The organism is Rhizobium bangladeshense (assembly GCF_017357245.1).
Lineage (GTDB): Bacteria > Pseudomonadota > Alphaproteobacteria > Rhizobiales > Rhizobiaceae > Rhizobium > Rhizobium bangladeshense.
The window spans coordinates 57,672-115,342 of record NZ_CP071615.1 but is presented as its reverse complement, the minus strand read 5'-3'; the positions used below and the strand labels follow the sequence as shown (position 1 = coordinate 115,342).

Annotated in this window: 40 protein-coding genes and 12 pseudogenes (1 of these 52 only partly in view); 22 read left to right on the top strand and 30 right to left on the bottom strand. The window is 57.2% G+C overall.

The features are described 5' to 3' along the window. The 4 genes and pseudogenes from J2J98_RS26530 to J2J98_RS26515 all read left to right on the top strand — a co-directional run. A protein-coding gene (locus J2J98_RS26530) for a phosphopantetheine-binding protein (protein WP_207603943.1) crosses the window boundary here: on the top strand, positions 1-161 show its 3' portion. The gene continues 109 nt to the left of window position 1, outside the view; 161 of the gene's 270 nt are visible here — the last part of the coding sequence; the start codon falls outside the window, past its left edge; the stop codon is at positions 159-161. 46 nt (positions 162-207) lie between these two features. After that, a pseudogene (locus J2J98_RS26525) lies at positions 208-402 on the top strand (ectoine synthase); the annotation flags it as partial. 90 nt (positions 403-492) lie between these two features. Beyond that, on the top strand, positions 493-1,311 hold the full coding sequence (locus tag J2J98_RS26520; RefSeq protein WP_207603941.1) for an IS5 family transposase: 819 nt from the start codon (positions 493-495) through the stop codon (positions 1,309-1,311). Positions 1,312-1,317: 6 nt separating this feature from the next. Next, positions 1,318-1,530: pseudogene (locus J2J98_RS26515) on the top strand (ectoine synthase); the annotation flags it as partial. Positions 1,531-1,877: 347 nt separating this feature from the next. Here J2J98_RS26515 and J2J98_RS26510 read toward each other — a convergent pair. The 14 genes and pseudogenes from J2J98_RS26510 to J2J98_RS26445 all read right to left on the bottom strand — a co-directional run bounded on the left by J2J98_RS26510 (position 1,878) and on the right by J2J98_RS26445 (position 18,517). Beyond that, on the bottom strand, positions 1,878-3,251 hold the full coding sequence (locus J2J98_RS26510; protein ID WP_207603940.1) for an ISNCY family transposase: 1,374 nt from the start codon (positions 3,249-3,251) through the stop codon (positions 1,878-1,880). A 127-nt stretch (positions 3,252-3,378) separates the two neighbouring features. After that, positions 3,379-4,380, bottom strand: coding sequence for an IS30 family transposase (locus J2J98_RS26505; RefSeq protein ID WP_207603939.1), 1,002 nt, complete (start codon positions 4,378-4,380; stop codon positions 3,379-3,381). A 289-nt stretch (positions 4,381-4,669) separates the two neighbouring features. Beyond that, complete coding sequence (locus J2J98_RS26500; RefSeq protein WP_207601025.1) at positions 4,670-6,043, bottom strand: ISNCY family transposase; 1,374 nt, start codon at positions 6,041-6,043, stop codon at positions 4,670-4,672. 229 nt (positions 6,044-6,272) lie between these two features. After that, complete coding sequence (locus J2J98_RS26495; protein WP_207603938.1) at positions 6,273-7,682, bottom strand: CapA family protein; 1,410 nt, start codon at positions 7,680-7,682, stop codon at positions 6,273-6,275. 171 nt (positions 7,683-7,853) lie between these two features. Continuing rightward, positions 7,854-8,828 (bottom strand): ABC transporter ATP-binding protein, encoded by a 975-nt coding sequence (locus J2J98_RS26490; protein ID WP_207603937.1) that lies wholly within the window; start codon positions 8,826-8,828, stop codon positions 7,854-7,856. Further along, a complete protein-coding gene (locus J2J98_RS26485) occupies positions 8,825-9,874 on the bottom strand; it encodes an ABC transporter ATP-binding protein (protein ID WP_207603936.1) in 1,050 nt (349 codons plus the stop codon). Before J2J98_RS26485 ends, J2J98_RS26490 begins: the two co-directional genes overlap by 4 nt. A 1-nt stretch (position 9,875) precedes the next feature. Then, entirely contained in the window at positions 9,876-10,757 is an 882-nt protein-coding gene (locus J2J98_RS26480; protein WP_207603935.1) for an ABC transporter permease, read from the bottom strand. 1 nt (position 10,758) lies between these two features. After that, entirely contained in the window at positions 10,759-11,700 is a 942-nt protein-coding gene (locus J2J98_RS26475; RefSeq protein WP_207603934.1) for an ABC transporter permease, read from the bottom strand. Then, on the bottom strand, positions 11,700-13,286 hold the full coding sequence (locus J2J98_RS26470) for an ABC transporter substrate-binding protein (protein ID WP_246569476.1): 1,587 nt from the start codon (positions 13,284-13,286) through the stop codon (positions 11,700-11,702). Before J2J98_RS26470 ends, J2J98_RS26475 begins: the two co-directional genes overlap by 1 nt. A 99-nt stretch (positions 13,287-13,385) precedes the next feature. Next, positions 13,386-14,630 (bottom strand): serine hydrolase domain-containing protein, encoded by a 1,245-nt coding sequence (locus J2J98_RS26465; protein ID WP_207603933.1) that lies wholly within the window; start codon positions 14,628-14,630, stop codon positions 13,386-13,388. Positions 14,631-15,368: 738 nt separating this feature from the next. After that, positions 15,369-15,499, bottom strand: a pseudogene (locus J2J98_RS26460) (transposase); the annotation flags it as partial. Positions 15,500-15,848: 349 nt separating this feature from the next. Next, positions 15,849-16,385, bottom strand: a pseudogene (locus J2J98_RS26455) (IS110 family RNA-guided transposase); the annotation flags it as partial. After that, on the bottom strand, positions 16,294-18,330 hold the full coding sequence (locus J2J98_RS26450) for a recombinase family protein (protein ID WP_246569475.1): 2,037 nt from the start codon (positions 18,328-18,330) through the stop codon (positions 16,294-16,296). The gene J2J98_RS26450 and the pseudogene J2J98_RS26455, both read right to left, overlap by 92 nt. Beyond that, positions 18,320-18,517, bottom strand: a complete 198-nt coding sequence (locus tag J2J98_RS26445; RefSeq protein WP_207603932.1) for a hypothetical protein — start codon at positions 18,515-18,517, stop codon at positions 18,320-18,322. Before J2J98_RS26445 ends, J2J98_RS26450 begins: the two co-directional genes overlap by 11 nt. A 531-nt stretch (positions 18,518-19,048) precedes the next feature. On the opposite strand from J2J98_RS26445, the pseudogene J2J98_RS26440 reads away from it, so the two are divergent. Together J2J98_RS26440 and J2J98_RS26435 are read left to right on the top strand one after the other, a co-directional pair. Continuing rightward, a pseudogene (locus J2J98_RS26440) lies at positions 19,049-19,360 on the top strand (transposase); the annotation flags it as partial. A gap of 87 nt (positions 19,361-19,447) precedes the next feature. Beyond that, positions 19,448-20,473 carry an IS110 family RNA-guided transposase gene (locus tag J2J98_RS26435; RefSeq protein ID WP_207603971.1) on the top strand — a complete coding sequence of 342 codons (1,026 nt, stop codon included), beginning with the start codon at positions 19,448-19,450 and terminating at the stop codon, positions 20,471-20,473. Positions 20,474-20,736: 263 nt separating this feature from the next. Here the strand turns inward: J2J98_RS26435 and J2J98_RS26430 are convergent. Further along, a pseudogene (locus J2J98_RS26430) lies at positions 20,737-21,018 on the bottom strand (integrase core domain-containing protein); the annotation flags it as partial. A 61-nt stretch (positions 21,019-21,079) separates the two neighbouring features. Between J2J98_RS26430 and J2J98_RS26425 the strand changes: the two are divergent. Further along, positions 21,080-22,108, top strand: a complete 1,029-nt coding sequence (locus J2J98_RS26425; RefSeq protein ID WP_207603931.1) for an IS110 family RNA-guided transposase — start codon at positions 21,080-21,082, stop codon at positions 22,106-22,108. 254 nt (positions 22,109-22,362) lie between these two features. Here the strand turns inward: J2J98_RS26425 and J2J98_RS26420 are convergent. The 5 genes and pseudogenes from J2J98_RS26420 to J2J98_RS30730 all read right to left on the bottom strand — a co-directional run. Continuing rightward, a pseudogene (locus J2J98_RS26420) lies at positions 22,363-23,138 on the bottom strand (IS3 family transposase); the annotation flags it as partial. A 144-nt stretch (positions 23,139-23,282) separates the two neighbouring features. After that, on the bottom strand, positions 23,283-24,698 hold the full coding sequence (locus tag J2J98_RS26415) for a CapA family protein (RefSeq protein ID WP_207603930.1): 1,416 nt from the start codon (positions 24,696-24,698) through the stop codon (positions 23,283-23,285). A gap of 242 nt (positions 24,699-24,940) precedes the next feature. Next, positions 24,941-25,993 carry a lysine-2,3-aminomutase-like protein gene (locus J2J98_RS26410; RefSeq protein ID WP_207603970.1) on the bottom strand — a complete coding sequence of 351 codons (1,053 nt, stop codon included), beginning with the start codon at positions 25,991-25,993 and terminating at the stop codon, positions 24,941-24,943. A gap of 269 nt (positions 25,994-26,262) precedes the next feature. Further along, positions 26,263-27,492, bottom strand: coding sequence for an ATP-grasp domain-containing protein (locus tag J2J98_RS26405; protein ID WP_207603929.1), 1,230 nt, complete (start codon positions 27,490-27,492; stop codon positions 26,263-26,265). Positions 27,493-27,816: 324 nt separating this feature from the next. Further along, positions 27,817-27,939: a hypothetical protein gene (locus J2J98_RS30730; protein ID WP_259665026.1), complete on the bottom strand. Its 123-nt coding sequence runs from the start codon at positions 27,937-27,939 to the stop codon at positions 27,817-27,819. Positions 27,940-28,420: 481 nt separating this feature from the next. Here J2J98_RS30730 and J2J98_RS30505 point away from each other — a divergent pair. From J2J98_RS30505 to J2J98_RS26385, 5 genes and pseudogenes are all read left to right on the top strand, one after another. Continuing rightward, positions 28,421-28,556 (top strand): annotated as a pseudogene (locus J2J98_RS30505) (IS5/IS1182 family transposase); the annotation flags it as partial. A 903-nt stretch (positions 28,557-29,459) separates the two neighbouring features. Next, entirely contained in the window at positions 29,460-30,677 is a 1,218-nt protein-coding gene (locus J2J98_RS26400; RefSeq protein ID WP_207603928.1) for an ATP-grasp domain-containing protein, read from the top strand. Positions 30,678-30,792: 115 nt separating this feature from the next. Continuing rightward, positions 30,793-31,425 (top strand): annotated as a pseudogene (locus tag J2J98_RS26395) (3-oxoacid CoA-transferase subunit B). A gap of 221 nt (positions 31,426-31,646) precedes the next feature. After that, on the top strand, positions 31,647-32,138 hold the full coding sequence (locus J2J98_RS26390) for a GNAT family N-acetyltransferase (RefSeq protein WP_207603927.1): 492 nt from the start codon (positions 31,647-31,649) through the stop codon (positions 32,136-32,138). Positions 32,139-32,171: 33 nt separating this feature from the next. After that, positions 32,172-32,401 (top strand): annotated as a pseudogene (locus J2J98_RS26385) (hypothetical protein); the annotation flags it as partial. A 92-nt stretch (positions 32,402-32,493) separates the two neighbouring features. Here the strand turns inward: J2J98_RS26385 and J2J98_RS30500 are convergent. The 7 genes and pseudogenes from J2J98_RS30500 to J2J98_RS26355 form a co-directional block, all read right to left on the bottom strand. Continuing rightward, positions 32,494-32,748 (bottom strand): annotated as a pseudogene (locus J2J98_RS30500) (DDE-type integrase/transposase/recombinase); the annotation flags it as partial. A gap of 24 nt (positions 32,749-32,772) precedes the next feature. After that, positions 32,773-34,083, bottom strand: coding sequence for an aspartate aminotransferase family protein (locus J2J98_RS26380; protein WP_207603926.1), 1,311 nt, complete (start codon positions 34,081-34,083; stop codon positions 32,773-32,775). 111 nt (positions 34,084-34,194) lie between these two features. Continuing rightward, positions 34,195-34,716 (bottom strand): GNAT family N-acetyltransferase, encoded by a 522-nt coding sequence (locus J2J98_RS26375; RefSeq protein WP_207603925.1) that lies wholly within the window; start codon positions 34,714-34,716, stop codon positions 34,195-34,197. Between the two features lie 49 nt (positions 34,717-34,765). After that, positions 34,766-35,944 (bottom strand): thiolase family protein, encoded by a 1,179-nt coding sequence (locus J2J98_RS26370; protein WP_207603924.1) that lies wholly within the window; start codon positions 35,942-35,944, stop codon positions 34,766-34,768. Between the two features lie 2 nt (positions 35,945-35,946). After that, positions 35,947-37,230, bottom strand: a complete 1,284-nt coding sequence (locus tag J2J98_RS26365) for an ArgE/DapE family deacylase (protein ID WP_207603923.1) — start codon at positions 37,228-37,230, stop codon at positions 35,947-35,949. Then, complete coding sequence (locus J2J98_RS26360) at positions 37,231-37,863, bottom strand: 3-oxoacid CoA-transferase subunit B (protein ID WP_207603922.1); 633 nt, start codon at positions 37,861-37,863, stop codon at positions 37,231-37,233. Positions 37,864-37,870: 7 nt separating this feature from the next. Beyond that, positions 37,871-38,563 carry a CoA transferase subunit A gene (locus J2J98_RS26355; protein ID WP_207603921.1) on the bottom strand — a complete coding sequence of 231 codons (693 nt, stop codon included), beginning with the start codon at positions 38,561-38,563 and terminating at the stop codon, positions 37,871-37,873. A 211-nt stretch (positions 38,564-38,774) separates the two neighbouring features. On the opposite strand from J2J98_RS26355, the gene J2J98_RS26350 reads away from it, so the two are divergent. Beyond that, entirely contained in the window at positions 38,775-39,731 is a 957-nt protein-coding gene (locus tag J2J98_RS26350; protein ID WP_246569473.1) for a LysR family transcriptional regulator, read from the top strand. A 612-nt stretch (positions 39,732-40,343) separates the two neighbouring features. Here J2J98_RS26350 and J2J98_RS26345 read toward each other — a convergent pair. Continuing rightward, positions 40,344-40,837: pseudogene (locus J2J98_RS26345) on the bottom strand (helix-turn-helix domain-containing protein); the annotation flags it as partial. 1,137 nt (positions 40,838-41,974) lie between these two features. Here J2J98_RS26345 and J2J98_RS26340 point away from each other — a divergent pair. Beyond that, positions 41,975-42,700 carry a class I SAM-dependent DNA methyltransferase gene (locus J2J98_RS26340; RefSeq protein ID WP_207603920.1) on the top strand — a complete coding sequence of 242 codons (726 nt, stop codon included), beginning with the start codon at positions 41,975-41,977 and terminating at the stop codon, positions 42,698-42,700. A gap of 336 nt (positions 42,701-43,036) precedes the next feature. Here the strand turns inward: J2J98_RS26340 and J2J98_RS26335 are convergent, their stop codons facing one another. After that, positions 43,037-44,671 carry an MFS transporter gene (locus tag J2J98_RS26335; RefSeq protein WP_207603919.1) on the bottom strand — a complete coding sequence of 545 codons (1,635 nt, stop codon included), beginning with the start codon at positions 44,669-44,671 and terminating at the stop codon, positions 43,037-43,039. A gap of 239 nt (positions 44,672-44,910) precedes the next feature. Further along, a complete protein-coding gene (locus tag J2J98_RS26330; protein WP_207603918.1) occupies positions 44,911-45,924 on the bottom strand; it encodes a D-alanine--D-alanine ligase family protein in 1,014 nt (337 codons plus the stop codon). A 1,000-nt stretch (positions 45,925-46,924) separates the two neighbouring features. Between J2J98_RS26330 and J2J98_RS26325 the strand changes: the two genes are divergently transcribed. The 8 genes from J2J98_RS26325 to J2J98_RS26290 all read left to right on the top strand — a co-directional run bounded on the left by J2J98_RS26325 (position 46,925) and on the right by J2J98_RS26290 (position 57,667). Then, complete coding sequence (locus tag J2J98_RS26325) at positions 46,925-49,051, top strand: prolyl oligopeptidase family serine peptidase (RefSeq protein ID WP_246569472.1); 2,127 nt, start codon at positions 46,925-46,927, stop codon at positions 49,049-49,051. Between the two features lie 374 nt (positions 49,052-49,425). Beyond that, positions 49,426-51,024, top strand: a complete 1,599-nt coding sequence (locus J2J98_RS26320) for an ABC transporter substrate-binding protein (protein WP_207603917.1) — start codon at positions 49,426-49,428, stop codon at positions 51,022-51,024. Positions 51,025-51,029: 5 nt separating this feature from the next. After that, positions 51,030-51,971: an ABC transporter permease gene (locus J2J98_RS26315; protein WP_207603916.1), complete on the top strand. Its 942-nt coding sequence runs from the start codon at positions 51,030-51,032 to the stop codon at positions 51,969-51,971. A 1-nt stretch (position 51,972) separates the two neighbouring features. Continuing rightward, complete coding sequence (locus J2J98_RS26310; protein WP_168333681.1) at positions 51,973-52,854, top strand: ABC transporter permease; 882 nt, start codon at positions 51,973-51,975, stop codon at positions 52,852-52,854. A 1-nt stretch (position 52,855) separates the two neighbouring features. Continuing rightward, positions 52,856-53,863, top strand: a complete 1,008-nt coding sequence (locus tag J2J98_RS26305) for an ABC transporter ATP-binding protein (RefSeq protein WP_168333680.1) — start codon at positions 52,856-52,858, stop codon at positions 53,861-53,863. Further along, the gene (locus tag J2J98_RS26300) at positions 53,860-54,867 is read left to right on the top strand and encodes an ABC transporter ATP-binding protein (protein ID WP_207603915.1); all 1,008 of its coding nucleotides are present in this window, start codon (positions 53,860-53,862) and stop codon (positions 54,865-54,867) included. The genes J2J98_RS26305 and J2J98_RS26300 overlap by 4 nt, the downstream gene beginning before the upstream one ends. Before the next feature lie 461 nt (positions 54,868-55,328). Continuing rightward, positions 55,329-56,492 carry a M20 aminoacylase family protein gene (locus J2J98_RS26295; RefSeq protein ID WP_168333678.1) on the top strand — a complete coding sequence of 388 codons (1,164 nt, stop codon included), beginning with the start codon at positions 55,329-55,331 and terminating at the stop codon, positions 56,490-56,492. A gap of 71 nt (positions 56,493-56,563) precedes the next feature. Next, positions 56,564-57,667 (top strand): polyamine ABC transporter substrate-binding protein, encoded by a 1,104-nt coding sequence (locus J2J98_RS26290; protein ID WP_207603914.1) that lies wholly within the window; start codon positions 56,564-56,566, stop codon positions 57,665-57,667. Positions 57,668-57,671: the final 4 nt, after the last annotated feature.

Genomic DNA, 57,671 nt, shown 5'->3' with positions numbered 1-57,671 from the left:
TTGAGAAATTCCAGCTGGACTCCATGAGCATGCTTGAGACGCTCATCGAACTGGAGGAGATGCTTGGATTCAGCGTGGATCCTGAAGAACTTGATGTCAAAGATTTCGAGACTGTCGGTGGTTACACGGACTTTCTCGTAATGACTGCAGCCGCGGCTTAGCCAATCGTCGCAATATCGGAAAAACCAACACAGGAGATAGACCCCGATGATTATTCGCTCGCTCGATGGAATCACCGATACCGAACGGGACGTTGCGGGTGCGCTCGGCACCTGGCGGAGCAAACGTTTGATCCTCGCCGACGATAGGGCGGGATTTTCCCTGCACGAGACGACGGTGTATCCAGGGACAGTAACGGATCTCTGGTACAAGCATCATGTTGAGGCTGTATTGTGTGTTGAGTGTCTGTTCAAGAATGGCGGCCGGGCGCGGGGTTGAGTGAAGGGCGGCAATCAGATTCTTTGTATTTTGCGACAAATACGGAGACATCGAATGGCCTGGACACCCTTCACCCGGCGTCATCATGACAGAAGCCGCATGCGCTACGCAAGCGATCTGACTGACCGTGAGTGGAGCTTGATCGACCCCTTCATGCCAAGGCAGCCCCGACTTGGCCGCAGACGCAAGACGTCCCTTCGGGCGGTGATGGACGCGATTTTTTATCTGCTGCAGTCGGGCTGCCAATGGGCATTGCTACCGCATGATTTTCCACCGAAGAGTACGGTCTATCATTATTTCAAGCGGTTCTGCCGGGACGGGACGTGGCGTCGTATTCATGACGCGCTCTATTGCCGAACGCGGCAGCTTGAGGGGCGCGAAGAGCAGCCATCATTTGCCATCATCGATAGTCAGTCGGTGAAGACAGGCCCGGACGCCCGTTCTGATATCGGCTATGACGCGGGCAAAAAGATCAAGGGTCGCAAGCGGCACATTCTGGTCGATACCCTGGGCATGCTTCTGAAAGCAGAGGTCCACTCGGCGAGCATTCAGGATCGCGACGGAGCGGCACTTGTCTTCGACAAGCTGGCCAACCGCTTTCCATTCATCGAAAAAATCTGCGGCGATGGCGGCTATCAGGGCCCAACGGTCGAAGAGACAAGCCCGCGACCGATGGAGATTATCAAACGCAATCAAGCCGGTTTCCAGGTGCTGCCGAAGCGATGGATCGTCGAACGAACGCTGGCTTGGCTCGGCATAAACCGCCGAATGGCAAAGGATTTCGAGCGCTTCTCAGCCACAAGCCTCGCCTTCATCCAAACCGCAATGATCAAGCTCATGACCAGAAGGCTCGCTCGATATCCCCTTTCTTGAATAGACTCTGAGGGTGAATGCGAGCTTACCAATCGGGAAACCGGCGAAGTTCACACCATCCGCGTTGGTGATATGTATCTGCTTGACCAACATGATCGCCACACCTTGCGACCGAAAACCAAGTTTCGCGCGATATGTGTGTTTAATCCTCCCCTTACCGGCCGAGAAGACCACGATGCCGACGGTGCTTATGCGCCGGACCAAGAAGCAGCGAAGTGAGACCTGCCGAAGGTAACCACTTCATCTTCGAAAGCCTTGGTAATACTGTCGGCAACCGCGCCACCAGATGATGCAGGCGTCGCCGACCGGCGAGGGCGATCTGCGGTTAGCATTGAGACATTGCTAAAATCTGCAAAGTGAAGGCGCTGAGGCATGTCGCACTTGGAAATAGAATGCACCCCCCCCACAATAACTGTCAAAGCTGGTTAGATGCGCGACGCTGTCAGCCAGTTAGAAACGCGACACTTGCGCTTCGGATTAGCCACCGATCCGAGCGGCTGGGCCGGGCTGCAAGGGAGGAGCGGGGGCGGCTGAGGAACACCTCTCGGCTTTAGCTTTGAGACGCCTCACTCTGCAGCGTCGAGCCGCAACAGTGCCTTCTCACGCCGCGCAATCACCACCGGATCGTTCATGAAATCCGTCTTTCGACCCGGCTTGCGGCCCCGCGGTTTGTAGCCATTCTTCTCGCTGTTGGTCTTCACATCCGGCTTCGTCTGCTGCTCCTGGCGCTCCTTGATGTAAGCCAGGACATCGCCGAGCCGCTTGTTCTCGGTGATCGCCGCATGCGTCACCCGCTGGTCCTTGTCGAACGTCCTGTAGGGCAGGGAATACCCCTTCCACCGCACATCCAATCGACCATCCGCATAGGCATAGGTCTCGACATAGCGACCCGCCAATCCGCGCGTCACCTCGGTCTCCTCCAGCATGATCCGCTTGCGCTCGAACGAAACCGTCAACTGCGATCCGACATAACGCTGCTCGCGTTTGCACAGAATCTCGCCCAGCCGTTCCGGCGCCAGATTCATCGGCCGGTGCAAGTCATCGGACCGGGCAGGGACAATCGCAAACCGGGCATTGTAGTCGTCCATGAAGCCAGGCAAAAACGCGTTGCCCGTCTCCATGTCGCAGATCTGAGCCAGTCGTAATTCCTTGACCAGCCGATCCTGCAGCGTCCGGTTCATCCGCTCCACACGACCCTTGGCCTGACTCGAATTTGCGCAAAGAATCTCGATACTTAGTTCCGCTAGTGCACGGCCGAACTGGGTCATGCCCTGGCCACCCTTGGCGTCCTTCTTCGCCACCCGGAACACCGTATGCTTGTCGGAATAAAAGGCGATCGGAGCGCCATGCTCCTTCAAGTAAAGTTCGAGTGCGTCGAAATAGGTGAACGTGCTCTCCGATCGTACAAAGCGCAACTGCATCAATCTGCCCGTCGCATCATCGACAAACACCAAGAGCGAGCACGGCGGTCCGCGATCTTCAAACCAGCGATGTTCGGATCCGTCGATCTGCACCAGCTCGCCATAGGCTTCGCGCCGTAGCCGCGGCTGATGAAACGTCCGGCGCTGCTTGCGCGACAGCCAAAGTCCGGCCTCCGTCATCCAGCTGCGCAACGTCTCGCGCGACACCCGCAATCCATCGCGCTCGGCAAGCTTCTCGGCCGCTAGCGTCGGCCCGAAGTCCGCATAGCGTTCGCGAACCAGCGTCACCGCATAATCCCGAACACCGTCGCTGATCCGGTTGTTCGACGGCCGGCCGATCGCCTTGTGCCGGATCGACGCCGCACCACCAGTGCGGATCCGCTCCAGCAGCCGACGCACCTGGCGCTCGCTCAGATCAAGCACATGCGCCGCCGACACCAACGTCATGCGGCCGGCGACGACTTTCGACAAAATCTCGATCCGCTGCAGATCGCGCTCGCTCATCGCTATCAATCCCATCCGCAATCTCCCAGACGTCGTTCAGACGCGGGGAGTGTGACATTCCAACTTTGCAGAAACAGGACACTTTAACTTTGCGGTGGAGAATCTACACCAAGTGCAACATGGGCGTTTGAAGGGTAGGGGATCAGCCGCATTCACGCAAATGCGCCATGAAGACCTCGGCCGGTGTTTTGTAGCCCAAGCACTTTCTTGGCAGCGAATTCAGGTGATGGGCGAGGTCGACAAGTTGCTTCTGAGCGACGTTGGACAGATCCGTATCGCCAGGCATGAAGCGTCGAATGCGCTTGTTGGTGTTCTCGACAGCGCCTTTCTGCCAAGGCGAATTGGGATCGCAGAACCAGCTCCTGGCGCCGATCCCATCTTCCAAAGCCCTGAAAGCGGAGAACTCCGTGCCGCGATCAAAGGTGAAGCTTCGGCGTGCAAAAGACGGCAATGGTGAGAAGGCATGGATGATCTTGTCCATGATCGGTCGCGAGTGACGGCTGCGGTTCTTGATCATCACCGTATAGCGGCTCTTGCGCTCGACGAGAGAGGTGACGTTGGTCTCTCCGAGTTCACGCCGGAAGATCAGGAGATCGCCCTCCCAATGCCCGAACTGTGATCGATCATCAATAAAATCAGGTCGTTGGGAGATTCTGTAGTCGAGCGGGATTAAGCCGTCGCGCGGTTTGCGTGCGCCGCGGCGCCGACGCCTGCGCCGTCGTTCCGGCGGGTGCTGATACAGCCCGAGCGGATAATCTTCCTTGCAATAGATGAAACGATAAATCGTTTCCGGGCAAATGCGCACAGGACTGACGCCATCGGCGAGAAGCCGGCCAGCGATCTGCTCAGGTGACCAATGCGCCTTCAGCCGGTCGATGACGAGATCGCGCAGATGCGGATGGCGTCTGAGTTTGCGCAGCCGTCGTCGGCGCTCCTTGCTCATGTCGTTGGCGATACCGCTGTAATAGCCGCTGTATTCCGGAAATTCGTGATCCTGGAACGTATTGCGTTTAAGCTCGCGATAGATCGTCGAACGATGACGACCGAGTTGGCGGGCAATCTCCGAGACGGAAACCTTGCGTTCTCTAAGATGAAAAAGACGCTTGCGATCAGGCAGGGTGAGCTGCGAATAGCAAAGGGACATGCATATATCTCCAAGGCGAAGCCATTGTTTTTATAAGCATGTCGCACTTGGAAATAGAATGTACCCCCCTTACAATAACTGTGGCGGCTAGGTTGAAATGTCCGCTGTTGCGCAAAGTAGAAATGTCACTTTGGGGCGTCTTCAGCCATTTAGAAATGCGACACTCGACATCTCCACTTGCACTGAGGCAAGCCCCCGACCGGACCGGCTGGGCCGGGTTGCAAGGGAAGGAGGGGGCGGGTGAAGCACACCTCTTCGGCTTTAGCTTTGAGTCTCTTCAATCGACCATTCACTCCGCAGCATCAAGCCGCGACAGTGCCTTCTGGCGCCGCGCAAGGACCGCCGGATCGTTCATGAAATCCTTCCGCCGTCCCGGTCCGTGAGCACGTCGCACATAGCCGTTCTTCTCGCTGTTGGTCTTCACAGCCGGCTTCGACTGCTGCTCCTGGCGCTCCTTGATATAGGCCAGAACATCCCCCAATCGCTTGTTCTCGATAATCGCCGCATGCGTCACCCGCTGGTCCTTGTCGAAGGTCTTGTAGGGCAGGGAGTGCCCCTTCCAGCGCACATCCAGGCGGCCATCGGCATAGGCGTAGGTCTCAACATAGCGACCGGCCAGACCGCGCGTCACCTCAGTCTCCTCCAGCATGATCCGCTTGCGTTCAAACGAAAACGTCAGCTGCGATCCCACATAGCGCTGCTCGCGCTTGCACAGGATCTCTTGCAATCGATCCGGCGCCAGATTCATTGGCCGATGCAGGTCATCGCACCGGGCAGGGGCAATCGCAAACCGCGCATTGTAATCCGCCATGAAGCCAGGCAGAAACGCGTTGCCCGCCTCCATGGTGTCGATACCGGCCAGTCGCAGTTCCTTGACCAACCGATCCTGCAGCGTCCGGTTCATCCGCTCGACACGGCCTTTGGCCTGACTCGAATTTGCGCAAAGAATCTCGATATTTAGTTCCGAGAGTGCACGCCCGAACTGGGTCATGCCCTGGCCGCCTCTGGCGTCCTTCTTCGCCACCCGGAACACCGAATGCTTGTCGGAATAGAAGGCAACCGGAGCACCATGCGCCTTCAGATAGAGCGCCAATGCCTCGAAATAGCTGAAGGCGCTTTCCGAGCGGACAAAGCGCAACTGCATCAATCTGCCGGTCGCATCGTCGACGAACACCAGCAGCGAACACGGATCACCGCGGCCCTCAAACCAGCGGTGCTCGGAGCCGTCGATCTGCACCAGCTCGCCACAGGCTTCGCGCCGCAACCGCGGCTGATGAAACGTTCGGCGCTGCTTGCGCGACAGCCACAGCCCGGCATCAACCATCCAGCTGCGCAACGTCTCGCGCGACACACGCAATCCATCTCGCTCGGCAAGCTTCTCGGCCGCCAGCGTCGGGCCGAAGTCTGCATAGCCTTCGCGAACCAGCGTCACCGCGTAATCGCGCACACCATCACTGATCCGGTTGTTCGACGGCCGGCCGATCGCCTTGTGCCGGATCGACGCTGCGCCGTCAGTCTTGATCCGCTCCAGCAGACGACGCACCTGACGTGTGCTCAGATCAAGCACATGTGCCGCCGACACCAGCGTCATGCGGCCGGCAATCACCTTCGACAAAATCTCGATCCGCTGCACATCACGCTCGCTCATCGCTATCAGTCCCATCCGCAATCTCCCAGGTCATCAAAACCCGGGGAGAGTGACATTCTTACTTTGCAGAAACAGGACACTTTAACTTTGCGGCTACAATAACATATCGCATAACATACCTTATGGAACTGCCTGGTAGATGGCCGAATTGGCGCGATGCTCTTGCAACAGCAATTTCACCCTCGGCGCAGCTCAGCCAGCACGCCTTTATCTGGAACCCTCCTCACAGTTTGAATTTGTTCCACTACTTCGCATCATTCTGGTTGGGCACAGGCAAATCGGGTCGCACGACGCCAACCCCGTTTTCGATGGCTATCTTTGTTCCAAACGGCTCTGACAGTCTCTGCAAGCGCTCGAGAATCAGCCTCGCCTTTAAAAGATCGGCGGGGCTTGGAACGCCTCGATTGGCAAACCTCTTGGAGTGGCCCAAATCAATCGGAAATAGGCGGATTTCTGCAAGCCGATTTTCGTTATACAAGCTCTTGGCTATCACGCTTTCGTAGAAAATCGGATCGTCGAAACCTGGGTCAGTTGAATAGCCTCTCGACATCTCGCTGAGGGTGACTTCGCCATCGGTATGCTCTCGTGGGTCTCGTCCATATTCAGCATACATGTCTGCGCCTACTGGGGTGCGAAGGTCGTCCATAATAAAGTTACCGATGCTGTAGAAAATCGGGCGGCCTTTGTAGATTTCGATGCCGCGAAGCTGGTGTGGTCCGTGCACGATATACGCGTCCGCTCCGGCATCGATCATATTGCGCGCGAAGGCTTGCTCATAATCGGGGGTCTGCTGAGACCAATTTCCCGGCTCGTGCCCATGATTGGTGACGATACAAAAATCTGAGAACTGCTTGCCCTGGCGTACATCGCGGAGAATTCGGGCGACATCGACCGGGTCCGGAAGATAGCTGTAGCCTACCTTGTTGCCCATCTTGAACCTGGCGCCTGCAATCGTGACGCAATGATCGTCAAGTTCGGGATTGTAATACGGCAAAGCATTCCGTACTTGCCTCAAATTTTCTATCATCGGCTGGCAGACGATGATCTCCTCACGCAGTCGGAGTGCGTTAAGACCTGGCCTACCCGGCGCCTGACCGGCCGGATCGCAAGCACGCGACATCGGTGTAAACGTGGATGCAAACGATACTAGAGAGACTCTCCCACGGGGCGTTTCCAAAAAGCGGGCAGCGCTGGCCTGAGAGAGGTTTTCCCCAACACCGGCGTAGACGATCCCAGTTTCGTCGAGAGCCCGGCAAGTCTCGCGCATTCCCTCGGCACCCCATTCGAATGTGTGATTGTTGGCGTAGCTTACCAGATTGAAACCCATCGCCTTTAAGTCGGGACCGAGTTCCGGAAGGCTAACATGATAGGCACCGCCGTGTTCCCCCTGCGGGCTCCCCTTAAACGAGCGGACATCAAAGATATTGGTTTCCATATTGCCGAAAGTAACGTCCGCTCCCCGCAGGGTCTCGACTACGTTACGAAAGCCGGCATGATTTCCCTTGGTCAGAGCTCGTGTTACGATTAGGTCGCCGACGGCTACCAGAGTAAATCCGTCTGCAACATTGGTGTCGAGCGAACCGATAATGTCGTATGAACCCACTTGCTCGGCGAACTCACTTTCGATTTCCCGCTCGGGGCTCTCATTAGCCATAATTCATGACTCCCATATTAGCTTCTGAGGTCTATTGGCCCAGCCAGCTCTGTTTTTGGATGACGGGATCTGCCGCCGGCAGGCCAGACTCTCTCGCTGCCGCAACCGGCAGGCACGGAAATGGGCGCCCAATGGATATCGCGCTGCAATCTTTGAGAGCAGCGATTACCCTTAAACCGGAGCGCGGACGTGACACGCGACAGCGCGGCCATCGGGCATTGACACCAGCGGGGGCACGTCAATGCGACAGCGGTCTTGTACGAGCGGGCAGCGCGGGTGGAATGCACACCCGCTCGGTGGGTTGACCGGGCTCGGCACTTCACCCTCGACCAGCGCCTCCAACTGAACCCTTGTGGGATCTGGTATAGGGGCGGCCGCTATGAGCGCCTCGGTGTAAGGATGTATTGGGTTGGCAAATAGCGCTTCGCAAGTTGCCAATTCGACAATCCGCCCGAGATACATGACCGCTACTCGATGACCAATATGCTCCACAACACCAAGATCGTGCGAGATAAACACGAAGGCGATCCCCGTTTCCTCCTGGAGGTCCATGAGAAGATTGAGGATTTGTGCCTGCACGGAGACGTCGAGAGCGGAAACTGCCTCGTCGGCGATGATGATTGAGGGTTTCAGCGACAATGCGCGCGCAATTCCGAGCCGCTGGCGCTGACCGCCCGACAATTCCGAGGGGAGCCTGTGCATGATCTCGGGCGCAAGGCCCACCTTTCGCAGGAGCTCCGCCGCAAGGTCTTCGCGCTTTCTGCGGTTCAGACGCTCAAAATTCTCGACCGGTTCTGTGATAATCTGACCGGCCGTTAGCCGTGGGTTCAGCGACGAGTAGGGATCCTGGAAGACCATCTGCATGCGTCGGCGCCAGTCCCGAAGTTCGTTCTTGTTGAGACTGGCAATATCGTTTCCCTCCAGCAGGACGCGGCCACCTGTCGGGTCAACAAGCCGCATCAAGAGCCGTGCGATTGTCGACTTTCCGCATCCTGATTCGCCAACAATGCAAAGTGTCTCGCCTGCGTTGACAGTAAAGGACACATCCTCGACCGCCCGCACGACTGGTGGAACTTTATTGAAGATTCCGCCACCGACCGGATAGTGTTTGACCAGTTTTTCGACTTGCAACAAAGGGCCACTCATGCGCTCAATACCTCTTCTGCATGCCAGCAGGCGGCCGCGTGATCCACGCCGTATTCTTTGACAGCTGGCGTTTTCTCCCGGCAGACCTCGGTCGCGAACGGACAACGCGGCGCAAAGCTGCACCCGACGATAGGCTCCCGCAGGCTCGGCACAATGCCTGGGATTTCCGGCAGACGGCGCTCTTTCCCCCGCCGCCTATCTGGGACCGAGCGCATGAGAGCTTTTGTGTACGGATGCATCGGCCGCGCGAAGAGATCCGTGACCGTTGCCTGCTCGACGATACGGCCGGCATACATCACTATGACGCGCTGGCAGGTCTCGGCCACGACGCCTAGGTCATGGGTGATGAACATAACCGAGGTTCCCATGCGCTCTTTCAGATCGACGATCAGCCGCAGGATCTGCGCCTGAATGGTGACGTCGAGCGCCGTCGTCGGCTCGTCGGCAATCAAGAGTTCAGGTGAGCACGCAAGTGCCATGGCAATCATGGCACGCTGGCGCATGCCGCCGGACATCTCGTGGGGATAATTGCTTACCCGCCGTTCGGGGTCCGCAATGCGGACGAGGCGCAGCATATCGACGGCCTTTGCCAAGGCCTTAGAACGGGTGGCACCAGTGTGAATTTCGACCGCCTCTGCAATCTGGCGACCGACAGTGTAGACCGGATTAAGGCTCGTCATAGGATCCTGGAAGATCATCGCGATTTTATCCCCCCGGATCTTACGCATCTCTCGGTCGGGCAGATCCAAGAGATTGCGACCGTGAAAGAGGACCTCACCGCCCATCGTTTTGGCGGAGAGCTTCGGCAGTAGCCGCATAATCGAAAGCGCCGTCACGCTCTTGCCACAACCGGACTCGCCGACTACGCCGAGCGTTTCGCCCTTCTTTACTTTAAAGCTAACGCCGCCGAGAGCGTGCGTGACGATCTCCTCTCCGAAAAAATGCGTTTCGAGGCCCCGCACATCCAGAAGCACCTCGTTGTTGATGGTCCTATCCTCCTTAGAAAACTCAGTTTGTCTTTCATCGCTGGAGACTTGCATTAGCATTTTAGCGCCTCCTCTTTGCACGAGGATCGAACAGATCTCGAAGACCATCGCCCAGGAGATTGACCGCTAAAACGGTGACGGCGAGAAAAACCCCGGGAGCGAAAATCGTCAGCGGCGCGGAAGCCAAATAAACACGCGAGCTGGAGATCATGTTGCCCCAGCTCGGGATCTCCGGCGGTACTCCAACGCCTAGAAAGCTAAGACCGGCTTCGGTCATGATCGCATCTGCGCAAACTATGGCACTCTGAACCATGAGCGGGGGGATAGTGCTCGGAAGAATGTGTCGCCACAGAAGTTTCGGCAGCCGTGCTCCGCCGCAGACTGCAGCCTCAACGTAAGGACGTTCGCGCACGCTCAGTACCACCGAGCGCACAAGCCGAGCGACGCTTGGCGTCTGGGGAAGCGTGACGGCGACGATGAGTATGCTGATATTGGGCCCTATCAAGGAGATAAGGGCGATAGCCAGCAGAATGGTCGGGATCGACATTAGAGCATCCATCACGCGCATGATCACGTTGTCCAATACGCGAACGTAGCCTGCGAGGACGCCGAGCAGCAAGCCAACACAGGCTGCCAATAGAGCCGATATTAGGCCCACCATCAGCGAGATACGCGCCCCGTAGATAGTACGTGCGAACACGTCGCGACCAAGATTGTCAGTCCCAAACCAGTGCTCGGCAGAGGGAGGCTTGAGGCGAACAAAAGGATCCATGCTCCGGGGATCGGCAGCGTAAAACGGTGCTGCTAGCGCGAGGATAATTAGGACCATAAGAAGGCCACCGCCGATCAGGACTAGTGGATGCCGCCCTGCGAGCCGGGAGAGGCTCGATTGTCCTACTCTAGCGGTGGACACGGAAACTATATTAGCAGAGGAGGTTCTCATATCAGTACCTGATGCGGGGGTCGATCAGCGTGTAGGTTAGATCGACTGCAAGATTGATGAGGACATACAGGCCCGAAGTGAGGATCAACACACTCTGGATGATCGGGTAGTCACGGTTGTTGATCGCATCCACCACCAGGCGCCCGACGCCGGGGATATTGAATACCGTTTCAGTGAGCACGACTCCGCCGATAAGGTAGGCGAAGCTGATGCCAATCACAGTCAGGATGGGAACACCCGCGTTTCTGAGCGCATGATGAAACAGCATTGCACAGGAAGAAGCACCCTTGGCGGCTGCCGTGCGCATGTAGTCTTCAGATAGGACCTCAAGCATGCTGGCACGAGTGACACGGGCGACGAACGCGATAAAGGGCAGGCTCAACGCTACCGTCGGTAGGATTAAGTGCGCGAACCAATCCCCCACCCCCTCGTCCATGGGTGCGTAGCCTTGTACGGGCAGCCATGCGACGCTTATAGCCAGTACATATACGAGAAAGTAACCGATTACGAACACGGGAACAGAATATCCAAACGCCGAGAACACTGTTAAAAGGCGATCGACAAAACCGCCGTCACGCCACGCAGCGAGGATACCAAAAAACACCCCAACTGAGACCGAAAGAGCCAAGGTCAGTACCGACAGCGAAACGGTTGGTGCCAGCCGCTGTGCAAGAAGTTCAAATACCGGACGGCCAGAGAAAATGGAGGTGCCGAAGTCCCCGTGCAGCATTGCGGAGAGCCAGTGGATGAACTGTACCGGCAGAGGCTGGTTCAATCCCAGATGCTCGCGGATGCCGTTGACGATTTGTTCAGTCGCGTTTCGTCCGGCCATCACCACAGCTGGATCGCCCGGAGCTAACCTGACCAGGAGAAAGATGAAAATCCCGACCATCGCCATAACGGCGATGGCCGAAAACAACCTGCGATAGATATAGCTGGCCATCAGCCTTCCACTTTCCGCATATTCCAGATTGCTCGCTCCGGGGCCGGAGTGCTGATTATGTCCACTAGATGCTTATTGCGTGCCGATGGTGCTTTTGTCTGACAAAGGAAAACTATTGGGACGTAGTCCCACCAGATACGCTGCATCTCGCGGGCCAACGCCTGACGCTCCGTCTTTGTCTCCGTACGGGGCCATTTGCCACGCAGAACTTCGAATTCATCATTCTGCGGCCAACCGTACCAGGCCTCTTCGCTGTTCATTACAAAGAGTGACGTTGCCATCGGGTCGCGCATCTCGTAGTCGGAGAAAGTGGTGATGAAGAAGTTCCAGCCGCCGTCTTCCACTGGCCCCTTGTTGCCTCTACGCACAGCCAATTCACTCCAGGTCATCGGAGCAAGCTCGGCGTTGATTCCCGCCTTCTGTAGCACGCTGGCAAATAGCTGCGAGGCGACATCGCCGTCACGCCAATCCGTCGGATCAAGTATAACAACCTTTTCGCCGGCATATCCGGACTCGGCGATCAGTTGTTTTGCCTTCTCGAGATCGCCGCCCTCCTTAAACCACTCGATATTCACGTCATTCGAGTACGGCGATCCGGTTCCAAACGTCGAGGCGACAGGGCGACCAAACTTCTCGTCGGGAGCCATCAAGCTCAGGAAGGCTTTCTGGTCGATCAGATACAGCAATGCCTGGCGCATCTTAACGTTGTTAAACGGCGGCTGGAGAAAGTTCATGCGCACCACCCAGTCCGACCCATTTCCACCGAGCGTGTCAAGGACAAGGTTATCGCTGCTTTCAATCACAGAAAAAAGATCGGCCACGGGCTCCGCCCAGAAATCCACCTCACCTGCCTGCAGTGCTGCAAGCGCAGTCTGAGGATCCGAAATGTTTTCCCAAATGACCTGCTCGGCTTTCGCAATTTTGGCACCGGCAAACCCGCTGGATGGCTCGTTCCTTGGGACATATTGCTCGTTGCGATCATATACAACGCGCGAGCCAGGCCTGGTAAGCTCTGCGTTGAACTTGTACGGGCCAGAACCGATGTTTGTCGTGACCTGCTCGGTTGCCGGTAGCTTCGCATCCTGCTCGCGCATCATGAAGAGCGGCTTCGCCAAGATGTCGGTCAGCGATCCCACCGCTTCATTAAGCGTGATGACAAATGTCCTGTCGTTGGTCGCCACAATATTTGCGGCATGTTTTAGCAACAGTTGCCCAGATGGCTCCACCTGACCCCAGCGACGAATCGAAGCCACACAGTCAGCTGCCGTTACCGGCGTACGATCATGCCAGCTTAAGCCATCACGAAGTTCAAACGTATAGGCCTTCTTGTCATCCGATGCGCTCCAGTTGCCCACCATTTGTGGCTGCGGCACAAGATCAGCGTCCAGCGCAAACAGCGTGTCGTAGACCGCCATCGCGTGGTTGAAAGTGTTTTGCGAGGTGGTGAAAACGGGATCGAAGATCTGGATATCACCCATGATCATACGAATTGCTTGCTTATCTTGCGCTCGCAAAATCGAGGGAGCAGCCAGTACTGCCCCGGCAGCCAAGACTGATTGCATCAATGTCCGTCGCGTAATTGTCATGTCAGTTCCCCTTGTTTTTAATATGATAGGTTTGCCATGTTTCTGCTGCGACCATAGGCCCACATGGCCGGACGAATGGCGGCGAACTCCTGTCTGGACCTACCGTTTGGTATGAAGGCGCGCGGCTTCCAAAATTAGTTCATCGAAGACTGCGGAGTACCGTGGGCGGATATCTCGTCTCAGTCCCACGACGCTAAGCGTCATGTCTAATTCGGGCACGTATCCGACATCGAGCCCCCACCAGCCGCCGTGGGCATAGACGGTTAAGTCTCCGACGTTATGGATCTGCGGCCCATGCCCATAAAGGTCGTCCTCGTGATTTCTGAAGGTCGTCGTTTTGGCGACGGATATCATCACGTGGATCGTTTCTGGCCGTTCAAAAACCTTTCCATGAAATAGCGCATGGAAAAACGTGGCTAGGTCTCTCGGCGTTGAAATCATCCCACCGCCGCCAAAAAGATCATGAGGGGGGTCTTCGTCGTAGCTGTCCCAGCCGCACGCGTATTCATATTGGTGAGCCCGTGTGAGGACCCCCTCGCGCTCCAGTTCGAGCACTTCCCACCATGTACTCTCGAGGCCTAGACGATCAAACCGGACGAGTTGCCGCGTTGCCGCGGCCATCGATTTTCCTGTTACCTTCCCAAGGATCGCGCCTAGCAGGAGGTACCCTGTGTCGCTGTACTCAAACGCCTCTCCCGGTGGGAAGCGACGGCCCCCCTCCATTGCCATTTGCAGTTGCTCTTCGAGGGTAAAGCAGTGTCTCACTTGCCCAGACATCAGTCCTGGCAACATCTGTGCGAAAGCATCTGTGTGGAACACATCGCGGAGGCCCGCAGTATGCGAGAGGAGGTGGCGTACAGTAATTGCCTTCGCGTCGTATCCGGCGTTCGTAAGAATCGAGGTATGCTCGATGGGCAGATAGGAATCAATTGATCCGGCCAACTCGATTTGGCCCATTTCCCATAGCCTCAATATAGCGGCGGCAACGAAGGGTTTGGTGACACTTGAGATTCGAACGGGGTGCGCAGTTGTCAATGGCTCGCTTCCCGACCTTTCGGTCACGCCCGCCACCACCCCGATCTCCAGATCCAGTTTCGGCGCTATGATATACGCTGTAGCTCCAGGCGCCCCATCGGCACGAACGAGATGGGAGACTAGAATTTGCGCCTTTGCCTGCAGCATCGTCGCCTTCTCACGGCGATCGTCAATGGCACAGCATGCCTCCACGGCGCCAAACTCCGACTGAACGGGCGTTGGCTGCTCCGATTTTGCGCCAATCAGCCCCGAAGCACCGCTAAGCTCTGCGCCCGTAGAAGCAGGAAACCATTCCTTATTGATGGCCATTTTTCCCTCCCCATTTTGTCCATCGAACAGCGAAGTCCGCATTAGATGACACTCCCAACGGCCGCGACGTCTTCTCACGGTAAAGGACAGTCAAGGCAGCGAACTCGCGACGCCATTCCTCTCCGGAAGCTCCGAATTGCAGCTATTCCGTCGTCGGTGAGGGCTTCGGCTTTCGCGAGGCCAAGCCGGTCGGCCATCCGGTCAGTAATGCCAACACCGAAAAAGACACCTCATCGGCAGTTGACTTGCAACCCGACGCCGGATGTGTAGCAAACGGGGCAAGCCGTCGCCTGATCATTTCGCTGTATAAGAGCACGATGGTCCCCAATATTGTTTTGTGAGCAATAGAACATAAAATTGCATTGCCCAAATAGGTACTTTCAATGTGGAATATTAATTTGGCTAATGTTCGCGCCACGGGCGGTGTTGGCATTTTATCTCCGCCCGGCTAGCTTCCCCAGCATCGGCACGCTCGGTGACCGTGCCGCATATCTCGCGAGCTCCGGCAGCTCCGTGCTGCGGTCAAAGGTGAAGCCAATTGCATTAAGAAGGAAAGGTGAGAACGTTTCGATGATCTTGGCTATGATCGAATGCGAGTGGTGGCTCTTTCTTGATCGTCACGGTATCGCTGCTCTCGCGCTCTATCAGCGACGTGGCGCGGGACGCATTCTCCGGTGAAAGAAGAGAAGATCGCCCTGCCAATGAGCGAACTGGAATCCCTAGCCAATAAGGGCAGGAGCTGTTGGCGCGCTGCAATATCGCGACTTGAGCTGCCATCCATAAGGTCCGCCTCAGCCGTGCATTTCCATATTGGTCTGGCCTCGAAACATTCCTGACTGGATTGTCGCAAGATCCATGCCGCAGAACTCCGCGCGACCTCGACTTGTGGGCCTACCATAAGGGCGTGGTGCTCGACTTCTCCCGGCCTGGCAAGCCGACCGACAACAGCTACATCGAGAGTTTCATGTATAGACGGCCCCGCGGGCGCAAGAGGCTTTCTGCAAGTTTAGTCATCACTCGGGTGCGTTCATGTATTCGGCCTTTGTCTGCGACCGAGACCATGGTCGCTGGCCCTGATGGAGTACGCGGATCGAGGCCTCATCAACGGGTCGCGCTTGAATGCGGCGCCTAAAACTCTTCGGGTTTGCTCGATCCCCAGCTCCGCTGGATGACCATCTGTTGCTTCTGCACCTTACGCCAGTTCGTTGGGCTTCCTGTCTACGCTGTCTTGACGCGCGCCTCCCTGAACATCTCTCCACTTGTCATCATCGCCCAGATAATTCGGGCAAGTTTGTTAGCCACAGCGACGGCCACGATCATAGGACGTCGTCGTTGTAATAAAGCGTCGATCCAAGCTCCCCCGACCTTTGCCCGAGCTTTGGGATACCGAACTATGTTCCTGGCACCGATGACGAGCAGATGACGCAGGTATGCATCTCCCTGTTTCGTAATCCCTCCCAATCGAGTGGCGCCGCCGCTGGAATTTTGACGCGGGGTCAGGCCCAGCCAGGCGGCAAACTCTCGGCCGGAGCGGAACATCCTCGCGTCCGGAATGGTTGCGGCGATGGCTGTAGATGTGATTGGGCCGACACCTGGAATCGACGACAGCAGATTTGAGACCGGATCTGAGCTCCCGATTTCCGCTAGCTTCGTCTCAATTCCGTCAATCTGCTTGTTGAGCTCTCCAACAGAGCTGATCAAACTGGTCAAAGCATACCGAGCATGTTCTGGCAACGAGGCCGCAACTTCCTCTATGATCGTGTCCCACCGCGTGGTGTAGCTGAGGGATAGCGAAGCCGCTCGCGAGCTCGGCCGCCAGACGCAGCGTCTTTGGCGTTATCCCGAGTAACTTCGCCGCACCGCCCAGATTAAGCCAGGGCTCGACCTCGTCGATCTGCGGACGGAAGACCGGAATCTTGCGATATGACCGCAGCGCGGTGACCCGCTCCCGTGTCCAGCGATTGCCATTGCCGGTCGTCAGTCCGTTGCGATTGAGGACACCGGCAATCACATCATCATTGGCGATCAAGATAAGCTGTCTCACAGCGTCGACAATGTCGTCAGGGGTTGCGTTTCTTTGGCCACGGCGTCGCTTCGGCAGGCGCAGCTCGGTGTGGACGCCGCCAACCCAATGAATGACGAGGACGATCTCAGAGGTTCCATCATCGAGATCGGCGACCACTTCATTGATGAGCGTGCGCACGATGCGCTTCTTCAGCCTTGCATCGGTTGTCGGCGCCGTCCAGACGGTGCGAAGGTTTGCCGCAAGTGCGGTTACCTGTGATGCGGACATGGGGAACGGCTGCGGCGTAACTGTCCGATGTTTGGCAATCTTGGCCTCGATCTCACCGACGCCAGTCAGCGCCTTGTTCCAGCGCGCCTCCAGCTCCGACGTTACAAGTCTGTTTTCCGGATCGGCCGCGTCATATTGCCGGAATGCCCGGTCGGCTACATAGCGTGCTGCCTCGAGGTCGCGCAGCAGGGCATCCTGAACCTGATCGCGTTGGCTGGCCATATTGCGTTCCGCCTCAACGGCGGCCGCGATGGCTCCCGGTTCGACCACGCCGAGCAGCGCCTCCTCGATCGCATCATCGACCCGCAGACCGCCGAAGGCGATGCAACGTGGTTCGCCACTATCGAGTAGACCACGCCAACAGGAATAGCGCGGGATGTTATGGTTGGCTCCTGTGTAACGAACCGTCAGCTTCCGGCCGCACCTTTTGCAGCGGAACAGGCCGGCAAGCAGAGCGTCGCCATGCTTCGGCGCTCCATGATGGCGACTGGCCGGTACATTGTCGCTGACCATCTTGCGGATCTCCTCCGCCCGTTCCCAACTGATGTAACCTTCGTGCGCGTCCGGGATCAGGGCAAGCCATTCATCACGCGCCTTGCGGCGAATTCCAGATCGGCCATCGTATCCCGGTACGGAACGACTCTTACCATAAGCATAAGCGCCGCCGTAGATCGGGTTCGCAATCATCCGGTGGATGGTGGCATAATTTGGCCTGCGCCAGATGACGTCACCGTTGGCGCACCTGACGGGCAGGTCCAACCCCTGCTCAAGGAACCATAGCAAGGCCTGCCGGGCACTCCCGAGTTCGGTGACCTTGTTGAAGACGAGTGCGATGGCTTCCTGGATGCGTCGGTCTGGATCCTTCTCGATCCTATCACCGGCCTTTACGAAGCCGGCCGGAACAGTGACGACGAGTTCACCGCGGCGAGCCTTCTCATAGCGGGCGGAAAGGGAACGCTGACGCAAGAGATCGAGTTCATATTCGTTGAGGCTGCCCTTCAAACCCAGGAGCAGGCGGTCGTTGCCCTGGCGGGGCGCATAAATTGCTTCCTGGTCGACCAGGACGGTATCGACAACGCGGCACATCTCGATGAGTTGCTGCCAATCGCGGCTGTTCCGGGCGAGCCGCGATACCTCACGCGCGGCCACGGCGCCAACCTTGCCAAGGCAGACTTCCGCCACCATCCGATCAAATCCAGCGCGGGTCACGCCGCCGGCGGCCGAACGACCAAGGTCGTCATCCACCGTCTCTATCTGTGACCATCCAAGCGCTGCCAGACGGTCGCGCATGGCGTACTGGAGGGCGCTGCTCTCTCGATTGTGCAGAACCTGGTGAGCCGAGGACTGCCGAACATAGAGGATGGCCTTCCGCTCCAGATGATGCGGCCCGATCTTCTCATGCATCATGACCGGCCTCCTTCTGTTGGGAGGCATGTCCGCACTTTGCGTGATCGACGAACAGCCGCACGATGAGCACCGTCAACGCTTGGCGAGTCTCCTCCGGCAACACCGACCATTGCGGCGTCCCTGCCGTCTTCCCCCGCTGCGGGGCCGAGAACAGATCGAACTGGCATGTCATGGGCTGGCGAGGCATGAACATCTCTCCGACTCGTTTCGTGAGAGACCAATGCTGCGCCCATTACCGAAGATTGCGATGACGCATCAGCGTCCTTCAGCAATCTTGCCAAAGTATGCAGGCTTGCGAGATCGACGTGCGGGACCGCCAAGCTGCGCCAACAACCACTCACCGATCGGTCGAACATCCACGACGGGACCTCAAGAAGTCGACCAGAAGAAGAACCAGAAAGGCTGCAGCGGAAAATATGCGTCCCTTTGGACACCGCATCATGCACGTGAACGAGCCGTCCGGACCAGGGATGCCACGGATACATAAGCTCGCGAACCTCGGTCCCGTGGGTGTTCTGTCGTCGTGTTGTACAACGAGTTCCGGCCACACAGCGCGATCGGCGACAAGGTGCCGATTTCGCTGATGAACGGCTCATCGGCACCCCCGCCGAGCTGAGCTTTAACCCCGGAAAATTCCAACTCCCGCTGGCCCAAAATCGGGGAGCACTTCAAAAAACCGCCGGAGCGAACTCAAAACTGGATAAAACTTGGGGGCAAGGTCACCGCTATCGAAAGTGGTGTTCCCTTGCTCGTTACGGCTCGCGATATCATCGCCGACTTCCATCACATGATCCGGTCCAAGGAGGAAAACCAGCTCGCGCCGTGGATCGACCGCGCTCGCAACAGTCTGCTTTCCTCCTTTGGCAATGGCGTGGCGAAAGACATGCAAGCAGTCCGGGCAGCGATCGTCTCACCATGGTCCAATGGACAAACCGAGGGGCAGATCACCAAGCTCAAGCTGGTAAAGCGCCAGATGTACGGACGCGGAAAGCTTGATCTTCTTCAAGCCCGCCTGATTGGCGCGACATGATGACCTGATGTGGTGGACGGCCTCCGCTCCCGGCATCGCAATGTGCCAAAGTGTGGCTGTCGAAAGTCACATAAGGGAGAGCCGTCCATGGAGAAGATTACCACAATTGGTCTGGATATCGCCAAGCATGTATTTCAGGTTCACGGGATCAATGGTGCCGGCGCGACGGTGAGCCGCCGCAAGCTGCGCCGCGACGATGTCGTTGGATTCTTCAAGGCATTGCCGCCATGCCTGATCGGAATCGAGGCATGCGCGACTGGACACCACTGGGCTCGGGTTCTTATGGCGCTGGGTCACGAGGTTCGGCTGATGCCGGCGTCTTACGTCAAGCCATACGTGAAGCGGCAGAAGAACGACGCGACAGATGCCGAGGCGATTTGCGAGGCGGTGACGCGGCCGACGATGCGCTTCGTTCCAGTGAAGAGCGAGGAGCAACAGGGCGTGCTGATGCTGCATCGGGTCCGCGAGCTTTTGATCCGGCAGCGGACAATGCTGGTGAACGCCTTGCGTGGCCACTTGGCGGAGTTCGGCATCGTAACGCGACAGGGCATTGCCGGCGTCGGAATGCTGATCGCGTTGGTCGACGACGATGATCACGATCTAATCCCGCCGCTTGCGCGGTCCGCGCTTCTTCCGCTGATCGGGCAGTTGCGGGAGGTGCACGAGAAGGTCAGCGAGCTGGATCGCCAAATTCATGCTTGGCATCGCTCGAACGAACTGAGCCGCCGCCTTGAGACGATCCCTGGAATTGGCCCGATCACTGCCAGCGCAATTGCCGCGACGGTGACCGACGCGTCGCTCTTCAAATCCGGCCGACAATTGGCGGCATGGATAGGCCTGGTGCCGCGGCAGAACTCATCGGGTGGCAAGGACCGCCTCGGAAGGATCAGCAAACAAGGCGATCCCTATCTCCGCCGGCTTCTCGTTGTGGGCGCGCACGCGGTGCTTCGTTTCAGCGGCAAAGCTAAAGTTGCACCGACGCGTTGGGCCGCCGAACTTCTGGTGAAGAAGCCGTACAACGTCGTCGCTGTTGCTTTGGCCAACAAGATGGCGCGGATCGTCTGGGCGTTGATGACGACGGGCAGGCGCTTTGAGGCGACCGCCGCCCTTTGAATGCTCACAGAGAATGCAGAAATTGGTGAGGTGCTGATGGCGTGATGGCGAACGGTCGAGCCGGGATCGGACAAACCCGATCAGTGGGTGCCGCTTGAAAGCGCGTTGACCTGTCTGGGATCCGATCAGCGGACTACATCAGGGCCAGCGGCATGAACGCGCCGCAATCAAAGGCCGTATACATGCCTGCACCCGACCAATCTGCCGGAAACACCACACTGCCCCTTGCCACGCGGAGGCCGTCCATACATGCCACTGAACTTTCATCCAGCGGCGGTTAGAGCCTCGGCGGCTTTGAATACGCCAAATGGCGCGGTGTGAGCAACCGGCGGAAACGCGAAGCTTTCATCTTGCGCAGCGTTGGAGCCGGTTGCGGCGATGGTCCCGGCATAGTCTGCCGGGGCCTGATATCCGAGCGATGAGTGCGGCCGGAAATGGTTATAATCCTCAGCCCATTCAGCGATGGCGCTGCGGGCATGATCGAGGCCGAAGAAGAGGCTCTCGTTGAGCAACTCGTCGCGCATGCGACCGTTGATGGGGAAGACGGCCCCGCTCCGAACCGGTTGGTCGTATGATGATGCGCCAACTCAAACAGGAGCCACTGATATGATCGCCAGCACGATAGGCCTTGATCTGGCCAAACATAATTTTCACGTCCATGCGGTGGATGCCGACGGTTCAGTGATCAAAACCGCGGCGCTCCGCCGAAGCGAGATGATCAAATTCTTCCGGGGTGCAAGGCCCTGCCTTGTCGGCGTGGAAGCTTGCGCCACCGCGCACTATTGGGCTCGGGAACTGATTAAGCTCGGTCACGAGGTTAGGTTGATACCGCCTTCGTATGTGAAGCCGTTTGTGCGGCGCGGCGCGAAGAATGATGCTGCGGACGCTGCAGCTATTTGTGAGGCTGTCAGGCGACCCGACATGCGCTTCGTTTCGATAAAATCCGAGGCTAACCAGAGCTTTCTGATGCTACATCGAGCGAGAGGTCTGCTGGTACGGCAACGGACCATGACGATATGTGCAATCCGCGCTCATCTTGCCGAATTCGGAATTATTTTTGGCCAAGGTCGACAATGCATAGAGACCATGATGCCGATGATAGAGGAAGTTGCGGCCTCGTTGCCAGAACATGCTCGGTATGCTTTGACCAGTTTGATCAGCTCTGTTGGAGAGCTCAACAAGCAGATTGACGGAATTGAGACGAAGCTAGCGGAAATCGGGAGCTCAGATCCGGTCTCAAATCTGCTGTCGTCGATTCCAGGTGTCGGCCCAATCACATCTACAGCCATCGCCGCAACCATTCCGGACGCGAGGATGTTCCGCTCCGGCCGAGAGTTTGCCGCCTGGCTGGGCCTGACCCCGCGTCAAAATTCCAGCGGCGGCGCCACTCGATTGGGAGGGATTACGAAACAGGGAGATGCATACCTGCGTCATCTGCTCGTCATCGGTGCCAGGAACATAGTTCGGTATCCCAAAGCTCGGGCAAAGGTCGGGGGAGCTTGGATCGACGCTTTATTACAACGACGACGTCCTATGATCGTGGCCGTCGCTGTGGCTAACAAACTTGCCCGAATTATCTGGGCGATGATGACAAGTGGAGAGATGTTCAGGGAGGCGCGCGTCAAGACAGCGTAGACAGGAAGCCCAACGAACTGGCGTAAGGTGCAGAAGCAACAGATGGTCATCCAGCGGAGCTGGGGATCGAGCAAACCCGAAGAGTTTTAGGCGCCGCATTCAAGCGCGACCCGTTGATGAGGCCTCGATCCGCGTACTCCATCAGGGCCAGCGACCATGGTCTCGGTCGCAGACAAAGGCCGAATACATGAACGCACCCGAGTGATGACTAAACTTGCAGAAAGCCTCTTGCGCCCGCGGGGCCGTCTATACATGAAACTCTCGACATAGCCGTTCTGCATTGGCTTTCCCGGCGCGATGTAGTGCCACTCGACCTTGTGATCCTTCGACCAGGCAAGAATGGCATTCGAGGTGAATTCGGTGCCGTTGTCGGAGACAAACATGTCAGGCCTGCCGCGTCGTTCGATCAGCGTCGTCAGTTCCCGAGCAACACGGCGACCGGAGATCGACGTGTCGGGGATTGCCGCCAGGCATTCGCGCGTCACATCATCGACAACGTTTAGCACCCGGAAGCGTCTACCGCAGGCAAACTGGTCGTGGACGAAATCCAGCGACCAGCGGGCATTGGCCTTCGCTTCGACCAGGATCGGCGCACGCGTGCCGACAGCACGCCGACGGGCCTTTCGCTTGCGAACAGAAAGCCCTTCCTCGCGATAAAGACGGTATATGCGATTGACCCCGGACGGCTCTCCGTCTCGCCGAAGCAGGATGAATAGCCGCCGGTAGCCGAAACGCCGTCGCTCATTAGCGAGGTCACGCAGCTTCGCTCGCAGATCGACCTCCGGCGGTCGACTGGACCGATAACGGATCGTCTTGCGGTCGGCGGATACGATCTGGCAGGCCCGCCGTTCCGAAAGACCCATGACGGCCTTCAGATGCGTGACGGCTTCACGCTTGGCGGCAGGCCCTACCATTTTTTTGCAAGAAGCTCGCGGAGCGCGGCTGCATCAAGCATCTGTTCGGCCAGCAGCTTCTTCAGCCTGGTATTCTCGTCCTCAAGCGCCTTCAGCCGCTTCGCCTCGGAGACTTTCTTGGCAGCTGCAGAGCCGACGACCCAGCCCTACGGTCTCCCTGACCTATTGCAAGAAACAACTGCCTGGAACATGAGCTTGATGGTCCGTTAGAGCCGACCGCTGAACCGCAGAACTCCTTCGGACGCCTCCCCGGCAATCAGTCACCCCATCACCGAGCCACGCTTGAGCCTGATGACTCCCACGCCGCTTTCGATAGCAATTCGGGTCCCAAAAGGCTGCGAGAGTGCTTGAAGACGCAAGAGGATAGACTTTGCCTGTGGTCCAGATGCCAAACTAGGAGTACCGCGGTTGGCGAATCGCTTCTGGAAACCAAGTTCAATAGGATAAAGCAACACCTCGGAAAGCTGGTTCTCCTGGAATAGACTCACGGCGATAACACTCTCGTAGTGGATGGGCTTTCCTAGCGCCCCGACGAAGCCGTCAATCGAAGGGTATCCCTTGGCCTGCTCATCGACTGTTACCTCGGCGTCCGTGTCGAGCCGAGGGTCTTTGCCGTAAACATCAAACATGTCAGCCCCGACCGGCGTCCGCAGATCGTCAAAGAAGAAATTGCCAACGCCATAAAATATCGGTCTGCCCTTATAAATTTCTATACCTCGCAGCAGGTGCGGTCCGTGTGCAATGTATGCGTCCGCTCCGGCATCGATCATTTTTCGCGCAAAAGGTTGCTCGAAATCCGCCGGTTCCTCGCTAACCAGCTCGCTCCAGTCGGGCTCATGACCGTGATTCGTGACGATGCAGAAGTCGGAAAACTGTTTACCGCGGCGAACGTTTCGCAGGACTCTGGCCTCGTCACTCGGATCTGCTTGATAGCTAAAACTCGGCTTGTCGCCTGCTACGAAAGCCTCCCCAAGGAGCACGACTCGGCCTGGGTCGCGTTCAGGCGAGGCATATCCTGGCAAAACATTCCGCACCCGCCTCAAGCGCTCAAGCGCATCCGGCGGAAGAGTTATGTTTCGCATCAAACGAAGCGCGTTCACACCCGGTCGACCGGGTGCCTCTCCCGCAGGATCGCAAGCCCGAGACATTGGCATGAAAGTAGTGGCAAATGAAACCAACGCCACCCGGCCCTTAGCGGTCTCCAAAAAGCGAGCGGCACCCGCTTGTGAAAGAGTCTCTCCAACACCCGCATGTGTGATCCCATTCTCGTCGAGCAGACGGCTCGTTTCCCGCATACCTTCGACACCCCAGTCAAGCGAGTGGTTATTCGCACGACTCATCAAATTGAATCCCATCGACTTCAAATCCCGGCCTAGATCCGGCACACTGATGTGGTAAGCGCCACCGTACTCAGCCTGCGGACTTCCTTTGAATGACCGGATATCGAAAATGAGCGTCTCCATGTTCCCGAAAGTTGCATCCGCCTTACTAAGGATCTCAACTATGCCCTGCAAGCCCACCGTGTTACCTTTGGTTAGCGGCCGCGACAGGATGAGATCGCCAACCGCCACCATTGTGAAGCCGTCCGCAACGTTGGTTTCGGTAGATCCGACATTGTCATATCCACCATCTCGGTGCGTTAGATGACCGTCGAGCTCGTGGGAGTGCTTTTCCATTGTCCTCTTCTCTTCTTGTCAGCGATTTGGAATGATACTTGGTCTCCGTGTCAGCGAAGCGGGGTCAAACCGCAGCACTGAGAGGAGACTTAGCAGCTGAGGTCGCGGAACGGATACGCCGGTTCCGGCAGTATGCACATTACAAGCCACGCCGTGGCCGTCTGTGGCCGTAGGGCATGACGTGTTCGGATTTCGTCTGTCGTCGTGGCGCTCTCCGTGTAAAACACGTAGCTATTTTCTACTCAATCCGCAGGTGGATAGGCATGCCCGCGACCCTTAAAATCCGAGACCGTAAAGCAACCTGCATCGTCCTGGCGGATGGCATCTGGACCGATCACCGCCTTCCCGTGCCCACCGGGAATGTCGAGGATGTAGGTTGGCTGGCACAGCCCCGAAATCCGGCCTCTCAAGCCTTCGACTAGAGCCCTGCCTTGCTCGATGGTCAGGCGGAAATGGCCTGTGCCGAGAGCAAGGTCCGGATGGTGGAGGTAATACGGCTTTACTCTCGCTTCCACGAAGGCGCGCATGAGGGCCGCAAGCGTGTCGCAGTCGGCGTTGACGCCCTTCAGCAGAACCGATTGACTGATCATCACAATGCCTGAGTCGACGAGCCGGCCGCAGGCCGCCCGAGCCGCGGGCGTAAGCTCGCGCGGATGATTGGCGTGGAGAGCCACATAGACCGCTTTCCCGCATGACTTCACGGCCGCAATCAAAGCCGGATCAATCCGCTCCGGCTCGATCACAGGAACGCGGGTGTGGAAGCGCACGATCTTCACGTGGTCGAAAGTAGCCAGCCGCTGCATGATTTTCGCGAGGGGGCGGGGCGAGATCATGAATGGTTCCCCGCCGGTGAGGATGACCTCCGAGATATCTAGGTGATTGGCGATATAGCCCAGGGCCCTGTCCATGGCCTCAGGTGATAGGGTGCCGAGCCCCTGGGGACCCACCATTTCGCGACGGAAGCAGAAGCGGCAATAAACCGGGCAGACATGGACGGCCTTGAGCAGCACCCGGTCAGGATAGCGGTGGACGATGCCTTCAACGGGGCTATGCGCAAGGTCCCCGATTGGGTCGTCGCGCTCCTCGGGCCTCGTGTTCAGCTCAGCCGCATCCGGCACGAATTGACGTGCGACGGGGTCGTTCGGATCGTCCCGGTCGATCAGCGCGGCCATGGCAGGGCTGATAGCTATGGCATAGCGCTGGGCTACGGCCTCGATACCTGCAAGGTCTTCAGCCTTAACGAGGCCAGTCTCGACCAGCTCCGCAGGCGTGCGGATGGGGCGGGTGTTGGTCAGTTTGACTTGAGGGCGTTGTCCTGACATTTGCTCTCCTCTCCTTTTTTGGCTGACGCGCTATTGGCTACGCGATGACTGCCGGATGGCGGCGGCTGCTACCGTTCTAGAACGGCGTTGTTCGTGCCAATCTCGTGGATCAAGTCGATACCCGGCAACATCGGGTCTCATATCGGCGATTGGTATTGTCATCGGCCTGATCCCTCTTCTACTTTGGATTCGCATCGATATTGACTTGAAACCACCCCTTCCCCCACCACGGTGGTGGTCGTTCAGCAGTGACCATCCCTAAATGGCGTTATCGTCCAATTCACCAGGTCGACGGCTTGCTGAAGTAGCGTCGCCGTTTGATCACGGCTCGGTGAAGCGGCGATGACATATCCTATGCAGTCTTCGGAATCGCCTTTCCTAATGATCGGCATTTTTGGCTGAGCATACAATTTTACCTCCGCGATACCGGGTATGGCCGCGGCCTGAGTGCCGCCGTCGATCCAATCGAGGGTGCCATCGAGATCAGGAATTAGGTACCGCCACGCCGCCGTATGCGAACGCTTTTTCAGCAGAGCGCATTTGCCACCGGTGGCAAGTTTAATGTGCTCGGTCACGAGATCGATACCATAAGCCAGGTTCACTAGTTGGGGACCGGCACCCAAACGAGGATTGACTTCAATGACCACTGGGCCACGCTTCGTCCACCGGAGTTCGATGTTCGCAGGCCCCCAGCCAAGGCCGAGAGCTTGCAAACAGCTCAACGACAGATCAACGATACGCTCATGCTCGTCTTTACCCAGCGGGGCTGGAAAGGTGACCTCCCGGAAGACGAAATGCGGCGGGCAGTCGAACTCAGCGGTACCAACTCCGACAACCTGATGTCCCATGGTGTCAACGTTATAATATTGGCCCTGCGCGAACTCTTCGATCAATATCTTGGGCGTGGATTGAGTTATGCGCGTTCCACCCAACAGATAAGCCGCATGTTTGGCTAACTCTTCCGCCGTGTGGCACAATCGGACACCGCTGCTGCCGCTGCCGACGACGGGCTTTATCACCACCGGCAGGCCGATTTCTGCGGCAGCGCATTCTACCTCCGTCGCATTCATTGCCACGCGATAGTCAGGTAGGGGAATGCCGGCTTGCGCAAGAAGCTGACGCTGAACGAACTTATCATGGCATTGTTCAATGGACGCGGGGTCGGGGCCCGGTAGACTGAAATGGCGGCAGAGCTTGCCAACTGTCACATAGACCGACTCATCAAGGCCGGAAAAGCCAGTAAGGCCCGCAATGGCATGGGTCAGTCTGAGCCGTGAATAGACGCTCTTCATCGCATCGAGGTCATTGGTATCGACCTGGACGGCCTCGGTGCCTTCAGCCGCTAGATAGCCGTACTGAGTGGGATCAATAGACATCGTGATTGGATAGAGACCCCGACGCTGAGCTGCTCGCACGTATAGCGGACCGATGCTCCGATGGCCTTCGATCAGGATAAGCGCTTTTGATGCCATTAGCGTTGACCTTTTTTCTTTGTCCAATGCTGTAGTCTGAGCGTGTCTAGCATGGGCGGCGTCAGTCTCGAAACCTACTGCACTGGGTAGTTTGACGTATCAGCTTGCGGCCCACAGCGCACCAAGGCGTCGCCCCAAAGGCAAAGCGGGTGTGAAATCGGTGATCTCGGCGGCAACCGTTTGCTCGCGACCCGGAAGACCGTGGCCCGCATCGACCGGCCCAGAACGGATTTTTCATGAGGTTGTGCCACGCCTGGGCGCGAGCCAAAGCTAACGTCCGCGGCGCTGACGACTTCATCCAATCGCGGCCTCACTCTCAAACTTTCAGAGCGCCCAAATACCGACAGCGCTCCAATAGGTGCCGCCTAGCGCAGTCTCAGTCATCTGGCGAACGGCGGAAATGCCGGTCGCCAGGTTGAGGGAGGAGAGCTCGTGGTCCGGTCTCATCCGTCGACTGCCTGGTTCAGGAGCGGGCGATGTGCCGAGCTGCATCGGGAGGTAGGGCACTTCCGAAACTCTGGGACTAGCGGCAAGAGGCGCCTTCCCTTTCCACTCGCCGTGGGGCGCCCTCCTCTACACTGTGGGAAGCGTCGGGCGGAACGCGGAACCTTCGCCACCGCGCATGCTCGACGTGAGGTTCGTGCGGCTATGGAAGGGCATTTCGTTTTTCTGACGGGAAGCCGAGGCTTCTGTTTCGATGGACCCGGGTTTGCCTCCGCTTGCCTTGCCGATGCCCCCGTGCCGACCCCTTTGCCGAACTCTGCCCTGCCTCTGTTGGCGGAGAACGATCTCTTCCCTCTGGGTGTCATCTTGTTTCCTTGGTGTCTGAGACCATGTGGGTTGTTCGGAAAAATGGATACGCAACAGAATGCGGGCGCCGGAGTAATCGAGCAAAATTTGGACCAGGTCGCAGGAGTGACCAAAATAACAGATGAGCGACTACAAAGGGGCAGCGAAATGCTCGCCGCCTTTCCAAGGCCAAGAGCCTATGGGCCGACAAGGGCTATGACGCCGACTGGTTTCGAGACGCCTTGGCCCCACGCAAGATAACGGCCTGCATTCCATCTCCGATAAGGCCCAGCTCATGAATTCGCCCCAACAGGGCCGGCGGCAAGTATAAAACATTCCTTTGACTACATTGCGGAGCATCTTTCGCTGAGGAAAGCAGTACTTTAAGAAGGCGAAGGGATCAGCTGTCTGATCGGCGCGAGTGACGGGGTTGCCGGCTGGCCGGACTGCGGTTTCAGAAAGCGCGCCGGCTTTGCAACCAGGGTTTCGACCATTTCCCGGAATTGGGGGCGAGATTATTTCGGAACCAGGGGACGGATTACCTCGGGATTTTCACACTGGTCAGATGGTTTACACGGCTTGAGTTCCGAATAGGCAATTTGGGCCTTCTGCTGGCAATGGATCTCACCGCTTTCCACGCATTCGGATCGATCGATCGCACTATCTGCTTGTTTTTTGGAGGTTCACGGGTAGCGTTCAATGCATGCTCACCATTGTGGCCGCCTGCGCCATTGCGGCTTTTGCGATTCTCGCTGTCTCCGGAAGTCAGTTTCCATGCAATCCGAGGGTATTGTTGTGGAGGCGTAAGCAGTGAATTAATCCGCATGTGGTGACGTCCTCCACAACTACGCCGTTACGGAAGTCACCAATCTACTCGGATCCCTGGTGGCGGTGTTGCGGCGCGTTCACGAAATGTCACGCTGAGCACCTCCAGCAGGCCATGCTGCATGGGTGGAGGTTTTTACCACGCATGAGGCGCCGCATGCTCTCAAATCCTCACTAGCTGGAAAGGTGTTCATGGGCCTGCGAACAGGCGCGATCAACTACCAGATGCGATAGTATCCGCGCTGCCCGAAAAATCCTAGACCTCATGTTATCGCGCGCACTAGTTCGGAGGACCGGCTGATGCCCGCCTACAATCAAACCGCGATATCGCACATAGGGAAGGTCAATCGTCAATGCCAAGAAGAGCACTCATCCTGGTTGAGGGTGCAAGCAACGGTCCGCTCTACGTCCGAGCAGCCCGTCAGCGTGACCTTCATCCAATCACCCTCTCGGCTGATCCGGCCCAATACGACTACATTGCGGCGGAAGGCACCGAGGCCATCCGGCTCGATACCACTGATCTCGAGGCGCTGATCAGTGAGTGTTCCCGGCTCCGCCAGACCTATGATATTGCTGGCATTACGAGCGCTCAAGAAGCGTTCTACGCGACAGTTGGGAAGCTCTGCCAGCATTTCGATCTACCCGGACCGAATCCCTCATCAATCGAACGATGCTGCGATAAATTCACTCAACGTCAGCTTCTCGCGGGGGCCAACGTTCCCGTACCTTCTTATCAACTGGCGGAGAGTGCGACAGACGTAGAAAGCGCAGCCGCTGAAATCGGCCTGCCGGTGGTGATAAAGCCCGTCGTCGGCATCGGCAGCAGCGGTGTCCGATTGTGCCGCACGGCGGAAGAGTTAGCCAAACATGCGGCTTATCTGTTGGGTGGAACGCGCATAACTCAATCCACGCCCAAGATATTGATCGAAGAGTTCGCGCAGGGCCAATATTATAACGTTGACACCATGGGACATCAGGTTGTCGGAGTTGGTACCGCTGAGTTCGACTGCCCGCCGCATTTCGTCTTCCGGGAGGTCACCTTTCCAGCCCCGCTGGGTAAAGACGAGCATGAGCGTATCGTTGATCTGTCGTTGAGCTGTTTGCAAGCTCTCGGCCTTGGCTGGGGGCCTGCGAACATCGAACTCCGGTGGACGAAGCGTGGCCCAGTGGTCATTGAAGTCAATCCTCGTTTGGGTGCCGGTCCCCAACTAGTGAACCTGGCTTATGGTATCGATCTCGTGACCGAGCACATTAAACTTGCCACCGGTGGCAAATGCGCTCTGCTGAAAAAGCGTTCGCATACGGCGGCGTGGCGGTACCTAATTCCTGATCTCGATGGCACCCTCGATTGGATCGACGGCGGCACTCAGGCCGCGGCCATACCCGGTATCGCGGAGGTAAAATTGTATGCTCAGCCAAAAATGCCGATCATTAGGAAAGGCGATTCCGAAGACTGCATAGGATATGTCATCGCCGCTTCACCGAGCCCTACTCAGACCGCGGCGATTCTTCAAAGTGCCGTTGACTTGATCAGTTGGTCGGTCACGCCATTTCCGACAACTGGCGAATAGACAATCTGGCACTGCTTCCTCCACGGACCAGTGAAGATGGGAGCCTTTGTCGACGCGGTGGTTGAACTCAACGAATTGCCGGAGATTTATGGTGTCGTCAAACGCTAAAGCGCGAATGTTGAAGCGCGCCGCCGCAGATATTTCAAGCGGCATGACTGTCAATCTGGGCATTGGCCTGCCGACCGAGGTTCTGCAATATGTATCGCCTGGCACCCCTGTCTGCCTGCATTCGGAAAACGGCATCGCGGGGGTTGGCCCAGTCTTGTGTCCAGAGAACGCCGACCGCAATTTGATCGATGCGGGTGGCGCCTATGTCTCGATCATACCCGGCACCGCATTTTTTAACAGTGCGGTAAGTTTCGCCATCGTCCGATCTGGGCGGCTAGACCTGAGCCTCCTCGGAGCCTTTCAGGTGGCGGCAAACGGCGATCTGGCGAACTGGAAGATACCCGGCAAATTCTCGCCAGGGATGGGGGGGGGCGATAGAACTGGCACAGAAAGCTCGTCGGGTGGGGGTTGTCATGATGCACACCGACAGCAAGGGCAATCCGAAGATCCTTAGCCAATGCAATTTGCCGCTCACGGCCGCGGGTCGCGTGAACCGGATCTACACCGATATGGCAGTCTTCGACGTCAGCGTCGAATGCCTGGATCCGCGCGAAATGGCCGAAGGTATCGCCTTTGCCGAGCTTCGTGCAGCCGCCGGCGCCCTTTCCAAATCCCGGATCAGCATTTGCCGAGGTTCTAAGTGGAAAGGACTTCAATACTTCGTGCTGTTGATGCATGCGTCGATCACGAGTTGGAATTTCTGACAGAACTGTTTGCGCCCGGGCTGCTGGAATGGCGCCGACGAGGTGCGCGATTTGCAGGTTAGCATGTGCATTGGCTTGAGTATGAGAGCTGCGGCGCTGCGTCCTACATCCACATCTCACAAACGCGCTCCTTGCCATTGGATAGAAAGGATCATTCATGACATCAGGATTGTCATTTCGGGTAGCCGAGTTTGAGGATCTCGATGAGATCCTGTTGATGCTTCGGCTGCTGGCCGAATCCCTCGGCGTTATCGGGTGCTTCAAATGCACTCGGGACGATATCGAAATCGCCGGCTTCGGTCCTCGATGCGAGTTCACCGTGATGCTGGCCGAGCTCGAGGGCAAGATCGCAGCCATCTGCCTCTACTTCCCGGTGTTTTCTACTTGGATGGGCAAGCCGGGCCTATATATTCAAGATCTGTTCGTTCACAAGGAATTCCGCAGCGCCAGGGTTGGTGAAAAGCTGTTGCGACACGTCGCCCGGATCGCGGGTAGTAGTGGCTACCGTTATCTTCGCCTGACCGTTAATCATGGCAACTTGGGAGGTGAGCGCTTCTACATCCGGCATGGATTCGAGCCGGTGAACGATGAGACGAGCTACCAACTCCATGGTATAGCATTCGACAATTTTTGTGACAGCGGGAAATGATGCTTCCGGGACTACACAAACGGCATTTTACCAAGCCGGAGGCTTCTGTCATGGCGACTGTCGATCACGATGGAAGCCGCTTTTTGCATAGAGGCGGTTGAATTCCAATTTGGATTGACGGCAACGGTGCGTGCCTGGACAATGTCTTCGTCGAGCCGTCGAGCCGTCGAGCCCTCGAGCGGTTCTGGCGTTCGATCAAATACGAGGAAGTCTACCTCCACGCCTACAGGTCCGTGTCCGAGGCGGGCGAAGCGCGATACCTCACGAGCGACTACGGGGCCAACCTTGCCAAGCAGACATCCGCCACCATAGGGTCAAATCCAGCGCGGATCACGCCACCGGCGGCCGAACGAGCAAGGTTGTTGGAAAAGCTTTCCAAAGCGGCATTGTCCCAGGCATTTCCAGACCGGCGCATCGAGCAGGTGATGAGTTGATCGCCAGAGGCGCTGGGAGTGCTAGCAAGTGTATTGGGTTACCCTGGTCCGAATGGTACAGCAGCGGATCCAGCTCCTCCTGTGCCGGACGGCCATGATCAGCGCGTCGGCTACTAGATGGGAGTCATACTTGCATTCATCGATCAGCCAACCACACGGCGGGAGAACAGATCCAGATTGGTCAAAAGCTCTTTGACGGACTACCGCAGTAACGGCGCCCGTGCGTCGAGGAAATCGCCGACGGCAGTTGTGAACTGTGCAAGGTCCTGTTCCGTCGTCGGCAAACTCAGCGCCATCATGCCGCGGCGCGCGATGTAGACCCCCGAGTCGAGCATGTCGAAGAAGAACAGCTCTTTGAGAGCCTCCTCCTTCGAGGTGATGGCGTAGGGGCGATCGATCTTGTTGCGACGAAAGTGGACCGTGGCGAGCGAGCCGAGGCCACTAAACTGCAGCGGTACGCCGGCCCTGTCAGACATCGCGTTGAGTTGCTCGCGTAGGCCCTCCCCTAGCGCAAACAGCTCGGCGGCCGCTGTGGCCGTAAACACTTCTTCCATTGCGGCGATCCCTGCAGCCATGGACATGACGTTGTTGTTGAATGTGCCGGCATGGGGCACACTGGAGACGAAGATGTCCATGATGTCGTGCCTTCCACCGAACGCACCGAAGCTCATGCCGCCGCCGATATATTTTCCTAGCGTGGTCATGTCAGGCAAGATACCGAGACGCTGCTGCAGACCGCCTGCCGACATGCGCGAGGTCATTACCTCGTCAAAAATCAGGATCGCACCGACACCGCGTGCAGCCTCGGCGATGGCAGCCAGAAAGAAAGGATCGGCTGCGATGCAGCCCCCGCTACCAAGCATTGGCTCCACTATGACAGCTGCAAGCTCCCCCGCTGCCGAGCGGATGGCGCCCACGGTGCCGTCGATGTCGTTGTAGTTACATAGTGTCACCGGGAACGTCGCATTGATTGGGTTGAAACCGGTGGCGGGGTAGTACAGGAGGCTGCCGTGATAGCCGCCGCGAAACGCAATGATGCGGCTGCGCCCTGTCACTACCTGCGCGACGCTGAGCGCGATCAGGTTGGCCTCGGTGCCACTGTTGGTGAAGCGGATCATGTCAATGGACGGAAAGCGGCTGCAGAGAATTCTTGCAAAGCGCTGCTCGGCCTCCCCCACAGCGGCTAGGCTCAGTCCCCGCGCCAAAGCGCCGTGTAGAGCCGCACGGATGCGGCTGTCGCTGTGGCCAAAAAGGCCAGCGGTGTATTCTCCACACAAGTCCAGGTAGATGTTGTCATCGACGTCCCGAAGACGGCAGCCCTCGCCCCGCGCCATGGCGGTTGGAAAAGGCGCGTAGGCAAGCACGGTCCGGGTGTTGCCACCAGGGAGAACCTCTACCGCCGCGCGATGCAGCGCCGCACTCTTCGGGCGCTTTGCAGTGTAGCGCTCCCGTGCTTCGAGCAAGGCGGCGTCGAGGGAAGAATTCTGGTGGCCGGGGCTTTGAAGCATCACACGTTGGTCTCACTATGGCTGGACAGGATCATGCAATTGCACTTCTGGATCTACTAAGGGCTTAAAACACAGCGCGTCCGGACGGAAGAATTGCGAGCGCATGACACACGATCAAGGGTTGGTTTGGCCGCAAGAGCGGCGTTTAGTTTCCACTGCGGCAAACTCCTCAAATGCCGTGCCGTAAAGACCGTAGCTGGTCTCATTGTTCAGCGCCTCAAATCCATGCCGAAGATAGAAACGAGCACCCGCCTCGTTGCCATTATCAACTGTCAGGCGAAGATAACGGTAACCATCATGGTACGCGGTCCGGCCGACGTGGCGCAGCAGTTTTTCACCGACCCGATCATCGCGGAATTCCTCGTGAACAAACAGGTCTTGGATATACAGCCCCGCCTTTCCCATCCAGGTAGAAAAGATCGGAAAATAGAGAGACATCCCAGCAATCGTGTCGTCGACCTCGGCGAGCATCACTGTAAACTCGCGCCGGGGACCGAACCCAGCGGTTTCGATATCTTCTTTGGTGCATTTCAAGTGCTCGGGAACGCCAAGTGATTCAGCGAGCAAACGTAGTGCCCGCATAATCTCCTGGCTGTCCCCACGTTCGGCTACGCGAAAAGACACTACAGTCGACATAAACTACCCTTTCTGCACCGACGGCTGATTGTCGACGCCAGTTTAGCGGTCAGGAAATGACCTCAAGCAGCGCCGCGGCTCCCATACCCCAACCAATGCACATGCTAACGACGGCATACCGCGCTCCGCGCCTACGCCCTTCCAGCAGCGCATGGCCAACAAGGCGCGCTCCGCTCATCCCATAAGGATGACCGATCGAGATGGCGCCGCCATTAACATTCAGCTTAGCCGGATCAAGTCCCAGCCGGTCTCGGCAATAAACTAGCTGCGCGGCAAAAGCCTCGTTGATCTCAAACAGATCTATGTCGTCGACCGAAAGCCCGTGTCGGTTGAGCAGGATCGGAATGGCTAATGCGGGCCCAATTCCCATTTCCTCAGGAGCGCAGCCAACAGTCAGCATGCCGCGGAAGACACCAAGCGGGGTGATGTTTCGCGAGGCCGCTTGGGAGGCCGACATCAGGACGCAGGCGGAGGCGCCGTCTGAGAGTTGAGAGGAGTTGCCAGCAGTGACCGTCGAGCCCTCGCCGATAGTGGCTGGGAGCGCGGCCAAGCCTTCTAGAGTTGTGCCCGCTCGGTTGCATTCATCGCGCTTTACGTGCACGGATGCGATACTTTCCTCGCCCGTCTCCCGGTTTTTCAGAAGCTGCTTAGCTTCAACTGGAATCACCTCATCGGCGAATCGTCCCGCTTCCTGCGCGGCGGCGGTACGCTTCTGGCTGACTAGCGCATATTCATCTTGGTCCGCTCGGCTGACGTGATACTTGCGCGCAACAAGGTCCGCCGTTGCGAGCATTGGCATATAGTATCCGTCCCGAACTGTCGGAATACGATAATTGGTGGCGTTCCAATTCGAGTTCTGCACCAGCGATACGCTGTCCACACCGCCGGCCAAGACCACCTCACTGTCGCCGGACCGGATTTGGTTTGCTGCCGTCGCGATGGCGGATAGGCCGGATGCGCATTGCCGGTCGATTGTAGCGGCGGGCACATCGTCAGGAAGACCTGCGGCAAAGATGGCGTGCCGCGCAGCATTGATGCCGCTGGTGCCCTGGGTCAATGCACACCCGAGCGTGAAATCCTGCACTTCTCCGCCTTCCAGCCCGGCCCGCGCCAAGGCAGCGCGGACGGCATGGGCTGCCAGGACCGGCCCTTGCGTCGCGTTGAAAGCGCCGCGATAAGCCTTGCCGATCGGGGTACGGGCGGTGGAAACGATGACGGCGTCTCGCATGGTTACACTTTCTCCAGGCCGCACCAGTCGGCAATGAATAAGGCGGTCACTTGGGTCACGCGGCGGACCGAGGCCAGATCAACACACTCGTTGAAGCCATGGATCGCTTCGGCGCGCGGTCCATAGACCAGCGCGGGCGTGTTTGCGTAGAGACCGAAGAAGCGGGCATCCGTCGTCGCGGTAATGGCCTCGCACTCCAACGGCGTGCCGGAGACAAGGCCGTGAGCACGGTCCAATGTTGCCAGCGCTGCGTGCGCTACCTCACTCTTGTCGTCCCTGAAAGAATAACCTTCGGCCGCAAAGCCGCTATAAACAATTTCCGGTCGGTTTCTTGCCAACAAGGGATGGTTTCGAGCCGCATCGGAAATGGTCTCTTCGATCATTAGGCGCACATCTTCAACGGCATGTCCTGGAAATACCCCTATGCGCGCATCGAAAACACACCACGCAGGGACGGAGCTGGCCCAGTCGCCGCCCTCGATCTTGCCGATGTTGAGGTTGAGAGCATGGCTGTGGCCGACATAGTCGTGATGGCGGCATTCCATTGCATTCATCTGCCGCTCCAGCCGGTGCAGCGCCTCAAACAACGGGATAGCCGCTTCGATAGCGTTTGCGCCAGAACCGGCATAAGCGACATGGGTCGGCAAACCCCTCAAGTGCACTTGAAACCAGATAACACCAACTTGTGAGGACACGAGCTTTTCGGCAAACGGCTCGGGGAGAAACGCCGCATCGGCGCGATAGCCACGCTGCAGGCAGGCGAGCGCACCGTTTCCAGTACATTCTTCCTCGACAACGGACTGAAAGAACACGTCGGCGGCAGGGCGCAGGCCGAGATGCTTCAACGCCTCGATTGCAAAGAGATTCGAGGCCAATCCGGCTTTCATGTCACCCGCGCCGCGGCCGTACATCCAGTCGCCATCGATGTAAGGATCGAAGGGCGGGCGGTTCCACATATCTAGTGGCCCGGTGGGCACGACGTCGATATGGCCGTTGAGGATCAGGCTGCGTCCGCTACGGGTTCGGCTACGCAGGCTACCCACCACGTTCACAGCATCCTCGTAATTGCCTATGACTGGTGAGAAGCCGGGCAGGTTTGATATGTCATTCACGTCGATTTCCCAGCGATCGACGTCAAAGCCGCGATCAGACAAATCTGTGGCAACAATATCCTGTGCCGATTGTTCTTGGCCTCGGGTCGAAGTTTGGCGCACCAGTTCGGCTAAAAATTCCAGTTCACTCTCGAAGACCGAATCGACGGCATGGAGGATAGTCGTCCTGTCCATTTAAAACCTCGGCAAATCTTGATTTGGAACATGGAAGGCCGTGCCGGTGACGGCCTCTAGTGCGGCAATACTGGTACCAGCAGCGATCTCGCGAAGGTACAAACCGTCGGCGGCGACGTCGAAGACCGCCATATCGGTGTAGATCCGGTTCACGCGACCCGCGGCCGTGAGCGGCAAATTGCATTGGCTAAGGATCTTCGGATTGCCCTTGCTGTCGGTGTGCATCATGACAACCCCCACCCGACGAGCTTTCTGTGCCAGTTCTATCGCCCCCCCCATCCCTGGCGAGAATTTGCCGGGTATCTTCCAGTTCGCCAGATCGCCGTTTGCCGCCACCTGAAAGGCTCCGAGGAGGCTCAGGTCTAGCCGCCCAGATCGGACGATGGCGAAACTTACCGCACTGTTAAAAAATGCGGTGCCGGGTATGATCGAGACATAGGCGCCACCCGCATCGATCAAATTGCGGTCGGCGTTCTCTGGACACAAGACTGGGCCAACCCCCGCGATGCCGTTTTCCGAATGCAGGCAGACAGGGGTGCCAGGCGATACATATTGCAGAACCTCGGTCGGCAGGCCAATGCCCAGATTGACAGTCATGCCGCTTGAAATATCTGCGGCGGCGCGCTTCAACATTCGCGCTTTAGCGTTTGACGACACCATAAATCTCCGGCAATTCGTTGAGTTCAACCACCGCGTCGACAAAGGCTCCGGTCAGATGGATGCTATCCGGGCCAAGGGCGCCGAATGGAACGATGGCCTCGGCCTCCACGATCGTTCTACCAGCTGCCATGGCCATTAGCGGATTGAAGTTTTGCGCAGTTGCTGAAAACGTGAGGTTACCGAAAGCGTCGGCCTTGTTGGCGTGGATAAGCGCGAAGTCTGCCCTCAACGCAGTCTCCACGATGCCCGTTTTGCCGGCTATCTCGACCCGCTGTTTGCCCTCTGCAACAGCTGTACCTAGACCTATATCGGAGACGAAACCCATCATTCCGGCTCCAGCCACGCGGATGCGTTCGGCTAAAATCCCCTGCGGGACGAACTCCACCTCTATCTCGCCCTCATTCATCATTCGCATGGCCGTCGGGTTGAGACCGATGTGGCTGGTGACCAACTTCGCCACTTGGCCATTTTCAAGGAGCCAATCGACGCCCATGCCGGCTTCATTGGCGTCATTCTTGATTACAGTCAGATTGCGAGGGCCTCGCCTGACCAGTTCACGAATCAGACAGAACGGCGTTCCGGGCACACCAAAGCCGCCAAGCATGACCGAGGCACCGTCGGCAATTTGGGAGACTGCCTCCGCAATTTCACTGCGTTTGTCGGGAAGTGGCACAAAATATCCAGTCTTAATGAGCGCAGAGCGTTCTCGCTCCGTCACGATTTCTCTAATTTTGCCCCGTCGTTATCGACGTCCGTTTGCCGAAGAGGGCGCACCCGACGCGGGATTTGCCCTTCTTGCCAATTGGGCTCTCTTAGCCCGACCATCTCTACTTGCGCGCCATAGTGCAAACAGATATCCATAATTCCGATCATTGACGGAATTTATGATGCGTCCATACGAAGAGCGATTCATTTGGCGGCTCGACTGGAATCTGCTGCGCACCTTCACGGTGGTCGTGGAAAAGGGTGGTATTACGCGCGCGGCGGAATTCTTGACGCTAAGCCAGCCTACGGTTTCAAGTGCCCTGAAGCGGCTAGAAGATACCCTCGCGAAGAGACTTCTAGATCGACGACCCGGACATTTTGGTCTGACGCCGGCGGGCGAGACGCTCTATCGGGAATGCTGCTTGCTTTTTGGGGCGGTTTTACGCCTTCCTGGGTTGATGGCTGCGGCTGAAACCATAGTCACTGGGCACATTGCTATCGCGATGACGAGCCACGTGATCTGCCCTCATTTCGACGAGGTGCTGGCCCAATTCAACAGTGCGTTTCCCAAGGTAACCTATTCGATAGCAATCACTGACAGTGCCGAGGTTCTCAGCCGGGTAAGGCAGAACCAGACTACATTGGGCTTGTGCCTGATGCGCGAGGGCGGTCCGCTGATGGAAAGCAGCGTTCTCTTTCGGGAGTTTTTTGGCTTGTTCTGCGGACCGAGGCATCCACTCTTCGGCCGTAAGGATATTACCCCCGAGGCCTTATCGGGTCAGCCCTCGGTTTCGTTCCAGACCGAAATCGAAAATGGCCCTCTTTATCTAGTGCGTCAGTTGCGCGAGCGGGTCAACTTGCAATCGGAGCCACATGGTGTTTCAGCAAACCTGCCGGAGGTCCGGCGTATGATTGTGAACGGGTTGGGTATCGGCGCCCTTCCCGTTCACATTGCACGCCGAGACGTTGATGCGGGACTTCTTTGGCAGTTACCGCCATGGGATGAACTGCCCCAAATAGATATTCATGTTGTGGTGAATCCCCGCAGAAGCCTTAACCCAGCTGAATCCGCGTTTCTTACAGCGGTTCGGGAGATGATTGCGTCAACGCCGTTTAAGGAGCGTACCTATTCATAAGTGCGCGATGTCATGAAACGCATATCGGCAAATAATACCTTTTGTCACGGTATAGCTTCTGTAAGCGCAGTGCTTCGCACCATCGGTCGGTAGCTGAGCGGCCGTCGCAGCCAGATTGCCACCCGAGCCCTAAGTACTTTCGGGATTTCTCGAGCTTCGCTTGAATGTTTTGACGCAGACATCCTCGCCGATAAAGATCTCGGTCCCATATATCTTCCTGGATCCGCTGCAGAATGGCCCGCCCTGATGCTCGGGGTTTTGCGTGAAGCCATTGAAAATACTGGCATGTCGCACTTGGAAATAGAAGGTAGCTGCTACAACATCGGTGGCATTCAAGTTGAAATGTCCGCGGTTGCGCAAGGTTGAAATGTCACTTGCGGCTGCCACACGGCACGCCGACCAGCCCCGATCTGAGCGGCTGGTCCGGGTTGCAAGATCAGATCTGGTGGCTGCAGCTCGTTGAGGCTGCGCCTCGAACATTAGGAAGATCCCACCTGCGAAAACCATTGTGCGGCGACATTTGTCGACCGCGGAGACAACCCTGCTCCGATCCATCCAATCAGGTCAGCCGGGTTGCCTGTCCCGCAAGCCGGCAGGGCGGCTGAATGCGCAAACCAGCTTGACGGATGGAATGCGATTAGACAACCACCAGTGATGCGATCCATCGATCTGGACGAGCTCGCCGAAACAATCGCGCCGGCCGCGTGGTTGGAAAACCCGCTTCTTGCGCTCGCGACGCGAGATCCAGATGCCGGCCTCGGTCATCCATTGCCGCAGCGTCTCCTTGGCAACAGAGATCCGGTGCAACTCGATCAGCTTCTCGCGCGCCAGCGTCGGACCGAAATCCAGATACCGTTCGCGGATCAGATCCAGCGCCGCATTGGAAAATCCTCGCTGTGGCGTCGATTGCTCGGTCGTGATCGCTTCTTCGAAGCCAGACCGGCTTCACCGAAACGGGCATAGGCCTGCAACAACCGATGGACCTGACTTCGACTGAGATCCAGCAACTCGGCGGCCTGGACAACGTTCAGGCGTTCGTCACGGATCTTCTGGATGACTTCGAGGCGATGCAACTCTTTCTGCGACATGGTGATCATAAAGGACATGACGACTCCGACCGCTCATGGTCTCGACCAGGCTGAAGGTCGTCATCCTTGCTCCCAACGTTGGCTTTGACCAGTGCGTCGAGAGGCGAGACTGTCGCATCTCTAACTGGCCCAACTGTCGCATTACTAAATAGCCGCTACACGTTCGGCAGGCATATCGTTGATTTATGGAACTTTGCCGGCCCCGCTGGTCTTATGTGGCTGTTACCGGCGATGAGTGGCGTTCACGCAAGGAGGAAATCTATTCCGTGTGCACCACCCCAGACGTTGCGAGCGATACCTCGGCCATTCTCGCTCTACGCTTCGATCTTAGGGAGACAACGTCGTCCTCGATAGTCTTTTTGGAGCCATGTATCTCTCGCGGTCCCGGACTGGTTGCGGAGTCGCCCCTCCTTGCTGTCCGTGAGCAAGCCGCCGGAGGGCGAGATTGCAAGGCCTTTTGAATGGCCGACTTGGATAGAAAATAATCGCACTTCAGCGAATTGATTGTCCTCGTACCTATTCACTGCGACAACACTCTCGTGCGGCCAACTCATCATCACAACGAATGTGGAGAACTGCCGAGAAAATGTAGTCACCACTTTGGTGTACGACATATTCCACCTCCTTCGAGGCATCCATCATCGCAACGGGAGCCCAGACCCCGCTGTTTTGGCCTTCCCTCGGAAAAGACATTGGTGCGCCTGAATTCACGACCTCTGCTGGCTTTTTCTACCGAAGGCAGGAAGCGGTCGTTGTCAGTGGCGTGAACACCGCCGCGCAGGAGGCGCTCTACCCGCCGAAGCTTGTCTTCAATACGTGCTATGATCAGTGGCAGCAACAAGCCAAATGTGGACAGCTGCTTCACAGTAACGATCCTGGAATCGCACTGTCACGGTCAGTTGGAGATGGCCGGGCCGGCTAAATCAAGGTCACGAGCCCTGACCGGGATGACAACCGTGGCAGTGTCCTCGCGGCCGGCGTTATCAACCCGATGTGCCAGGCGATCCACGCCGCCGCATGCGGGGCATAGCGGACTTTCCTTACGTAGCATCTACTGTGCTGGTCACGCAGGGATCAGATTTCGGTCTGAACACTTGATTTCTCTGATGTCTGCCGGTAATACGATCCAAATCGTTCTGTGGAAGGTTAATTCACATGAACAATCGATACAGCGCGGGCGGCTACAACAGCCTTCAGCTCAACCGCGAGGGTCAGGCAGAAGCCTTTGATGCCATCGGCGCTCGCTATAATGAGACCTTTCCACACAAACAGGGTCAAGTCTCGGCGGGTGATTGGCTGATCAAGTCATTGCCGGCCGGTTCTCGGGTTCTGGATCTGGGCTGCGGTACCGGAGTGCCAACGGCGCTTCAGTTAGCGGCCTCCGGATTAGAGGTTGTGGGCATCGACCTGTCGGGCGGGATGGTGAAGCTCGCGCGGGAGTATGTCCCTGGCGCGACATTCCACCAGCTGGACATTGCTGACTTGCGACCAGGTGGCCCGCGGGACCTAGGCCAGTTCGACGCTGTCACAGCCTTCTTCTCGCTGCTAATGTTGCCGCGTGCAGAGATTCCTCTTGCACTAATGACGATTCGAAATCTGCTGGTCCCTGGTGGCTTGTTCGCCCTGTCCATGGTAGAGGCCGATGTCGACGATTTCTCAATCCCCTTCCTCGGAAACAACATCCGAGTCTCAGGCTACCTGCGCGAAGATCTGCGGGCGGTCATCGGAACGGCGGGCTTCCAAATAGTGGAGGAAACCTCCTACGCCTATGCCGCCGCTGTCGATGTGCCGCCTGAGGAACAGATCTTCCTATGCTGTCGTATGAGTTTTTCTCGCAGCGAATCGATGCGCATATCCAGCGTCGGCAAGCCAGCGGTGTAGCGGGCGGTCGTGCGTGGTCGGGCCAAGCGCAGCGGCAAATAGCGCAGATAATTGGTGCTTCACTTCAGAAGGCCGGCCCTTGAACAGCGACTATATCGCCCAGCTCTCCTTCCGTCCTCCTTTGCGTACGGACGTTTTCCCCTTGCAATTGCTTAAATGCGAACTCGATCGGGAAAGCAAACGTCGTAGTGAAGACTTGCTGACGGCAGTCGGGGAGGATTTGCAATCCGGCATTCGACTGCGCTGCAAAACGAGGAGAAGCTGGCTGTCGCCTCTCGCGGACCGGTCGCAGACATTGCAGGTCATCAATCGGCAACTCATCTTTAGGTTAGATCGTTACGGACGCGAAGACCGGATTGGTTGGCTGCAGCTGTTAACCGACCCTGTTGCTCTTTCAATCGAGAGGACTGCCTCGGGAGGACGGCCGCCGCCGTGCAGTGCAGTCAGGCGATCGCGCAATTCCTTGTCTGCTGCCGTTAGTCTGTGGTTTAGACGTAGATAATCAGTCCATGTCGGCGTTTTAAACGCCTCTGTCCATAGCGCAGGGATCTGTAGGTTTCGTTGGAGAGTCCAGTTCCGTGCCCCCGCTCGGCTTTGAATGCGCCGCTGCTCGCGCATGCATTCGAGAAACGTGTCGACATGCCGCTCTCCTATGACGTAGTCGACCTTGACCACGATGGGCCCGCTTCTCGGCTGGAGGTCGAGTGCGAGCGGCGGCGCTACAAACGAAGAGACCTCATGATCCATTTCTTCCCACAATTTTATCGGCAGCAGGAATGCGACCCCTGCAGTGAGAAGTAATACCATGGCGGCGGCTAGGAAAGCGGTCGTCAGTGCGAAATTCTGGGCGATGGCGCCCCAGACGCAACTGCCTACCGCCATCCCGCCGGAAGAAAGGGCATAATAGATTGACAGCGTGCGGCCGACGACCCATCTCGGGCTCGATAATTGTACTGAAATGTCTACTCCGGTCCAAGTGAGGAGCCAACCTGCACCACCGACAGCCAATGCAAGGGCCGCGCACCAGATCGAGGACGTCAAGGGTAGGACTAAACAGCATACGGCACAGGCGACGGATGCGATAGCGATGAGACGGGTCTGGGATAGAAGGCGCCTGAGATGGCCGGCGGCAAGCCCGGCGCTGAACGCGCCTATGCCAAACGCAGTCAAGAGGGCGCCATAAGTGATAGGACCTCCGGCGAAATGATTGCGGACGATCAGAGGCAGCAGAGCGAGAATCGAAATGCCTGCAAAGCCGAACAACGTGCCGCGTGCAATCGCCGCTCTGATTTGGATCGACATTGCGGTAAAGCGCAGCCCATCTTGAATGGCTGTTAGAACACGCTCAGACGGCAGCGAGGAAGAGTTCACGTGCCATTTTGAGCGCGATACAGCAGCAAGCGGCACTAAGTCGCTGAGAGCCGCTAACACGAATGCGGTAAGGGGTCCCAAGAAAGCAAGAATTGGCCCCCCAATTGCCGGCCCTGCCGCTCGAACAATGTTATACCCAACCGACATCAGTGTGACCGCCGCCGGAACGTCACGCTTCTCCAGGATGTCGCCTACAGAGGCGTGCCAAGCGGGATCATTCACCGCGAAACCGCATCCCGCCAGGAAGCCTAGCGCTAATATCAGCCAAGGACTGATGCATCCCAGTGCAACGGATATGGCCAGCATCAGCGAAGAAAAGGCGATCAAGTAATGGCCGATGAGCATTACGCAACGTCGGCTGAAACTGTCGGCAATAGCTCCTGCGAGGATTGACAGGAGGAACGCCGGTAGAGTGGAAGAGGCCGGCACTAGCGCGACCATCACATCGGAAGCGGAGGTCGTAGCCATCAGCCAGCTGATTGCTGTAGTCTGAATGAGCCATCCGAGGTTTGCGATTTGTGTGGCCGTCCAGATTGAACGGAACACCTTATTTCGGAGCGGGGTGAATGCTGTCGAAGTGACTGAACTCGAATTTTTCATGCCGCATATCTCTTGAGCTCTAATCCAACGGCGATGCTGCGAGGCAGCAGGAAATTCGGTGCGAAACGCGGGGGCTCGCATGTCATTGGTGACGGGCGAAGGCTGGCGGAGGTTTCCGCCAGCCTTCCGGATCAAGCCCGCGCTAGCGAGACGCCAGGCCCGTATCGCAAGCGGCTGCAATCGATGCGCGTGCACCTTCTCTGGTGCCGGTCGGCGTCTTTTGGATCAGCGGTTGAATCCTATTGGATTCCCTTTTCAAAATACCGCTTGTGGGCGACATCAAGGATGCCATTGATCGAACTCGAGTAGCTGTGTCCCGCAGCCATCGCGGCTAGCACATAAGGGGAGTTCCTGCTGAGACCCGGCATTGAGTTGATTTCTAGAACAAAAGGTTTGCCGGAACGATCGATCCGAAGATCTACGCGGGCATAGTCGCGGCACTGGCAAGCATGGAAAGTAGCAATCGAAATATCCCTCAGTAATGCCACAAGTCTGCTCCCGATCTTCGCCGGGCAAATCTTTGGCGGCTGAGCGGCCGCCAGGTACTTCGCTTCCCAGGTTAAAATTTTAGCGTCGAGTTGGGCGAGATCGTGCTCCACGAGAGGAAACACCTCGAGATCTTCATTTCCAAGCAGCGCTACGTTGATTTCCCGCCCCTCGATGTATTCTTCCACGAGCGAATCTTGTGCATACTGAGCGTCGATCCTTTCGATTGCCGGCCTAAGTTCAGCTGCGTCATGGACGACTCGCAGCCCGAAGCTGTTGTCCTCGTGACGCGGCTTCACTATTAACGGAAATTGCAGATCGCCGGTGCTCTCGGTGCCGCGACGCATGACGCGAAAGTTCGGCGTTGGCACGCCACTATCGCGCATAAGCATCTTGCTGATGACTTTATCGTCCGTCAGTCCATGCCCAAGCGGACTAGATCCGGTATACGGAACACCAGCCATTTCGAGCATTCCTGGAACGTGGGTGAACCGGTACTCGCCCTGAATCCCTTCGGCCAAGTTGAAGACCATTCCCGAGGGGCGGCCGGTTAGCGGATCGGGTGGCATGAACTGCTCAAGCGCAGCGAGTAGTGTTTTATTCCCTTGACACAGCAGCGTCTCGTGACCGCCTTCTCCCAGCGCCGCCAGCACATTGTCAACTATTCGTCCCTCCGGCGGCCACGGTTGCGGCGGTTGCGGATATGGCTGGCCGAATCGGTTGATTACGCCCGTGAATTCGCTATTACACACGACTGCTATTAGCATGGTCATACTCCAACGAAAGAAGACGAGGGGCAATACGCCGTTTAATTGGCAACCTTCCTCGATTCGCTATGTATCTATCGGCATTTACGCCCAGCGCTCTGACCGGGCCACATGACTGCTGCAATCGGCGTGCCAACGATGACGTTCCGCGAAATGAGGCTCCAAAGCCACGTGTGTCCCGCGTCGCCGCCGTAAATGCGCTGTCGCTTTTCGCACCGAAATGTCTTAAATCTCACAAAGTCGAAGAGGAGCAACCGGCACGTCGATCGGACCTGGCTAAGCGCCGCCGCCACACAAGCCTTGTTGCCACGTTGCATGGTGGCCCTTGAGTGACTCACAAGGATTGTGCTGACTTTCGGCTGCCGGCCGTGGCCCTCAAACATGATCCTGTTCCAGGCCATGGGTGGCAAATTCGAAGACGCACGAGAGCCTTTCACACAGGCGTTGTTTCAGGCAAGGAGCCCCGCGGACGCAGCGGAACTATCCATCGTGGTCCAGCACGTTAACTCCCAAGAAGTGTTCGGTCGCGGTGCCCTGTCGATTGGATGTGCGAGCTCTGGCCTATCGCAGCAGAGAGGACAGTGGCGGGCCGATCGTGCTTCTAGACTACCAGCCGTCCGCTGCGCCTTCCTCGGAGGTCACCGGGCATATTGATGTCCGATCGCGATACCTCTCGGCGCACACTGAGCGCCGCAATTCATCTTGAGCCCGCGCCTACGCTGCACTTGAGTTGCAAGCTCACATGGATCCCTTCGTCAGCAACACAGCCCATCTTGCTTCTCGATGGCTGGAATATCGATTTGATATTTGCCAAGTCTGAAAGAGCTCTCCAATTTTCAGCAACGAACCAAGCTGCACTGTTTCCAGCTCTACGACATCAGGAGATGCTGAGCGCGAGCTAGGCTACTCAAGGCTCAACGGAAGGCACATCAATGAAAACTGCGAACTATTCGCGTAATGCCGGTGTCATCGTCGATCTACGTCTCGTGTCGGGAGACGAATGATGGGAGAGCAAATTTTGCACCCGCCGCTTCCCCACGCCGAGGAGCGAATCCGCGTCCTTCATGAAGATGTCACGACTGACAAATTCGGCTGGCTTCGTAATCGCGAAAACCCCGATGTGCTCCAGTATCTTGAAGCAGAGAACCTTTACGCGCAACAGGCGACAGCCCACTTAGCGGAGATCAAACAGCAACTGGTTGCCGAAATTGACGGGCGTAAAGCCGGTGGCGGCAGTCATCCTGTTTTGACAGTCGGTCCCTTTGAGTATTTTCGGGTGCAGGAGGATGGCCTGCCTCATTTGGCATGGTGGCGCCGACCAATTGCAGGAGGCCCTAAGGAACTTGTACTGGACCCGAACACGTTACAGGGCGCGGCTGTCTTCTTCACACTTGGCATTTTTGAACCAAGCGATGACGGGCGGTATCTAGCGTATAGTTTTGATGTCGTCGGCAATGAGGGCTTCGAACTTAGGGTGCGGGATGTCTCTAGCGGCCAGGACGTCTGGCGAGGCCCGGCGCGAATTGGCCAGGCAGTCTGGGCCGCCGATAGCCGATCACTCTTTTTCTCACAGGAGCGCAGTGACAGGCGTCAGCATGATCGGATCGTTCGTCTGGATGTGGAAGCCAGCAAATCCGAGGTAGTCTTCGAAGAATCCAACGAGCGGCTCGCAGTAGTTATTCGGCGATCGCACAGCGGCGATTGGCTGTTTCTCAACGTGGTCCCCGGATGCGACAACACGCTACGCGTCCAACGAGGTGCCGCGGAAGTGTGGTGTCTCGCGTCGAACGATCCGAGAGGGAAGTGGCGCCGGATCGTGACACGTGATCTGGGACATCAGGTTTATGCTGAACACTGGAACGACAAATTCCTGTTCCGTGTAGACGACAACGGCCCGGACTGGCGAATTGTAAGCGCGCCGATAGCCGACCCATCGCCGGCGCATTGGAAAGAGATCGTTCCTCATCGAGCAGGAGTGACCCTGGAGGAGGTACACGTATTCGATCAGGATCTGGTTTCATTTGAGCGCGAAAGCCTCAGACCTCGGCTTGTCGTGTATGGCCGAGAGGGAGAGGTTAAATCCGTCATCGTTCACGAGGAGAACACGTGCACGTTGAAAGTCGGAGTTTCGGCAGGAGGCTCCTACTCGGTAGCGCGGCATCGTTTCTACAGCTCACAGCTGGTCTACTCTGTCACTTCGTTTATTAGGCCGGACACGTACACAGAGTACGATATGGCAAACGGCCGATCGAAAATTGTTTATCAAGCCGATGTCCCCGGCTACGACCCCTCTCAATACGTTGCAACGATCGTAATGGCCGATGCCGAAGACGGGGTTCAAGTGCCGATCTCGCTGATCGCTCGGCGGGACCGGCAGCCCGGCGGCCCCGTTCTCCTGAACGTCTACGGCTGTTACGGCACGACGAGATGGCCCTCTTTCTTCTCCGCGCCCTCATGTCTGGATGCGCGTTTGAGCCTCCTTGATCGAGGAATCGCTTTCGGCATCGCGCATGTACGGGGTGGCGGAGAGTTCGGGCGTCGCTGGTATGATGTGGCCATTCGTGATCGAAAGACGGTCACTTACACGGATCTGATCAGATGTGCCGAGACTCTGGTTGAACAGGGGTATGCTGGGCGCGACGAAATTGTCATTGAAGGAAAAAGTGCCGGCGGAGGTACCGTGTTGGCTACGGCCGCATTGCGACCTGATTTATTTCGGGCCGTGATCGCGGAGGTGCCAGTTGCCGACATCATCGACACCGAGCTGGACTTCAACATGCCTTTCGCATTGGCGGAGACAGCAGAATATGGAGATCCGCGCGTTCCGGACGAGTACAGGTACATGCGCGCCTATGACCCATACTACAATTTGGAGGCTGATAGACCACTTCCGCCCACTTACATTGACGCCGCGCTCGATGACAGCCAGGTACTTTTTCACCAGCCTGCAAGGTACGTCGCACAGCGCCGCTCATGCACGCCTAATCGCGACCCCGCGCTCGTCCTTAGGACCCGCATGCTCGGCGGTCACTCCGGATATTCACACGGACCCGCGGTAGTGGAAGAAGCCGCGTTCCGGCAGGCTTGGATCCTTGATCACCTCGATCGTTTAGGGAGCTCGAGGTGAAACGACAACGTAGCAGGGCCTGTCTAACGGGCCATGCGATACTGCCATCCTGGTCTCCGCAGCGGCTTTATCGCGTCTTAGGAGACTAAGGCCTACGGCTAGAGCTTTGTCGCCCGACGAAGTCGGGATCAATGCGTTCCAGCATGCAGCGAACATTTGCTTAACAAGCCTTTGACAGGTCTCAACAATCTGGTTTCGAGATGAGCACATATCGAAACTCTATTTGTCAATTCCATTCGGCGTAGCCAGTTTGCTCGCCGGAGAGAGAGACGCGCCACCAATATCGCTGAGGGACACTTTGTCCGCGTCGTTACAGCTAACGCAACTCCATCACGGACCAGATGAAATCAAAAACAAGTAGGGGAACTTAGACAATGAAGATCTCTCGGAGAAACGTAATCAAAGCGAGCATGGCGATGGGAGCGGCAGCGTCGTTCCCTTACCTGCTCCGCGCACAGGCATCGACCGGAGGAGAACCAGTGAAATGGTCCCACGGCGTGCCGCAGGCCTTCGATCCTTACACGACGACAGACGTAGATATCGGCGATTACGCCTTTGGTGTCTACGATATGCTCTTCGGCCTCGATTCAAAGCTCGTGCCACAGCCGCAAATGATCGGGGATTGGAGCGCTTCGGACGACAAGAGGACTTACACTTTCCAGCTTCGAGACGGACTGAGCTGGCACGATCACACGCCGGTTACGGCGGCGGATTGTGTCGCCTCAATTCGGCGTTGGTTCCAAACACCGGGCGGGAGTTTGGTGAAGCAGCGGGCGCATGATGTTTCCAAAAAGGACGACAAAACCTTTATCATCACGCTCAAAGAGCCACTGGGTTTGCTGATTGATCAATTGGCGCAAGTGAGCACCTACCCGCTGTTCATCATGCGCGAAAAGGACGCAGATCGTCCACCGAGTGAGGCAGTTACCACACACATCGGATCGGGGCCATTCAAGTTCAACGAGGAGCTTTTTGTACCCGGGGCTAACATTACGTTCGACAAGTTTGAAGAGTATGTTCCTCGCAGCGAGGCCCCCGACGGACTTGCAGGTGGCAAGATCGCCAGAGTCAGTCGTGTCATCTGGAACGACTTTCCGGATCAGCAGACGGCCGTTTCGGCCTTGCAGGCCGGAGAGATCGACTTCCTAGGCGCGCCTCCAGCCGATCTTTACCCGGTGATCGAGAGTGATCCGAGCCTTGTGCTCGAGGATCTGTACAAATCCGGTTACAACTATTTCCTCCGCATGAACTGCCTGCAAAAGCCGTTTAACAACATTAAGGCGCGGCAGGCGATGCTGCATCTCATCAACCAGGAGGCGTTTCTTCGCGTCATCAATCCATCGCCACAATACAGTCGTCCCGTCAAATCTCTGTTTGGCACTGGTACAGCTTATATCAATGATGCGAACACAGATTGGTACAAGGAGGGTGGTGACCTCGAGGCGGCCAAGCGGCTTTTTGCGGAGGCCGGCTACGCTGGCGAAAAGGTCGTTATCCTCGATCCCACCGACTGGGGTGAAGCGCACAACGCTTCGCTGTTACTCGCATCGGAAATGCGCAAAATTGGGATCAATGCGGAGCTGGCATCGACTGACTGGGCTGGCCTTGTTACCAGAAGGGCCAAGAAGGTTTCTGTCGACGAAGGTGGCTGGAGCATCTTCATTTCCTCCGCCACAGATTTCCAGTTCGGCGATCCGACAACTGCGGCCTGGATGGCGATGAACGGAGAGGAAAGTTGGTTCGGCTGGCCTGAATCAGCCGAATACGAGGCGCTGCGCGCCAAATGGCCCGACGTCGAAACGCTTGAAGAACGCCAAGCCCTCGCTCGCGAGATGCAGCAGATTTGGTGGAATTACGCGAGCTTGGTTAGCTTGGGCCAGGTTGTATCACCCGTTGCACACAGGAAGGACTTGACCGGCCTAGTCGGTCTGAAGACCGGCAATGTTCCAATGTGGAATATGCAAAAGGGGTGAGTCTTTTGGTCTACTACATCCTTCGCAGGCTGATCTCGGCCATCGTCGTCATGGCCATGGTCGGGATATTCATCTTCCTTCTCATCAGGCTAACGCCCGGAGACCCAGCAGCCATCATTGCCGGGCCGACTGCTAGCGAGCAGATGGTCGCCAGCGTTCGAGAGCAACTTGGGCTAAACGAGCCGCTGCCAGTACAGTTCGGACAATGGGCACAAAACACCCTGCGCGGCGATTTCGGTACGTCGGTCTTCGCCGGGCGTCCGGTCGTTCAACTCGTGAAACAGAGGATGGAACCGACGTTATCAGTGTCACTTTTGACATTGTTCGTTTCAGTAGTCGGCGGAGTGACGTTTGGCATTTTTGCTGCTTGGCGCGCGGGAGGTTTCGTCGATCGCGCGCTAACCGTATTTTCGGCACTCGGTTACTCTCTTCCGGTTTTCGTGGTCGGTTATTTCCTCATTTATGTGTTTGCTATCCAGACGCGACTGCTCCCGGTTCAAGGCTACGTGCCGATCGGCCAGGGCCTCGGGCCATGGTTCGCTCATCTCATCCTCCCGACTGTTGCGCTAAGTCTTCCCTATATCGCCTTCATCGCTCGGATCGCGCGGGCCAGCATGCTGGAGGTGTTGTCGGAGGATTACATGCGCACGGCCGCTGCGAAGGGGGCATCGCCATACTCGATGCTTTTTCGTCATGCTTTGAAAAATGCGGGCGCACCTATCGTCACTGTGATCGGTCTTAGTTTCGCCTATATGATTGGCGGGGTCGTACTCACCGAAACGGTGTTCAATATCCCCGGAATTGGCCGTCTCGTAGTCGATGCGATCAACAATCGAGATTACCCGGTCATTCAAAGCGTACTCATCGTCATCTCAGGAATATACGTCCTGATCAACTTGGCGGTCGATCTTGCGTACACGCTGATCGATCCCCGGATTCGGTACTGATATGTCTTTTGCTATTTCGTTACCAAACCCCGGGCAACGGGGTCGCTTTCGAGTCTCATACCTCGCCCGCCATGCTCGAAGACACCCGCTGGTTCTGATCGGCGGTGGTCTCCTGGTGATCCTGATCGCTCTGACGCTCGCAGCTCCACTTTATGCGGGTGATCCGTTGAAAATGGATCCGTTTGTCCGCCTGCAACCCCCCTCCGCCGAATATTGGTTGGGGACAGATAACCTGGGTCGGGATGTGTTCGCTCGGACCGTTTGCGGCGCGCGGATCTCTCTCACGGTCGGATTGGTATCGGCGCTACTGGCCGCCTCCGCCGGGCTTCTGATCGGTGTACTCGCCGGCTACATTCGAAGCTTCGACAATGTCATCATGCGCGTGATGGACGCTTTGATGTCGATCCCGACGTTCTTGCTTGCAATCGCGCTCATCTCGCTCACGGGGACGGGAATTGGCATTCTGATTATAGCGATCGCCATCCCACAAATTCCGAGCGTGACGAGAATGGTAAGGTCAGTGGTCCTAAGTGTGCGTGAACGCGCATATGTCGAGGCCGCTGTTTGCGGCGGAGCACGACTGCCGAAGATTCTGTGGCGCCATATTCTTCCGAGCACTCTACCGCCACTCATGGTCCAAACTGCGGTTGTTTGTGCGGACGCGATCATGACCGAAGCCGGGCTGAGCTTCTTAGGCGTTGGCGTGCCCCCCGAAATCTCAAGTTGGGGGAATATGATCTCCAGCTCTCGGCTGTACCTGTCAATTGCTCCTTTCACCATATTCGCACCGGGAATCTTTCTTGCGATCACGGTTCTGGCGGTAAATCTGTTTGGGGACGGTCTCCGCGACTTGTTCGACCCTCGTGCGAAAAGGCGGAGATGACATGGGTATTCAGAAAAATTCTGGTCGGGACATCCTCCTTGATGTCCGGGATCTCGAGACCCACTTTTTCGGAGAGGAGATCGTCACGCACGCTCTCGGCGGCGTTAGCTTTAAAGTAAAGAAGGGCGAAACGCTCGGCGTAGTCGGCGAGTCCGGTTGTGGCAAGAGCGTGACGGCGCTTTCGATTATGCGGCTACTGCCGAAGCTCTCCGCCAAAACGATGGGCGGTGAGGTCCTCTTTCACGGTCGCAATCTCTTGGATCTGCCCGACCGAGAGATGCGTAAGATCCGGGGGGATAAAATCGCGATGATCTTCCAGGATCCTATGACGAGCCTTAATCCGGTCTACACTGTCGGTCGCCAGATTGCAGAGGCGGTCGAAATTCACACTGGTGCCACCCGTTCTAAGGCCTTGGCAAAGGCCGTCGATATGCTGCGCCTCGTCCGCATTGCGGACCCCGAACGGCGGGTAAGCAATTATCCCCACGAGATGTCCGGCGGCATGCGCCAGCGTGCCATGATTGCCATGGCACTTGCGTGCTCACCTGAACTCTTGATTGCCGACGAGCCGACGACGGCGCTCGACGTCACCATTCAGGCGCAGATCCTGCGGCTGATCGTCGATCTGAAAGAGCGCATGGGAACCTCGGTTATGTTCATCACCCATGACCTAGGCGTCGTGGCCGAGACCTGCCAGCGCGTCATAGTGATGTATGCCGGCCGTATCGTCGAGCAGGCAACGGTCACGGATCTCTTCGCGCGGCCGATGCATCCGTACACAAAAGCTCTCATGCGCTCGGTCCCAGATAGGCGGCGGGGGAAAGAGCGCCGTCTGCCGGAAATCCCAGGCATTGTGCCGAGCCTGCGGGAGCCTATCGTCGGGTGCAGCTTTGCGCCGCGTTGTCCGTTCGCGACCGAGGTCTGCCGGGAGAAAACGCCAGCTGTCAAAGAATACGGCGTGGATCACGCGGCCGCCTGCTGGCATGCAGAAGAGGTATTGAGCGCATGAGTGGCCCTTTGTTGCAAGTCGAAAAACTGGTCAAACACTATCCGGTCGGTGGCGGAATCTTCAATAAAGTTCCACCAGTCGTGCGGGCGGTCGAGGATGTGTCCTTTACTGTCAACGCAGGCGAGACACTTTGCATTGTTGGCGAATCAGGATGCGGAAAGTCGACAATCGCACGGCTCTTGATGCGGCTTGTTGACCCGACAGGTGGCCGCGTCCTGCTGGAGGGAAACGATATTGCCAGTCTCAACAAGAACGAACTTCGGGACTGGCGCCGACGCATGCAGATGGTCTTCCAGGATCCCTACTCGTCGCTGAACCCACGGCTAACGGCCGGTCAGATTATCACAGAACCGGTCGAGAATTTTGAGCGTCTGAACCGCAGAAAGCGCGAAGACCTTGCGGCGGAGCTCCTGCGAAAGGTGGGCCTTGCGCCCGAGATCATGCACAGGCTCCCCTCGGAATTGTCGGGCGGTCAGCGCCAGCGGCTCGGAATTGCGCGCGCATTGTCGCTGAAACCCTCAATCATCATCGCCGACGAGGCAGTTTCCGCTCTCGACGTCTCCGTGCAGGCACAAATCCTCAATCTTCTCATGGACCTCCAGGAGGAAACGGGGATCGCCTTCGTGTTTATCTCGCACGATCTTGGTGTTGTGGAGCATATTGGTCATCGAGTAGCGGTCATGTATCTCGGGCGGATTGTCGAATTGGCAACTTGCGAAGCGCTATTTGCCAACCCAATACATCCTTACACCGAGGCGCTCATAGCGGCCGCCCCTATACCAGATCCCACAAGGGTTCAGTTGGAGGCGCTGGTCGAGGGTGAAGTGCCGAGCCCGGTCAACCCACCGAGCGGGTGTGCATTCCACCCGCGCTGCCCGCTCGTACAAGACCGCTGTCGCATTGACGTGCCCCCGCTGGTGTCAATGCCCGATGGCCGCGCTGTCGCGTGTCACGTCCGCGCTCCAGGGGGCAAAATCGAGCACAATGAGCCTGGTACCCCTTAACCAGTTGGGGGGCTTTGCGTAGCGTCGTTTCGACGAGGTCTTCGCACCTTGCCCAATCAGAACTAGCAGCCGGAAGAATCCCAAGGACGTTTGGTCGACACTGCCCGGCACAGTGCTGCCGGTTGTGTAGCGATGGCGCACAGAGCCAGTCCGGGCGGAGCTTGTCTTCGACCTCGTAAAACTGGTGGCTCCTCGGGAAGAGTGCGTCACGCCCTCAGGCAAGCCCAACTGACCCCCTCCACTAGTATGCCATCTCGTTTCCAGATGGCGCTTATATTGAGTCTCTATTTGCCTAGGACAGCCCGCGAAGGCACGTTGGTAAAAAAAGGGAACCAAAATTGCGGGTATATGATCTGCCCAAGCCCACATGTCGCCTGGACCTGAGAGTTCAGTGAAGATGGTGGCGGATCCGCAGCCGAGGGATTTTTCGTTTAGCGATCCAAGATCAAAAAGGATAAACGATGCGCGGCATTGAAAACTTCGAAAAGCTTAGAGACGAAGCGACGGTATGGCGCCGGTATCTTCACGAGAATCCTGAGCTGGACTATGACGTCCACGACACGGCAAATTTCGTCGCCGAAAAATTGGCTTCGTTCGGCATCAACCACATAGAAACCGGAATAGCGCAGACCGGCTTGGTTGCCGTAATTCAGGGCAACCTTGGTGACGGTCCGACAATCGGGCTGCGTGCCGACATGGACGCGCTACCAATATTGGAAGCCTCCGGAAAACCGTGGGCATCGAAAACTCCTGGAAAAATGCATGCATGTGGTCATGACGGCCATACTGCAATGCTTCTAGCGGCAGCGAAGTATCTGGCGGAGACGCGCAATTTCAAGGGCGCTGTCGCCCTCATATTTCAGCCAGCCGAGGAAGACGGCCGGGGTGCAGAGAAGATGGTGCAGGAAGGCATCATGGATCGATTTGGCATCTCCAAGATTTTCGGAATGCACAACTACCCGGGACTGGAGGTCGGCAAATTCAGCATTTGCAGCGGCCCAATTCAGGCGGGGCTCGATGAATTTGACATTACTGTTCGGGGTAGAGGCGGTCACGCCGCGACGCCTCACAAGAATATTGACCCCATTGTCATCGGCGCCCAAATCGTTCTCGGCCTCCAGACTTTGGTTTCGAGGAACACCGATCCTCAAGAGGCTTTGGTCATCTCCGTGACCAAGATCCATGCCGGAGAAGCCTATAATATCATCCCGCAGCATGCGGTTATTTGCGGGACTGTCCGGACGCTTTCCCCCGCCCTCCGCGACTTTGCAGAAAAAGGGATTTTCGAAGCCGCCCAGGGCATCGCCGGCGGGTTTGGCGCGGATATCGATTTTGCGTATCGCCGTCTCGAACCAGTCACTGTGAACCACGAGGCCGAGACGAAGATAGCGGTTGACGCAGCACGCGATCTGGTTGGGCACGCATCAGTCAACGATCTCATCAAGCCAGGTATGGGATCGGAAGATTTCGCATACATGCTTGAGGCGCGGCCAGGTTCTTACATCTTTCTTGGCAACGGTCCGACGGCCTCCGTCCACAACCCCGAATACGACTTCAACGACGATGCTTTGCCTTTCGGCGTTGGCTACTGGGTGAACTTGGTTGAAAGGGTCCTGGCGCCTTAGCCAGACGCTACTTGCCGCAGAACTTCAGAACCTCGTCAATAGTGGCGGGGAAAAATAGAGGGTGAACGAAGATGAGCATTTTGATCAACCGCAGACGAATCATGCAGGCGTCCTTCGCCATTGCCGTCGCTACTTTGGCAACGCCTGTTGTCAACGCCTCGGCACAGACAGCCGGCGAGGTCCGAGTACTAACCTACGGTGGGCAGCTCGGCAAATACGTGATCGAAGCCTACGCCAAACCATTTGAAGCTGAAACGGGCATCAAGGTTATCCCGGTGACTCAAGACTTCGAGTTTGCACAGCTCGAGCTGATGCAGAAGACGAATAGCGTAACCATCGATGTCGGCCCTATGAGCCAAGGTGCGGCCCTGCAAGCTGCCGAGAAAGGCTATCTGGAGAAGATTGATTATTCGAAATTCAGAAAGGACGATATCGAGGGACTTGTCCCGAATGTGAAACAAGACTTTGGCGTCGGCTTTTTCTTCTACACGTACAATCTGGTTTACAACACGAAGAAATATCCCGCGGACAAAGCGAGGCCCACTAACTGGGCGGAGTTTTGGGATACCGAGAAATTCCCGGGCGTCCGATACCTGGTTTCAGGTCAATACGGCTCGGAAGGTCCTTGGGAAGAAGCACTCTTGGCTGACGGCGTCGCTCCGGACAAGATCTATCCAATGGACATCGACCGGATCTTCGCCAGCCTTGACAAGATCAAGCCTCACGTCCGCAAGTGGTGGACGGCTGGATCCGAAATCCAACAGCTGATGCTGAGCGGAGCCGGCGACGTCATGATGTCTTATGACGGCCGCGCGGCCTCCGCGATTGCCAAGGGCGCTGCGTTGGAGCTCAATCGAAACCAGGCAAAGATGACCTGGGACTACTGGGTCATCCCAAAAAACAGCCCCAATGCCGAAAATGCCCAGAAGTTCGTTGAATTCGTAAGCCGTGCCGAGAACCAGGCAGCCTTTGCCAAGCTCTATCCGGAAGGCCCCACCAACCGGAACGCATTTAAGCTTATCCCTGAAGAGCTTGGCCTTACGCTGCCCAGCCATCCCAAGTATCTTGAGAAGGCGATCCTTCTGAATGGCGCTTGGTATTCCGAAGTCGGCCCCGATGGCCTTTCAAATATCCAGCGCCTTGTGCAGCGCTGGAGCGACTGGGTCATCCGGTAAGCAG

Coding starts and splice junctions, on each gene's coding strand:
- J2J98_RS26520 (WP_207603941.1), top strand. CDS start 493: ATGGCCTGGACACCCTTCACCCGGCGTCATCATGACAGAAGCCGCATG.
- J2J98_RS26510 (WP_207603940.1), bottom strand. CDS start 3,251: ATGGGATTGATAGCGATGAGCGAGCGCGATCTGCAGCGGATCGAGATT.
- J2J98_RS26505 (WP_207603939.1), bottom strand. CDS start 4,380: ATGTCCCTTTGCTATTCGCAGCTCACCCTGCCTGATCGCAAGCGTCTT.
- J2J98_RS26500 (WP_207601025.1), bottom strand. CDS start 6,043: ATGGGACTGATAGCGATGAGCGAGCGTGATGTGCAGCGGATCGAGATT.
- J2J98_RS26495 (WP_207603938.1), bottom strand. CDS start 7,682: ATGGCTAATGAGAGCCCCGAGCGGGAAATCGAAAGTGAGTTCGCCGAG.
- J2J98_RS26490 (WP_207603937.1), bottom strand. CDS start 8,828: ATGAGTGGCCCTTTGTTGCAAGTCGAAAAACTGGTCAAACACTATCCG.
- J2J98_RS26485 (WP_207603936.1), bottom strand. CDS start 9,874: ATGCTAATGCAAGTCTCCAGCGATGAAAGACAAACTGAGTTTTCTAAG.
- J2J98_RS26480 (WP_207603935.1), bottom strand. CDS start 10,757: ATGAGAACCTCCTCTGCTAATATAGTTTCCGTGTCCACCGCTAGAGTA.
- J2J98_RS26475 (WP_207603934.1), bottom strand. CDS start 11,700: ATGGCCAGCTATATCTATCGCAGGTTGTTTTCGGCCATCGCCGTTATG.
- J2J98_RS26470 (WP_246569476.1), bottom strand. CDS start 13,286: ATGACAATTACGCGACGGACATTGATGCAATCAGTCTTGGCTGCCGGG.
- J2J98_RS26465 (WP_207603933.1), bottom strand. CDS start 14,630: ATGGCCATCAATAAGGAATGGTTTCCTGCTTCTACGGGCGCAGAGCTT.
- J2J98_RS26450 (WP_246569475.1), bottom strand. CDS start 18,330: ATGATGCATGAGAAGATCGGGCCGCATCATCTGGAGCGGAAGGCCATC.
- J2J98_RS26445 (WP_207603932.1), bottom strand. CDS start 18,517: ATGCCTCGCCAGCCCATGACATGCCAGTTCGATCTGTTCTCGGCCCCG.
- J2J98_RS26435 (WP_207603971.1), top strand. CDS start 19,448: ATGGAGAAGATTACCACAATTGGTCTGGATATCGCCAAGCATGTATTT.
- J2J98_RS26425 (WP_207603931.1), top strand. CDS start 21,080: ATGATCGCCAGCACGATAGGCCTTGATCTGGCCAAACATAATTTTCAC.
- J2J98_RS26415 (WP_207603930.1), bottom strand. CDS start 24,698: ATGGAAAAGCACTCCCACGAGCTCGACGGTCATCTAACGCACCGAGAT.
- J2J98_RS26405 (WP_207603929.1), bottom strand. CDS start 27,492: ATGGCATCAAAAGCGCTTATCCTGATCGAAGGCCATCGGAGCATCGGT.
- J2J98_RS30730 (WP_259665026.1), bottom strand. CDS start 27,939: ATGAGACCGGACCACGAGCTCTCCTCCCTCAACCTGGCGACCGGCATT.
- J2J98_RS26400 (WP_207603928.1), top strand. CDS start 29,460: ATGCCAAGAAGAGCACTCATCCTGGTTGAGGGTGCAAGCAACGGTCCG.
- J2J98_RS26390 (WP_207603927.1), top strand. CDS start 31,647: ATGACATCAGGATTGTCATTTCGGGTAGCCGAGTTTGAGGATCTCGAT.
- J2J98_RS26375 (WP_207603925.1), bottom strand. CDS start 34,716: ATGTCGACTGTAGTGTCTTTTCGCGTAGCCGAACGTGGGGACAGCCAG.
- J2J98_RS26370 (WP_207603924.1), bottom strand. CDS start 35,944: ATGCGAGACGCCGTCATCGTTTCCACCGCCCGTACCCCGATCGGCAAG.
- J2J98_RS26365 (WP_207603923.1), bottom strand. CDS start 37,230: ATGGACAGGACGACTATCCTCCATGCCGTCGATTCGGTCTTCGAGAGT.
- J2J98_RS26360 (WP_207603922.1), bottom strand. CDS start 37,863: ATGTTGAAGCGCGCCGCCGCAGATATTTCAAGCGGCATGACTGTCAAT.
- J2J98_RS26350 (WP_246569473.1), top strand. CDS start 38,775: ATGATGCGTCCATACGAAGAGCGATTCATTTGGCGGCTCGACTGGAAT.
- J2J98_RS26340 (WP_207603920.1), top strand. CDS start 41,975: ATGAACAATCGATACAGCGCGGGCGGCTACAACAGCCTTCAGCTCAAC.
- J2J98_RS26335 (WP_207603919.1), bottom strand. CDS start 44,671: ATGAAAAATTCGAGTTCAGTCACTTCGACAGCATTCACCCCGCTCCGA.
- J2J98_RS26330 (WP_207603918.1), bottom strand. CDS start 45,924: ATGCTAATAGCAGTCGTGTGTAATAGCGAATTCACGGGCGTAATCAAC.
- J2J98_RS26325 (WP_246569472.1), top strand. CDS start 46,925: ATGATGGGAGAGCAAATTTTGCACCCGCCGCTTCCCCACGCCGAGGAG.
- J2J98_RS26320 (WP_207603917.1), top strand. CDS start 49,426: ATGAAGATCTCTCGGAGAAACGTAATCAAAGCGAGCATGGCGATGGGA.
- J2J98_RS26310 (WP_168333681.1), top strand. CDS start 51,973: ATGTCTTTTGCTATTTCGTTACCAAACCCCGGGCAACGGGGTCGCTTT.
- J2J98_RS26305 (WP_168333680.1), top strand. CDS start 52,856: ATGGGTATTCAGAAAAATTCTGGTCGGGACATCCTCCTTGATGTCCGG.
- J2J98_RS26300 (WP_207603915.1), top strand. CDS start 53,860: ATGAGTGGCCCTTTGTTGCAAGTCGAAAAACTGGTCAAACACTATCCG.
- J2J98_RS26295 (WP_168333678.1), top strand. CDS start 55,329: ATGCGCGGCATTGAAAACTTCGAAAAGCTTAGAGACGAAGCGACGGTA.
- J2J98_RS26290 (WP_207603914.1), top strand. CDS start 56,564: ATGAGCATTTTGATCAACCGCAGACGAATCATGCAGGCGTCCTTCGCC.